The following is a 57,671-nucleotide window of genomic DNA, read 5'->3' as shown; positions in this document are numbered from 1 at the left end:
GTCGTAGCTGGCGATCATGTACGGTCCGGTACCCGGGATCGGATCGGTGCCGGCGTCCTTCAGCGGCGCGCTCGCCGGCAGGATCGACGCGTGTGGAACGGCCAGCTTCTGCAGGAACTCGGCATCCGGCTGGACCAGGTTGAAGGTAATGCTTCCGGCCGCATCGTCGACCGACAGGCCACCTTCGAGGGTGCATGCAGCGGGGGCCTTCAAGCACGCATCCGCGCCGACGATGCCTTTGTAGAAGGTCCCGGCCGTCGGCCCGCTGATCTTGAAGATGCGTTGGAACGAAGCCACCACGTCCTTCGTGGTGACATCCGAGCCATCCGCGAATTTGATGCCCTTGCGCAGCTTGAAGACGTAGGTCTTGCCGCCGTTCTCGACCTGCGGGAGGCTTTCCGCCAGGTCCGCGACGACTTCGAAGCCAGTCTTGTCCCCGGCCTTCTTGTAGGTCACCAGGCCATCGTAGAGGACATAATTGATCTGGAAATACTGCAGCGTGTAGTTGATGTGCGGATCGGCGGTGCCTGCCGCGGCATTGGCCAGCAGTCGGAGTGTGCCGCCTGGCTTGCCCTCGGTGGCCAAGGCACTGCTTGCCGGCGACATCATGATCACGCCGAGCAGAGCCAGGCAGGGTATCAACGCTGCAAATGCTTTTTGGGGTCGCATATTTATTCCCTCATGGAGGCGTGTCGGCTTTTGCCGCGCTGAACCCGATCGATCGACCATTGCGCGGCTGAAACAGTCTGGGTTTGCGAACGGTGTCCGCTACTTGGCCCAATCACAAAAGACTACGGCGAGCGAAGCCGGACGGGATAGCTATTAAGATAGATAGGGTCGGACAGGCTTATCCCCGCCTATTTGTTGAGCAGCCGGCCGACATGGCTATTTGACAAGCAATCATCAGCGGGTAAGCTTGCCCGATGCAAAGCCTTCCAGGCGATCTAGAGAGCCGGTTCCAAACCGGAATGAGCATCGACGCTGCCATGGCGGTGGCAACGGAGGTGCTGGAGCCCATCGGTTTCACCGCATTCATCTACGACTATACGCCCGTGCCGGTCAGTCACAAGGGCGAGCTTATCACGCCCTCGTTGATGGCTCTGCGCAACGTGCCGCGCGACATGCAGGATCTCTGGTGCAAGGGCGGATATTATCAGCTTGACCCGGTGCAGGAGGCCGCGCTCACCGTATCGAGACCGTTTCTCTGGTCGCACAGCGGCGTTCAGAGCACCGTCATGCAGCGCGTGCTCCAGTCCAAGCACGATCCTGTGGTCAGCTATTTGCTTGACACCAGGATGACCTGCGGCGTCACCGTACCCATTCGCCTTGCCGGCGGCGATCTCGCCACCTTCACCGCGATCCGTGCCGACCCGGAGGCCGGGTTCGAGCTCGAAGCCAGACCCTTGATCGCCGAGATCGGAGATCTGGGTCATCTGCTGCATGACTCCGCCTACGCCGGTTTCGACGCCGGAATCCGCACCTGCCAACATGTCCATCTGACGTCACGCGAACGTCAGTGCCTGCGCCTGGCCGCTGCCGGACTGACGGCCAAGCAGGTCGCGCGTGAGATTGGCCGCGCGGTGCCTACCGCAACGCTGCACCTCAACGCGGCGACGCGAAAGCTTGGCGCGCGCAACCGCTTCCATGCCATCGCGCTCGCCGCCCATTACCGGCTGCTCGAACCGGAGCATTGAGGCTCGCGACCTGCGGGGGATCGGCCTTGCCTCGGGCAAACCCATAACCGGCGAACCTATAAAAAGTGCTAGCTGTAAATGCGCTGGGCCGCTTAGTACCGTCGGTCGCAAACAAGGCTTGGGAGGGGTGCACCAAAGTGGCTCCTGCCGCGCCATGATGCGGAGCTTGGACTGTGACGGCACATGCGATCACCGAAGGATTTAGCGACTACAAGGGCTATCGCACCTGGTACCGTGTGACCGGGGACCTCGGGTCGGGCAAGCTGCCCCTGGTCGTCGCTCATGGTGGACCGGGCTGCACCCACGACTATGTGGACTCATTCAAGGAGCTTGCCGGAACCGGGCGAGCCGTCATCCACTACGATCAGATCGGCAACGGCAAATCGACCCATCTGCCGGACAAGGGCGGCGACTTCTGGACCGTCGATTTCTTCCTGGGCGAACTCGATGCGTTGCTCGCCCATCTCAGCATTGCCGGCCATTATGCCCTGCTCGGCCAGTCCTGGGGCGGCATACTCTCGGCCGAGCACGCCGTGCGCCGCCCTGAGGGGCTCAAGGCATTGATCCTGGCCAATTCGCTGGCCTCGATGGCGCTGTGGGTGGAAGGAGCCCGGCAATTGCGCACCGAGTTGCCAGCCGATGTGCAAAGTGCGCTCGACCGGCACGAAGCGGCGGGAACCACCGATCACCCCGAATATGTTGCGGCGACGAAGGCTTTCTACGACCGTCATGTCTGTCGCGTCGTTCCGATGCCGCCAGAGGTCGCCCGGACATTTGCGGCAATCGAGGAAGATCCGACCGTCTATCACACCATGAACGGTCCCAATGAGTTCCACGTCATCGGCACGATGCGGAATTGGACCATCGTCGACCGCCTGCATCGGATCGAGGCGCCGACCCTGGTTTTCCGCGGCTTCTACGACGAAGCGACCGAGGCCTGCGTCCAGCCCTTTCTGGATCTTATCCCGTACGTTGAAGGCCTGGTCTTCCCGAATTCCAGCCACATGCCGCATGTGGAGGAAAAGTACGACTGCCTCAGCGCCGTCGGGCGCTTCCTGGCCAAATACGATTGACGTTCCAGCGCCAGGTCTTCTGTTCCAACGGATCGTCGACACGACGCAGTCGTCGTGAGGCAGGTTCAGAAAACCTCGAACCGTCCCATTTCTCTGCCGACGCACATTGCTATGCCTCGGTGATGGCGACGCCACGCTATGTGGATGTCCCGCAAAGGCCTGCAGGGTCGTCCGATGAGGCCAAATCACGGGCAGAATGCCAGATCACGGACAGCATAAAGGAGCCCATTCGAGCGCCTTTTCCATTGCCCGCGGAGGCAGGGGCCTAACGTTGCGGCGCAGATTGGCATGTCGCCGGCATGGCCGCAATCAGCCTGCCCTCCCCTGAACTGGCATCCCGTCGCTGAAAAACCTGACGGATACGGAGGACCAAGTTGCCGGTGGGTACGGAAAGTATCGGACCCAAAGTTTCGCCAAGCAGTTGCAACCGAATTCATTAGCCGGCGTTAAAGTGCGGGTGATCTAGCGGGGCATGGGGAGGCTTTCATGCAGACGTATCTCGTCGAGCGTATGGACGGCGACGATGTTATCTCGGTGCGCGTTGTCAACGCGCCGAGTCCGTTCAGAGCCGCAGCTATGATGACGGGCGGGCGTATTACCTTCCGAACGTGGGAAAAGGATTGGATCCGCGTGACCGACGAAAATCGGGGACAGATCTATGCCTATTGTTTCGTCCCCGGCAGCTATTCCGACACCGAAGCATCGCCGGTGTCGTCCGGAAGAACCACCGAATAGGCAATATGCCTGAATAGCGGCAATTCCATCTTCGACCCCACCTTGGTCTTCGAGCCCGCCTTGGCATGTGTCCGTGTCATGCGCACCACAACAGCCAGCGAGCCCGGCATGATTGGCTCGGCCGGCGGCTTGCGAAACAGGCGAAGTGACTAACCAAGCGCCCTTGAGGGAAGATCAGGGCATCATCAGAATGATCGATGAAAAGATTGGGGCGGGGGGCGATAAGTGACCCTAATCTTAGCGTAGGCAACTCATGTCTTCGGCATATTTGGGATCAGAAGTCGCGGATCAGGATCTAGCGGTGGATTGTCAGACAACGACCTCCGATAATTGGTCCAGTGTCCCACAATACGCACTGGATCAGGGTGGTCCCGTACTGCGCCCATTTCAAAGATTGGGCGTCGATTTTACCAACATTGCGGCCTTCGATCACCTGAGAAATGTCGTCCGCCAGTACCCCGACAAGCTTGCAATCAGCGACGGCGCCAATCGTCTGACCTATTCCCAGCTCCTCCGGTCAGTCGAGACGCTGTCCCACCAGATCGCGGCGACCGTCCCAGACGGACAGGCGATAGGGATTCTTCAGGCCAACTCAGCCTGGTATCCCATTGCCATGCTGGCAAGCATGACGGCTGGGCGGCCTTCGGTGCCACTCAACGCGCGAGATCCTAGCTCGCGTATCCTTGAAATCGTGGCCGGGGCGCGGCTCTCAGCTGTCCTGGGCGAGGGCAATGTCCGACCCGATGGATTGCCCCACCTGGTCAGTTGGATCGATGTGTCGACCAGTGCGGCCTCGCAGGCTGGGCAAGTGCCTCGTTCTTATTCCGTCTCGGTCGATGCGCCCGCCATCGTGCTTTATACGTCAGGGAGTACGGGCCGGCCCAAAGGCATCGTTAACAGCCAGCGCAGCTTGCTGTGCCGGGTCCAGCAATATGTCGATGCGTGCCACATCAACTCGGATGATGTTTTCCTGCCATTGACCGGACCCGCCACAATCGCCGGGTGCCGGGAGATTCTTGCTGCTCTTCTCACCGGCGCCACCTTGCATCTGGTCGAAGTCGAAGCGGTCGGCCTGCGCGCCGTTCAACGCCTGGTGCGATCCGAAGACGTGACAATCACCTATCTGGTGCCGGCACTGCTTCGCGCGCTTATGGCAGACGGACCTGCAGAAGCGTTCCATTCACTCAGAGTCGCCCGGATCGGTGGCGAGAAGGTGCCCTGGACCGACATCGCCCTGCTGCGCAAGGCCGTCTCCGATACGTGCCTTATCCAGATCGGTTACTCGTCAACCGAGACCACCGGCTCGCAATGGTTCCTGCCGCGAGACTGGCCAGAGCATGGAGATTCGGTTCCAGTTGGCTGGCTGCTGCCTGGAATCACCTTCGCAATTGTCGACGAAGCGGGCCGCCGCGTTCAACCGGGCCGCAGCGGAGAGCTTCTGATCAGGAGCCCGTATGTCTTGCTTGGCCATTGGGAGGACGGGGCGGTTGTGCCGGCAACATCAGACCCGCACGATCCAGGCCTTCGGATTTTCGCGACAGGTGACCTCGTTCGACTTGATGATCAAGGCCTACTGCACATCGTCGGTCGCAAGGGGCGCCAGGTAAAAATCAACGGTCGACGCGTCGAGCCAGCCGAACTCGAACGGGTGCTGCGTTGTGCACCCTCTGTCGCGGATGCCGTGGCAATCGTGACGGCCGCGAATGAGCTTGTCGCCTTTGCTGTTCCTCGGCGCTCGGCCGAAGCGACCTTTTCGGACGAGCTTCGCCAGCTTGTCAGGACCAATCTGCCGCCGCCGCTGCGTCCCTTGCGGTTGCACACGATCGCCGAGATTCCGCGTCTGCCGAGCGGCAAAGTCGACATCACGACACTTGCAGAGATGGATCTTTCAGCCAGAGAGACAGCGGCGACCGCGCGTCCGCTCGAGCCGCGAGGCAAGCTGACCGCGCAGCAGGTTGTCCAGCGGGCATGGACCAGCATTCTCAATACGCGCGTGGCGGCAGGACGCTGGGATGACGCCGGAGGAGATTCGCTGAAGCTGCTGCACTGCGTCATGGAAATCGAAAGCGCCATCGGGCAGGAACTCGGCCTTGAGGCCTTCACCGTCGGGATGAGCCTGGAGCAAATGGTCAAGGCGGTCGTGTCCGCCCAGGCAGGCGATCAAAGCGCGCGCGCCCAGAAGCACGACCCTCCCATTCTTTTTCTGTTCCCGGGGTCCGTCGGCTATGGCCCGAGCCTTGCAGCCTTTGCAGCAGCGATGGGCAAGGTGACCCGCGTTGCCCCGATCAGGTATCCGGCCCTGGCTATGATACTGCGCGGACAAGACAGCCTCGCCGATATGGCCGACGCCGCCGTCGACCAGATCCGCCGCGCCCAACCCTCGGGCCATGTACGACTTCTCGGCCATTCGCTCGGCGGCGCTGTTGCCTTCGAAGTTGCGGCGCGGCTGCTGGCAGCGGGGCGAACCGTAAAGTTCCTCGGCATCCTCGACACCAGCCTCGTCGGGGAGCGAAGCGCCCGCTGGGAGACGTTTACGCGCACATTCAATCGAATCCGAACCAACCGCGTGTCCGCTTACCGGATGGCATGCCGCGCCCTCGCGAAAGTCGCCGTGGCAATGAAGCGCGAGGCACAACTGGTCCAGTTTCTCGACCGCTTCGCTCAAGGACAGTTCAACGCGACGAGCTTTAGAACCAAACTGGAACTGCAAGAGGTTTTGCGCGCGCAAGCCTTCTTCCAGTGGGTGGCCGAGCCAAAGCCGGCTCTGCCGATCACAGGCACCCTGTTCCGCTGTGCTCGACCCGGAATGCCTCTGGCAATCGGCTGGGATAGCGTCTTCGCCCATCTGGACGTGATTCCGATCGTCGGCAGCCACATCGATCTGGTTGTAGAGCCTCACCTTACCACCAATCGTCCCCTTATCGAGAAAGCGGTGGCGAAAACCTATTCGCCAATCGAGTCTCGCAAACTGGAGTACAAGCCATCGACCTGATCTCAACATTCGGCAAAGACGCCCTGGTGCTCGACGCTGGCGCGGAAGTCGATCGCATCGTCCAGATCTTGCGCCAGCAGGTCCTCGGCACGCTGCGACGTCGAGGGGTGGTTGTCGGCCTCTCAGGCGGCATCGACAGCTCCGTCGTTGCGGCGTTGTGTGTTCGCGCCTTTGGGAAAGGCAAGGTCCTCGGGATATTCATGCCGGAGCGCCATTCCTCCGGCGACTCACTGAGGCTCGGCCGCATTGTCGCCGCACACCTTGGTATCGAAACGATCCTGGAGGATATAACGCCGGCCCTGGAAGCGATCGGCGCCTATAGACGGCAGACCGAAGCAATCCAGACCGTCGTTCCCGAATATGGGGACGGCTGGAAATGCAAGCTGGTGCTCGCCTCGGTTCTCGAGAGCAACGGTCTCAACATCACGCGCCTCACGGTTCAGGACCCCGAGGGCAGGACCGACACGGTGCGCCTGCCGTCGGCAGCCTATCTGCAGATCGTCGCTGCAACCAACTACAAGCAGCGCCTGCGCAAGATGACCGAATACTACCATGCCGACCGCCTCAACTACGCGGTAGCGGGCACGCCGAACCGCCTGGAGTACGACCAGGGCTTCTTCGTCAAGCAGGGCGACGGAATTGCCGACCTGATGCCAATCGTCCACCTCTACAAGACCCAGGTCTACCAGTTGGCCGAATATCTTGGGGTGGAGGAAGAGGTCCGGCGCAGACCGCCCACCACAGACACCTTCTCGATGGCGCAGAGTCAGGAGGAGTTCTACTTCGCGCTTCCTTATTATCTGATGGATCTGTGCCTCTACGGCTTGAACCATGGGATCGCCGACGAAGACGTCGCCGAGGCAACCGGCCTCACCGTGATGCAGGTCCAGAAGGTTTTCAAGGATATCGACAGCAAGCGGCGCGCCGCACGTTATCTTCACGCGCGGCCGTTGGTGTCCTCTTCAATGGGCGAGGGCTAGGCGATGTGCGGCATCGCCGGAATTGTGTCGCTGAGCGCCGCAGCGGCGCCCCCTTCCCGCGATGCGCTGATACGCATGGCGGGCGCGCTGGCGCATCGCGGCCCGGACGAACGCGGCCTTTACCGGGACAGACGTGCGGGATTGGCGCATGCCCGCCTGTCCGTCATCGATCTCGCAAGCGGCCAGCAGCCACTCGCCGGCGCGGGCGACACAATGTGGATCGTCTTCAACGGCGAAATCTTCAATTACGTCGAGCTGCGACAAGACCTGGTCGCGCTCGGTTATCGCTTTCGCACACGCAGCGACACCGAGGTCATCGTCCATGCCTATCATGCCTGGGGCGAGGCCGCCTTCGAGCGAATGAATGGGCAGTGGGCAGTCGCCATCTGGGACTCCGTGGCAGGTCGTCTCGTCTTGTCGCGGGATCGGTTCGGCATCTGCCCGCTGCACTTTTGCGAGCATGGCGGACGGCTTTACTTCGCCAGCGAGGTGAAGGCCATTTTCGCGGCCGATGCGGATATACCCCGCGCCTTCGATCCAGCCGGCATCGATCAGACTTTCACACTCTGGACTGTCGCGCCGCCACAAGGCGTGTTTGGAGGAGTAAGCGAACTCACGCCGGGGCATGTCCGCATTTATGACAGCGGCGTCGTCCGGGAGCGGGCTTTTTGGAAGCCTGACTATCCAGAGGTTGACGGACCCGGCGATGATGAATTCACCGGCTCGCTTGATGACGCGGTGGAGGAAGTGCGCAGCGCCCTGGAAGCCGCGACGGCGCTCAGGATAGTACGCGCCGACGTGCCGGTCGGCTGCTATTTGTCCGGCGGGCTCGACAGCTCGCTGGTCGCCACGCTGGGGAGACGCTTCGCGGGCGAGCGCTTCCAGACTTTCTCGCTGCGTTTTGCCGACGCCGAGTATGATGAGACGCATTTCCAGCGCCTGGTTGCCGGCGTGGCCGGCAGTGACCATCATGAGGTGGTTGTTTCGCGCAGCGATATCGCTGGCATCTTCCCTGAGGTGATCTACCACACCGAGCGGCCAATCCTCAGGACCGCGCCGGCGCCGCTGTTCCTGCTCTCGAGACTGGTGCGCCAGCACGGCATCAAGGTCGTGCTGACCGGCGAAGGGGCCGACGAAATGTTCGCCGGCTACGATTTGTTCCGCGAGGGCAAGGTCCGCCGCTTCTGGGGACGCCAGCCCGCCTCGACGCGACGCTCGCGGCTGCTGGAGCGCCTCTATCCCTATCTCAGCCGCTCGCCGGTGCAGCAGCAGGCGATGGCACGCCAGTTCTTCGGGCGCGACATCCACGCCTGTGACGCGCCTGGTTTTGCGCATGGCACGCGCTGGCGTACCACAAGCGCCATCAAGCGGCTGTTTTCGGCAGACATGCGCGCCCAAACGGAGCGCCGCAACGCCGTGTCCGAGCTGCTTGCCCGCCTGCCGCCGGAGTTTTCGCGATGGGGCTCTCTTGCGCAGGACCAGTATATAGAGATTCAGACGCTGATGTCGGGATACCTGCTTTCCTCACAAGGGGACAGAATGCTGATGGCTCATTCCGTCGAGGGGCGCTTCCCGTTCCTCGATCATGAACTCGTGAGACTCGCGAATTCGCTTCCTGCCGCCTACAAGCTGCGCGTGCTCGATGAAAAGCATGTGCTGAAGCGCGTAGCGCAACCGATCGTGCCGTCGGAAATCGTCACCCGCAAGAAGCAGCCTTACCGGGCCCCCAACGCGCTCTGCTTTGTCGCAGATGGCGCTCCGGCCTACATTCGCGAAGCACTTTCGGAGGCGGCGCTGCGCGAAGCGAACGTCTTCGATCCCAAGTCGGTTACCCGGCTCCTGAACAAGTGCCAGGCCAGCGCCGGCGACGGCGACCTGTCCAACTCCGACAATATGGCGCTTGTCGGGGTGCTGTCGACGCAGCTTCTTCATCGGCAATTTATCGCGAGCCTTCCAAGTGGGGCTCGCACGCTCAAGCTCAGCATCGATATCGACCGCGAACACCGCGAAGAGGTGCTCGCATGATGCATGGCGCCGTACCGCTCCTGCATGACTATCTCACCCACTCTGCCAGCCGGCTCGGCGAGAAGGTGGCCCTGGTGTGCGGCAATCAACGTGTCACTTATGGCGATCTCGATATGCGTTCGAACGCCATAGCGCACCATTTGACCGATGCCGGAATTGCGCGTGGCGATCGCGTGGTGGTCTTCGCCGACAACACTGTCGAGGCCGTCATTGCGTTCTGGGCGGTGCTCAAGGCCAACGCCGTGGTGTGCATCGTCAATCCGCTCACCAAAAGCGACAAGCTTGATTATCTGCTCAACGATTGCCGCCCGACGGCACTGATCACCGACAAACACCTGCACTCGATTTTCAGGGAGCCGGCGCGGAATTGCCCATCGTTGCGCCGCATGATCGTCTCCGGGCCGATCGAACACAGCGACCTGCAAGAATTGCCGCATGCTGTGCGCTGGGACGCCGCGGTCGCGGCAGCCCGCAGCACGCCGCCCTCGCGCCGCTGCATCGACATCGATCTCGCTGCGATCATTTATACATCCGGCTCGACGGGCGAGCCCAAGGGGGTGATGCTGACACATCGAAACATGATCGCCGCGTGCGCCTCGATTTCCTCATACCTGGCGCTTGCCGAAGACGAGGTGATCCTCAATGTCCTGCCGCTCGCCTTCGACTACGGTCTTTACCAGATGATCATGGCATTCGGCGCGGGCGCCCGGCTGGTGCTTGAGCGCTCGTTCGCCTTCCCGGCGCAGATCCTTGGGCTGATCAAGCAAGAAAGGGTGACGGGTTTTCCCGGCGTACCGACCATCTTCGCCGCACTCGGGGAGCTCAGGTCTCTCAGGGATCAGGATTTTTCGAGTATTCGCTACGTCACGAACACTGCGGCCGCCCTGCCGCTCAAGCACATTCTCCTGCTGCAGGAGCTGTTTTCTGGCGCCCGCATCTATTCGATGTACGGCCTTACCGAATGCAAGCGCTGCACCTACCTGCCGCCGGAGGATCTGGAGCGAAAGCCGTCGAGCGTCGGGATCGCCATCCCCAATACGGAAATGTGGATTGTCGACGAGCATGACAGGCGGGTCGGCCCCGGCATCGTTGGTCAGCTCGTCATCCGCGGAGCGACGGTGATGAAGGGCTATTGGGGCAAGCCGGAGGCGACAGCCAGGAAGCTCAAGCCTGGCCCGCTGCCGGGTGAGCAGGTCCTATACACCGGCGACTACTGCCGGATGGACGCCGAGGGCTATCTCTACTTCGTCGGTCGCGGCGACGAGATCATAAAATCGCGCGGAGAGAAGATAGCGCCGAAGGAGGTGGAAAACGTGTTGATGAACATTGCGGGCGTACGGGAAGCCGCGGTCATCGGCGTTCCGGACGAGCTGCTCGGGCAAGCAGTGAAGGCATTTGTCGTGATGGAGCACGGAAGCATGATCGGTGAAAAGCAGTTGCAGAAAGAGTGCCAGAGACGGCTGGAAAACTTCATGGTTCCGAAGTCCATCGTCATCGTACCCAGTCTGCCGATGACCGACACGGGTAAGCTCAAAAAAACGGCCCTGTCATGAGTCGGTACCAGGGCGAAGTTGATCAGCATTCATCTTTTGTACCGGAGGCGAAATCAATGTTATCTACCAAGGATAGAACCGATACCTGCAGCGAACAAATTCGCGCTTTCCTGGCTTCGAATTTCTATATAGCCGATCCCGAGAGCCTGGAGAGCGACACCTCGCTACTCGACCAGGGCATCGTGGACTCGACGGGTGTGCTCGAGGTTATCGGCTTCATCGAGGAGACCTTCGGCATCACGGTCGAAGACAGCGAGCTGCTGCCGGAGAATCTCGATTCCATCGAGGGAATTGCGCAATACGTCATGCGCAAGAGAAACTGACGCAAGAGAAACTGATCGCCGAAATCTCGCGCAACTCTGTTTCAACTTCCCGGCCGTTTCTAGCCGCGACAGCGCGTCTACCTGCCGCGGCTGCGATGCTTACGCCTGCGCCCTCGTATGTCCCACAACCACCCTGCCCTCACCGGCCTGGTTGGTGACTGCCCGGATACTCGAATAGGCCTTGGAACGCTCGAGCAAACTCATGACCTGCCGGTCCTGGCCAAGCCCCACCTCGAAAAGCAGGATGCCTCCGCGCCGCAAATAGCGCGGCGCCTCCTTGAGCACCCGCATGTGGATGCTCAGGCCGTAGGGGCCGGCTGCGAATGCTTCACGCGGCTCGAGCTCGACCAGATGCGAACGGTCGCCCTCGAGCCGTTTTTCCGAAATGTAGGGCGGGTTGCAAACGATCACGTCGATCGTGCCATCGAGCTCCAAGCCTGAGAAGGCGCTGAACAAGTCGCCCTGAAGCACCGTTACCCGGTCCTCGATTTCAAGATGGGTGACGTTGCGGCGCGCGACCTCCACGCATCCGTCGGTAAGATCGCTTGCCCACACGCGCGCGGTGGGAGCGTGGTGCGCGATGGCGCACGCCAGATTGCCCGCCCCACAGCACATGTCGACAACGCGAGGCACCGGCAGGTTCAGTTGGCTCAGGACATCGAGAGCGGCCTTGCCGAGCAGTTCCGTTTCCGGCCGAGGAACAAGCGCACCGGGCGAGACCAGCAACTGCAATCCCATGAAGGTGCTGCGCCCCCTGCCGTAGGCATCGGCAACATTGATCTCTTCGCTCACGACACTCGCCTCCCCGATTTAGCCGGCGTTGGTGGCCGACAATTGCGTACCGATGAAGTGTATCTCAAAACCGTTTAACTCTCGATCGACAAAATCAAAACCGATCCCTCCCCAGACGCTTTGAAGCCTTGATGCTACAAAGATGACCATAAGCTTCTGCGCCGTGTCATGATTAGGAATATCTCCTTACTCGACCCGGTTATCCCCAGCCTAGCGAGCCGGTTGCCGAATTCTCAGCCTGGCGTCACGATTTTGCTACATTTTAATCAAAGAAGGCACGTATGTAAGCAATTCGTAATGTTTCCAGCAGCGGGGCGGGGCTGCTGCTTCCCGGAAGGTTAAAGTTTGTCCCTCATCGAAAGAATCGACGAGATTGCGCGGCAATTTCGCGTCAACGAGCGCACATCATGAAGTCGACCAAAGGGCGCTCGCTCGATCTCCGCTCCGCAATGTTCGGCTGTGTGCACGGCCTCGTCGGCGTAGGCATTTTCTCGGCATTGATAAATATCCTCGCCTTGACCGGCTCCGTCTACATGCTCCAGGTCTATGACCGCGTGCTGCCTTCGCAGAGCGTGCCGACTCTTGTCGGATTTACAGTCGGGATGCTGGGACTTTACGCGGCCTATGGGCTCCTCGATTTCGTGAGGCTTCGCCTGTTGGTCCGCATCGGCAGCCGCCTGCATAGAAATCTGCAGCAAAAAGCGTTCGCAGCCTCGCTTTCCCTGCCCCTCGTCGCCGGGCCGGATGCGAACCGGGTACACCCGCTTCGTGATCTGGACCAGCTACGTGGCTTTCTTTCCGGGCTCGGGCCGACAGTCTTATTCGACGCTCCCTGGATACCATTTTATATGGTGGTCATCTATCTGCTGCACCCCGCGCTTGGCGTGCTGGCAACGCTCGGCGCATGTGCCGTTGTGTTTTTGACGGTGGTTGCCGAGATCATCGGCCGCAAACCTGCGGCTCGTGCATCTGAGACACTCGTAGCGCAGCGGCTTCTGGCCGACTCCGGCCGCCGCAACGCAGAGGTTGTTCAGGCGATGGGCCTTTCCGCCCCGCTTAGCCGGCGCTGGAACGAGGTCAGTCATCTTTATCTGAAGAACCAGGAACGGCTCTCCGACGTCGTCGGCGCAGCAAGCTCACTGTCGAAGACGCTCCGAATGGCCCTGCAATCATGTGTGCTAGGGCTTGGTGCCTACCTTGTGATCGGCGGCGAGGCCTCGCCTGGCGTGATCATTGCATCGTCCATATTGCTGGGCCGCTCGCTGGCGCCGGTCGATGTGGCGATCGCAAACTGGAGAGGGTTTCTGGCAACCCGCAAAAGCTATACCGAGCTGGCGGCAGCCCTGGATGCTTTTGATAGCCAGCAAGAGCCAATGGAACTGCCCGGCCCGAAGGCTGAGCTTGCGGTCGAGGAATTGACCGTCGCGCCACCAAGCCTGCAGAAGCCCACCATCTTCAATGTAAGCTTCCGCTTGGCGAGAGGCGCAGGGTTGGCGGTCGTCGGCCCGAGCGGCTCCGGCAAGACCACGCTCGTGCGCGCTTTGGTCGGGGCATGGAAGCCGCTTCGTGGCACGGTAAGATTGGACGGCGCCTCGCTCGATCAGTGGAATTCAGAACTGCTCGGCATTCATATTGGCTACCTTCCGCAGGACGTTGAGCTGTTCGACGGGACGATCGCTGACAACATTTCGAGGTTCGGCGGCAAAAGCGACGCAAAAGGCGTGCTGGCAGCTGCCAAGGCTGCGGGCGTGGACAAGATGATCATGCGTCTTCCGCAGGGTTTTCAAACACGCATCGGAGAAGGCGGCGCGGCCCTTTCGGCTGGGCAGAGGCAGCTCGTCGGGCTTGCCAGGGCACTTTACGGCGATCCATTCCTCGTCGTTCTTGACGAACCAAATTCCAATCTGGATGCAGACGGTGATGCTGCTTTGGCCGGCGCAATCCTGGCAGTGCGTCAGCGCGGCGGTATCGTGATCGTCGTTGCGCATCGCCCCTCCGCTCTCGTCAACATCGATCAGGTACTCGTCCTGTCGAACGGGATGCTCCATTCGTTCGGCTCGCGCGAAGACGTTCTGGCAAATGTGGTCCGGCCCTTCCCGCGCCCGGACAAGCCAAACATTGTCGTTCCGCTGCAGCACGGTGCAAGCGGGCATGCGTGAGGTATTGCTTAGTGTCTAACGTGACCATGTCGTCATATGCTGCGGTTGGCGGCGAAGGCCCGCCGACCGGGCAGAAGCCGCAGCCGGATGGGATTCAAGCCAATCTACCCCGGGGTACTCTGGTCCGGAGCCTAGCAGCACATTGTCGTTCCGCCGCACAAGCGTGCAGCCGGGCATATGCGAGGTATCGCTCTGCTGTTGCCGTGTCATACGTCGCAGCCGGTGGCGAAGGCCGTTCGTTGGAGACGAAGCCAGAGCCGGATGGCATCCGGGCCAATCTGCTCTTGGGCCTGGCAACCAGCTTGCTGTTGATCTTTGGCGGAGGGCTCTGGTTGGGATTGACCAAGATTGCCGGCGCGGTGATTGCGCCCGCAACCGTGGTGGTCGAAAGCAACATTAAAAAAGTCCAGCATCAAACCGGCGGCACCATCGGCGGAATCTTCGCGCAGGACGGCGATCATGTGAAGGCCGGCGATGTGTTGGTCAGGCTGGACAACACATTGACCCGAGCAAACCTGCAGATAATCACCGAGGACCTCAATCGCGCCACCATTCGTCTGGCCCGACTGGAGGCCGAGCGCCAGGGTCTGCCGGAAATGCAGATCCCGCCCGACCTTCGCGCTCAAATGGGCGACCCGCAAGTGGTGGCACTTGTCAGTGGCGAGCGTGCCTTGTTTGAAAGCCGTGCTGCGGCGCTGGCTGGCCAGAAGGCACAATTACAAAGCCGCGCGAAGCAGCTGGAACGTCAGATCGATGGCCTCAAATCGCAGCAGTCTGCAACGGACGAGTCTCTGGATCTGCTGACCAAGAACCTTGCGGATGTCGAATCTCTCTACGCAAAGAAGTTGGTGTCCAAGGAGAGGTTGAGCAATGTCAGCCTGGATAAGACCCGGGCTCGCGGCGAATCGGGACGCCTTGTCGCAGCGATAGCAGAGGTACAAGCTCACATCAGTGAAACGGACCTGCAGGTGCTTCAGCTCGACGAACAAATGCGGAGCGACGTGACCAACGAACTTCGCGAAACGGAAGCCAAGCAGACCGAGCTCAGCGAGCGCCAGGTGGTGGCCGAAGACGAACTCAGCAGGACAGACATTCGTGCCCCGCAATCGGGCACAGTACAAGAATCCTCGGTCCATACCGTAGGAGGCGTGATTGGCGCAGGAGAGGTGCTCATGATGATTGTGCCCGATTCCGACAACCTTGTCGTCGACGCTTCCATTCCTCCGTCGCGTATCGATGAGATTCATCCCGGACAGCAGGTGTCGATCCGCTTTCCAGCGTTCGACGCCGGCACCACACCTGCTTGCGAAGGCTCGGTCAAGCGCGTCTCAGCGGATCTGATCAAGGATCAGCAACGCCAGCTTTCCTTTTTTTCGGCGCGCATCGACGTCGAGAATGAAGCGACGTGCCTGACAGGAGAGAAAATACTCAAACCGGGCATGCCCGCCGAAGTCCACATAAGAACCGACGAGCGCAGTGTCTGGTCCTACTTGATGAAGCCCCTTACCGACCAGTTTTCCAGGGCCTTCAGGCAGTAAAGCGGTTGCGAAACGCGGCCCGATCTATCGGGTCGCCGCATTTTCGAGAGCGCTGCTGAATCTGACCTCGATCGTGTCTCCCGGCATGACCTCGGTGTCTTCTTGGGCAAGCTGTTTTCGCCATTCTTCGCCGACCTTGCGAATGATCGTGACCTCGGCCTGGACCTTCTCGCCGGCAACCGGCAACGGCAGTGCGGCAGCTCCCGTGGGCTGCAACTTTTGGCTGGCGGCGCGAAGCCTTGCGCTGACGTCGGCAAGGCGCACGTTGGTATCCTTCAACTCGATCAGCAGACCCATCCTTCTTTGGTTGTCATTGCGTTCGTGCTGTCTGGCAAAATCGTCCTGCTGACGTCGTGCTCTCATAAGCTCAACCGACGTTTCGAGTGCCCGGCTGGAAGAGAGAACCAAAGCGCGCCGAACGTCGGCGAGCCGGTTGTTGGTGAGATTTCCGGACTCAAACGCTTTCCTTACGCGCGCCAGATCGTCTTCGTCCGCCTTCACCCCATCCGCTTCGGCCTGCTCGCGTTTGAGCAAGGTCTCGGTTTGTGCGGCGGCATCCTTGCCGCTTTTATCCAGAAAGCCCTGCTCTTGCTGGAAGTTGTCCAACGAGAGCTTCAGCCCTTCCGCTTCAGCCTGCGCGATCGCCGACGCAAAACTTGCCGGCAAGGGAGATCCTTGTGGTGGCTGCATGTCGAAAGTCGGTTTGTCCTGAAGTTCGGCGCGGATGCGGGCGCTATGAAAATAATCTCTCGTATATTCCCCCCAAAGCGACTCGTAATCGCGCCGCAGATCCACCGGATCTGGGCCAACCTGGTTTGCCCGGGACCGCAAAAGGCTGAAACCGCCTGACACGGCAATCGCCTGCCGCACGGTCATCAGCGGGCGGTAGGCCTGCTGTCCGGGAGTGAGCACGTCGCCGGTCACATAGATCGGCCTGTACTCCGCAACCACGGCGGTCACGTCTGTCGGCTTGATGACGATCATTTGCTCCCGCCCATCAGGCAGACGCTGGTGGAATATCTTGGTCGGCAAGATCGTCTGCATGCGCGTTTGCAGTTCAGCCGGAGTTAAGCCGCCCACCGAAACCATACCGACTTCGGGAAGCGCGATCGTGCCGTCCATCTGGACCACCGCACGTTGCGTTCGCTCCGGGATGGAGGCAATTCCAATCTCGACGGTGTCGCCGGCAGAAAGTCGATAGGCGACCCGCGGTTCCGCTGCAGCAGCCGTATCCATGGCAGCCAGCATGCCGAGCACGACAATAAGGATTCGATCAGCGAGGACCATGGGCGACAATCTCCTTCTGGCTCGAATCCGGCGATACCGCGGCCGCAATCAACAGCGGAGCCAATCCTCCCGGGCGAAAGCTCATGTCATGTAACCCATTTCGTGTCGCACCCGGCCTTCGCTGAGGCGCCCTTGCCACCATCCGATGGTCCGCTCCAAGCCTTCGCGCAGGCTGGTCTGGGCACGCCATCCAGTCTTGCTTTCGAGGAGCGAAGAATCGGCCAGCAAGGCACGCACCTCGGAATTCTGCGGCCGCAGGCGGCGCTCGTCCCGGTGGATTGGTTTCTTGCAGCCACTCAACTCGATCACCAGATCCAATATGTCCGAGATCGTCACAGCGCGCTGGCTTCCGGCATTGTAGGCATGGCCAAATTCGAGCTCGGCGGAACCTGCGGTCAAAAACGCCGCCGCGGTGTCTTCCACGAAAGTAAGATCGCGGATCGGGCTTGTGTCTCCCACCATGATCGCCGGGCATTTTTTGTCGAGAGCCTGGCGTATAATGGTCGGTACGATGGCCCGCTCACTCTGGCGCGGGCCGTACGTATTGAAGGGCCGCATGATGACCACGGGGATGTCGAACGATCTGGCGTAGGACTCCGCCATCATGTCCGCGCCGATCTTGGATGCCGAATATGGTGACTGTCCCTGCAACGGGTGGGATTCGCTGATAGGCATTGTCAGCGCGGTGCCGTAGACCTCGCTTGTCGAAGTGTGCACTACACGCTCCGTCTCCCATTGGCGCGCCGCTTCGAGAACGTTGACCGTGCCCAGGATGTTGGTCTCCACATAGGACTGGGCAGCGGCATACGAATACGGGATAGCTATCAGTGCGGCGAGATGAAACACGACCGCCTGGCCACGCACGATCCGGTTAAGGAACGCGCTGTCGCGAACATCGCCGCGGACAAGATTCAACTGGCGTCGTATGGTGTCGGGCAAATCGTCCAGCCAGCCGTGGCTGTCGAAGGAATTGTAGAGTGCCAGCGCGGTGACGTCGGCGCCGCTGCGGACGAGTGCTTCGGTGAGATGAGAACCGATGAACCCGTCGGCACCCGTAACCAGAACTTTCCTGCCCTTGTATGCCATGACCCAAGCGTTCCCCCTATGACGTGAGGCACTGACGTTGCAAATCCACGAGAGCGCGGATGTCCCACCTGCTCTCAAGGTCCAATCGGCGGCGGCGAAACCACGCCAAGCACCGCCAGCAAGCCGCGCACCATCCACACAACATCGGAGCCGATCGTGCGCTGCGGATAATAGGAAAGGTCGAGCCTGGCTTTGGCAGGAAACAGAACCTGGCGATAGAACAGTAGCGGGTCCACCGATCGCGGATAGAAACGGGCTTCATGCCGGAAGAGAACCTGGGCTGGACCCAGCAAGCCTGGCTTGTATTGTAAAACGTCTTCGAAGCCCCCGCGAAAACAATCGGCGAAGGCAAGGCTCTCCGGGCGTGGCCCGATGATTGCCATCTCGCCTCTGAAGACGTTCCAAAGCTGTGGCAGTTCGTCGAACTTGGTGACGGCGAGGAACCGTCCTATCGGCGTCATGCGGCTGTCATCGGCCATGGTCAGAGCCAAGCCACCGGGGTCGCATTGCACGCTGAACTTGCGGAACTTGTACATGCGGAATGGGCGAGCACCGGCCCCGACGCGGGTCTGTGTGAAGAAGATGGGCCGACCGCCTTCCAGCAGCAGCGCCACGGCAATCAGCAGCATCAGCGGGGCGAAGACGATCGCCGCGGCTGCCGCAATGACGAGATCGATTGCTCGTCTCGCAGACCCATGGGCGGCGCTCGAGACGTTAGACCGGTGAATGGCTAGGTCCAGGGCATTCATGCGGCTGTTCCTGTCTGAGCGCAATTATTGACCGCCGCGGCAAGAGCGACGACTACCGATTCGACCAATGGCGCGGTGATCTGCGGATGCAGCGGTACAGTCAGTTCGCGCTGCGCGAAATCTTCAGTGCGCGGTAAGTGAGTACCGGGAATGAGCTCACGATAGAGCGTCATCTGGTGCACCGGCGGGTAGTGGATAGTGGTTTGTATCCCTTGCCCGCGCAGTGCGTCGATGACGTCTTGCCTGTCGGCGTAACGTGGCAAAAGGATAGGCATGATGTGGTAGGCCGACGTCCGCGGCTCGTGGAACGGGATGGTCACGGCCGGGCAATGCTTCGCTATGAGACGGCGATACAGCATGACCAGGATACGCCTGATCTCATTCCACTCCTGCAGATTTTGCAGCTGGACCAGTCCGATCGCAGCCCGCAATTCATCCATGCGATAGTTGAATCCGAGCATGGTGACATCATACTGAGGGGTGCGGCTGTTCAGCCTTTGACGCGTCCCGGTGGTCATCCCATGTCCACGCGCCTGGCGGATTGTCTCGAGCAGACCGGCATCCCTGGCGATCACAGCCCCGCCTTCCGCCGTGGTCATGTTCTTGTTGCCGTAGAAGCTGAAGGCGGCTGCGGCACCAAATGTCCCCACCTCCTTCAAGCCCGGCGCATGCGCCGCGTCCTCGACGATGTGCAGCCCCCGGGCACGGGCGAGCCTCTGCCATTGTTCCCGATCGGCGAGGTAGCCGGCGAAATGAACGAGAATGATTGCCTTGGTGCGGGCCGTGCATTTCGCTTCGGCTTCTACGATCGACATCAGCGGCACGTCGGCTGACTCGATGTCGACGAAAACCGGCGTCGCACCGACATAGAGGACCGCATTTGCGGTCGCCACGAACGTCAAGGATGGCACCAGCACCTCGTCGCCCGGTCCGATGCCAAGTGCGTGCAAAATGAGATGAAGCGCTGCGGTGCAAGAACTGACCGCGACGCAATCCTCCGCATCATGAACGTCGGCAAAAGCTTGTTCGAAGGCTCGTACCTGCTCCCCCATGGTCAGCCAGCCGCTGTCGATGACCTTGGTCAAAGCAGTCTTCTCCGGCACACCCAAGATCGGGGCACTGACCAAGAGCATCACAACCTCCTAGACTGATAACTGTGGGAACCGGGCTCGTGACTTCATCATGCAGCCGTCGCAGTGACCTCGATCGAGGCCGACTGGTCTTCCCAGGAAATGGTCTGTGCGTTCTGAAAATCGTCGACGCGCCCGATATCGAGCCAGAGACCCTCATGTTTGTACACGTGCACGGTTGTGCCGTTCTGCATCATCTGCAGCATCAGGTCGTCGAACCCAAAGGGTATGCCGGATGGGATAAACTGCAGAACATCCGGGTTCATGCAGTAAATTCCCATGCTGACCAGATGCGAAAGCGTCGGCTTCTCGCGAAAGACCTGCACGGTATTGTCGACTTCGTCGATGACGCCGAAATCCATCTTGATCAGGCGACAGGCTGTTGCGATCGTCACTGGATCGGTGTGCTTACGGTGCGCTGCTACAAATCGACTGAGGCTTAGATCCGTGAGGACATCGCCATTGAGAACGATGAATGGCTCCGTCAGTTCATCCCTGATCAAAGACAGTGGCCCGATGGTGCCAAGCGGCTCCATCTCCTGCGTATATCGAATTTTCAGGTTCCACTGCGAGCCATCTCCACACACGGTGCGGATCAAGTGGCCGAGATACCCGGTTGTAATATAAACTTCCTGAATGCCGTTGCGTCGCAACCATTTCAGAAGCATCTCGAGAACCGGCCGTGCCCCGATCGGCATGAGCGGCTTCGGCAAGACCGAAGTGAAGGGGCGGAGGCGTGTTCCCATTCCTCCACATTGAATAACCGCTTTCATCCTGGTCCTCCCTTGTTCATTCGGCCTGAACGCTATCGTCACGGGCCGGCTATCCTGCCCTGGTCAGCACCCGGGAAACGCGTTCTTGTCCCCTCAGAAGAACCGGTGAGATTTCCCGTAGAAGACCGGTGAGATTTCTCCACTGTCCCCTGATCCGGACATTGCATCTGGATGGTATGTGGCCGTCAGGGTGGATGTCGTCGTGCATTCGAATGGTAACAATTCAGCCGTTTTGCTGTTCTATATCTTTAGACCTATAGCACTGCTGAACGACCGGCCGGTCTGTCAGCTGTCCAAAAGGTCAGAACGTATGTTCGACGACGTTCGGCGGGTTTCGCTCACAAGGGGCAAAAAAAGAGGAGCGTTTCCCGTCATTTAAGATTATATTAGAAATCTGGCGTTTGCGGTGTTGGGGGTGCCGCAGCGTCGGCTGGATGAATCGACGAGATGATGGCCACGACTTTCAGGCCATTACCGTTCAATCCATTCAGATAGGCGTTGGGGTAGTTCAATGTATCGAATCGTCATCGCCGACGATCACGGCTTGTATCGTCGCGGCTTGCGATTGGCACTGACCGCAGGCATTCCAGGTGTGGAGATCTTTGAAGCGTCCTGTTTCGACGCGGTGCTCAGTTTGCTGGCAGAGCAGTCGTTCGTGGATCTTGCGATCCTGGATCTGAATATGCCGGGCCTGTTCAATCAAGAAGTGCTCGGCGGGATCCTGTCTGCCTATCCGGACACGCGATTTGCGATCGTTTCCGGAAACGATTCACGCTCGGAAATACTCACGGCTCTGTCGATCGGGCTTCACGGCTACATCGTAAAATCGCAGACGGACGAAGAGGTTGTTTTGGCCGTCAATGAAATCCTCTCCGGCCGCATCTATGTTCCTGCACTTCTGTCACGCCCGGGAGCGACGCAAACAACCCACGCGCATACCCATTCCGACGACAAAGGCCCACAGAGGCGTACCGCTGGCGTCAACCTTGGCAGGCTGACTTCGAGGCAAAAGGAAGTCCTCAAGCTGATGGCGGAAGGCTATTCAAACAAGGAAATTGCGCGCGATCTGGAAATCGCAGAGGCGACCACGAAAATCCACGCTGCTGCCGTTCTGCGTGAATTGGGGGTACGCAATCGGACCGAGGCTGCCGTTATGCTGAAGACTTGGCTTTCGAGACATGCCAGCTAGAGCGCCGCGCGTCCTTTTGGACGTGCAAACGGCGTCCCAAGACTCCTCATGCATTTTACTGCATATCCCAAAGCCGCGGCGCAGCTTTGGGCCGACGACATTCTTGGAAGGAACCCTGCGCATCTCAAAGGCCGCTCAGCGCGACCCGCCTTTAGATATCTGCTTTCCGATTGGAGCACTGCACTACAATCCGATTTCCTTGCGTGACAGCCGCAGCGAATACCGCAACCCTTGGTCCGATATTTCCAGCCTGGGAGAGTGACCGACAAGCGGCGCTCCATCCACTCCGATTATCATGGAACCGAAGCCATGACGGACTACGCTTGAGGTCCTACGCCGCCCCGATTCCACCCACTCGAACACGATATCGCTGCCTGTTTCTTCAGGTGCGAACGTCCAGCTTACGTCGATCCGGCCTTTTGGATCGGCAAGCGCTCCATATTTCATGGAATTGGTGGCAAGCTCGTGAACGATCATTGCAAAACTCTCGGCGGCGCCTCCCGACATCGCCACGGAAGGACCGCTGACCGATATCGCACGTGTTCCAATATATGGGTGCAATTCTTGCGCAACGAGATCGTTTATCGCCCCCGATACGCTGCCGTTGCGTGAAAGAAGCAGATGGGTTGCCTCGAGCGCGCGTATCCGGTCGATCAGCATTTCCTTGTATTTGGCGACGTTGTTTCCGGGAACATCGACCATTTTCACGAGCGCCGTGATCACCGCGAAAACGTTGCCGAATCTGTGACGCTGTTCGAGCATGATGCGCTCCCGCTTCTTTGCCGCGGCGCGCAGCAGCGTGGTTTGTCGTCTCTCGCTCAGGTCGGCAGCCACTCCAAGCCGCTGTCCACCATCATCATGTCTTTCCTCCCTTCCGCGCAGCGCAACCCAGCGGATATGTCCGTCCGGTCGGCGGACGCGTATCTCAACATCGTAATTCGTGACCGATGGTGCGGCCTTTCTCGATGCCGCCAGCTTTGGCCAGTCCGCCGGATGAACGACAGCTGACAGCTCCTCCAAACTGCGGCTATTGGCCTGGGCCAGGCCGAGAATGTCCCAGAACGTGTCCGAGCCCGTGACTATCCCGCCTTTAAGGTCTATGCGCCACGTGGCCAAGCGTCCAGCAGACAGAGCGAGGTCCAGCCATTCCTTCTGGGCCCGAAGCGCTTCGTGAACAGCGCGTCGTTCCGAAATATCGTCGACCACCACGAAGATGCTCTCCGAGAGGCCACCCTCGGGCACGGACGAAGAAAGCGTTAGCCTGGCCCAGAATGCCGTACCGTCCTTTCGTGACAGACGCACCTCCGAAACGAACGAAGAAATGTCATTGCCCAGCCTCGCCAGCAATTGCGCCAAGGTATCCCGGTCGTTCGGATGGGCGAGCGTATCGAGCTGCAGTTGGGCAAGCTCCTCCTCCTTGTACCCGGTCATCTCACAAAGGCGTCTGTTGGACTGCAGCAACTCACCTTTCTTGTTGGTGTTCGCGAATCCCATGGCAGCACGTTCGAAGGCCCAACGATAGCGGCTTTCGGTCGCCTCGACGGCAGCGAGCCTGGCCTCCGCGACTTCCAGCAACTCACGCAAGTCCTGCCGCAGACGATGGAAGGTCATGGCAATCACGCCACCCGAAACCAGAAGCAGGATTGCGCGTGCCCAATCTCCACTTGAAATCTGATCGTGTCCTCGTGCCCACAGCCCGACAGCCACCATCAGAATGGTCGCAGCGAGCGCCGGTACGCGGTCTTCGAGATAGGCGATAATAATAATAGCCGGAATAAATTCCAGAAAACTGGCGCCTTGCCCAATATAGGCTGACGATTTTATTTCAAATATCAGTGTGGCAGCTAACACCGATGCAGAGGCAATATGAGTTAGCAATCTGCCCGACGGGTTCGAATTCGACCTGCGCGACTGCGAGCTCATGGACACAGACTACAACCTTCTGACTAGCCCGTCGAGACTAGAGCAAAAAACGTACAGCTTAGTACCACTGCCGGATTGCCATACCGCTATCATAGCGCGCATTTTATCGGACGCAGCGGGGCCTAAGAGCTGCCTTAGAACTGTCGGATCATATTAAGTTTTCAAGGTGGTGATGAACGTATTATCCGTCAGCGCATAGAAGACTAGAATCCAGCTACACATAGAAGACTACATGAATCCCGAATACTTATTTCGGGCGTGTGAAACTTTGGGTTAGGGGTAGAAAATGAATCTGATCGATAGACAGGTCGATGCTTCTTCGAGCAATCGGTACATTGTTACGAGGACCAAGTATGATTTTGAAGCGCGGAATACGCGGCCCTCTTCTGGTCACCTTCCCGATCGCGCATCGGATCCATTGGACGCAAGGTTCGCCGAACCAAAAGGCCGCAGTCTGGAATCCATAACCGGCGTGCTTGATCGCATTGGCTGTGGCTATCTCGTGCTGAATCGCGAAAGAAAAGTAGTCGAGTGGAACGCAGCCGCCCAAACCACGCTTGAGCGCCAGGGCGAAGCGGCCGACACGGCGAGCGGACTTACGGCCGCCCTAAGGCGGCTGATCGCGAATGTTCCGGGCCAATTCCTGCCGGGCTCGTTGTCTTGGGTGGTGATCCGCAGCAGGGGCGACCGACCGGTGATACTGAACGAGAACGGCGTTATCGCTCCCGACGGAACGAGCATTGTGGCGCTGCTGGATCGCGACAACAGGTCGGGGCCAAATCCTCGGACGCTGCAAAGAATGTTTGGCTTGACGAGCGCAGAAACGCACCTCGCCTTGCGCTTGGCCCAGGGCGACGCACCTTTGGAGATCGCTCGCAGCTGGCGTCTCAGCCGCACCACGATCCGTTCCCAGCTTGCCTCGCTGTTCGCCAAGACCGAAACAAAACGCCAGGCGGAACTGGTGGCCCTTCTTGGGCGTATTTCGGTCCTGCCGTAAGGCCGGCCACTTAGATCCAATCGCCGGACGTCGGCATCCGCCCGGGATTCAAACTACGCAAGTTGGCGTGTCATGACTTGGCAGGTCGTGCACCGCATTGCGCACTCCACTAGGTTCGATGCGCCAGCGTAAATATCGGAAGCCGCAATCCCGGACCGGCTATTCGGTACTGTCGAACGGATTTCGAAAGGCGACAAGTGGACAACGATCTATGCAGCGATTCTGTCCTTGCCGCAGCGGAGAAGATGGAAATCGCTCGATCCCGTTCGGACCGCGCGGTGAAGAAACTTGCACGGACAGGACCGATCGTCGTCACCGGCGCCGCAGGCTTCATTGGTTTTCACGTGGCCTCACGGCTTTTGCGTCTTGGTGTCAAAGTCGTGGGCGTCGACAATTTCACGCCCTATTACGATCTGCGGCTCAAGGAAGCGCGGTTTGCACGCCTCTGTAGCGAGGCGAAGTTCACGCCGGTACGAATGGATCTGGCGGATGCCGCGCGCGTTCAGTTGCTGTTTTCAAACGTTCGCCCCTCACACCTCGTCCATCTCGCGGCTCAGGCCGGCGTGCGTCATTCACTTGTTGACCCGCACGCCTATGTGCAATCGAATATAGTGGCGTTTCTCAACGTCCTTGAGGGCTGCCGGCATCATGGCGTCGGTCATCTCGTCTACGCCTCTTCGAGCTCCGTCTACGGCTTGAATCGAACCATACCGTTTTCCGAAAATCACGGCGCCGATCATCCCGTCAGCTTCTACGCCGCCACCAAGCGTTCGAATGAATTCATGGCGCATTCATACAGCCATTTGTTCGGCCTGCCCGTGACCGGACTGCGCTTCTTCACCGTTTATGGCCCTTGGGGCAGGCCCGACATGGCCGTCTACTTGTTCACGCGCGCGATCGTCGAGAGCAAACCAATTGAAGTAGCCAATGCCGGCCGCGTGTGGCGAGATTTCACCTATATCGACGATATCGCTGAGGGCGTGGTTCGAGCACTTGCTACACCGCCGCAGCCGGATCCGAATTGGGACCCTTGCACCGCCGACCCTGCCACAAGTTCCGCGCCGTATCGCGTCTACAATATCGGCAACGACCGGCCCGAGGAGATCAACCGGCTGATTTCGATCATCGAGACCGCTCTTGGCAGGCGGGCAGTTCGCGTGGATGTGCCGTTGCCGCCTGGCGACGTTCTGGAGACGCGCGCCGACGTCAGCGATCTTCGCCAGGCCGTCGGCTTCGCCCCGGCAACACCGCTAGAGGACGGAGTGCGACGCTTTGTCGAATGGTACCGGGACTTTCATGGAACGGATGCCGCGGCCAGCATACGGCAACAGACGTTGGTGAATGAGGCCACCGTGTAGGCCGCGGGCCCTGTCGGGCGATGATCTGCCACTCGGCGCGTAACGCGTCGGCCACAAAGCCGCACTCGCCAGCCTCTATCCGACACAACCCTGGACTCGAAATTCCTGAACGCTGATGCCGTCGCGTATCGGGGCGCGACGGTCTCAAATCAGCGCAGGAACCAATGTCGCCGCTGGCCTTCGACTGCGTGCGTTCTGAACGATGTTAGCGCAAAGATCAGCCCAGGGATAATTTTCAGCCGTTTGCTGATGTAGATCGACATCGCCACATTCCAAATCGCCAACGCAAGCGCGAGGCCCACTGCGGCGCCCGGCGCGCCGTAGAGCGCAATTCCTGTGGCACAGCCTATGATACTGGCCGCAGCGCCGACGATCATGGTTGCGGCTGCCGCCCATTCGTTTCCGGTCATCATCAAGAGGAGCATCTGGGGTCCGCACAGCGCGACAAAGACATATCCGAGAATGAGTATCCGCGCGACGGGTGCCGCGGTACTGAAATCCCCGCCGAACCAGCTCAACAGAGGTTCAATAATCGCAAGCATCGGGATGGCCATCGTTAAAGCCCCACCAGAGGAAAGTAGGGCGGCCCGTGAAAACAGCTGCTGCAGAGCCAGCCGATCGCCTCGGGCATGAAGGGCGGCCGCTGTCGGCGCAAACATCGTAGAGACGGCAACCAGGGAAAGGCTCACAAGCAAGGCGACGTTCAATCCCAATGCGAAAATGCCTGCTTCGCGAATGTGATGCGTCCAGCCCAGCACCATGACTCCGGCCCGGCTGATGAAAACATCGAGCCCAGCCATGAGCATCATTGGCGGAACCGCGGACCACCATTCCCGCGACTCGTCGCCTGGCTGAACCTGCCGCAAGCCAGGCGGCTGAAATTTTGTCGCCATGACGAACACCAGGCCGACCGTGATGGCTGAACTTGCCAGCACCGCCTGCATCACCAAGGGTGCGTTGGGGGTCCATGATCCGGATAAGCCCGCCATTCCCAGTAACGTCAACAAGAGGCCGTCGCGCACTATGCGTTCCGGCAGGAGGGCCGAGACACCGCCGCCGAAAGCACGAACAAGTGTTGCGCCCAAAGCGTAGGCCGTGACCAAAGGCACTGCTGCCATGCCTAGCAGCTGGCTGATTTGAAGCTCCTTGTGAGAAGGATCTGAAAAGAAAAAGATCAAGGCGGCGCCAACGATGCCGAATAGTGTCGCCGCCGCCAGCGACCTCTGCAGAGCAAACCTGATTACGCCGTGTACCAGGTCAAGCCGCCCTTTGGCACTGTAGGCGGAGACGAAACGCAACAAGGATACGTGGAAACCAAGCGTTGCAAGATAGGCAAGCACCGAGGTCCAGGCCAGAACATAGGAGTAGATGCCATAGCTGGTGGAGCCAACGATGCGCGCAATCAATAACTGCGCCAAGCTGGTCAAGCCCGCACCCCCGATATAGACCAAAAGAGCGAAGATGCTGGCATAGCCGAGACCCCGGCCCGTGTCCTCCTTGTGCGGCAAAACCATATTCGTTGGAGCAACGGAGGCCGCAGGGAAGCGGGCGAGCTTCGGATCGCTGAAATCGTCGATGTCTTTTGCGCCGGCGTCGCGCATTTCATCGCCTTGATCGCCTTTGGCCGCGGACCCTGCTCCGGACTGCGAGATCGTCGATATTATCTTCCGCTCGACAGGTCGAATGCCGTGGCGGTCGTTACGCGGAATCCCGCATGTGACATTCATGATGTTCTCTCGAGCAAGAGATCCGCGCTGTCCCCAAACCGGTAGCCGGCGTGTTTCCTAAGATTGACCTGCGTGAGAACGCTGCCTACGGGGACCTGAGCCGTCTCGTCCTCCGTCAGCAACTGCAGAACACCACGCGCGATGCTGCGACGCGTCCTGGCCCAGCGAACAGCAAAAAGAACTGCGTCAGCCCAGCCCGTCAGTAGCCTGGCCTCAGGTCCTCCAAGTCCCAGCGGTCCATTTATGATGACGATGCTGTACATCGAGCGCAGCTCATCTGTGACCAGGGACCCGTCGATCATGGACAGTTGCGGCAGCAGATCCTCTGATGGTGCGAGTGCCATGAAGTCAATTCCAATTTCAGGCATTCCCGTGACCGCGTCGTGCAGCGGACAACGGTCGCTCATATAGTCTCCAAAGGATTTATGCGGCTTGAACGCACCGAATTCGTTCAGAAACTCGTTCGTGAGGCGGGCGCCCGTGCCGTCAAGATCGAGAAAAAGCACTCGTCCCCCAAGTCGGGTAGCTGCCAAGGCGAGGCTCCATGCGAGCTCGGTCTTGCCATCATGCCGGACGCTGGACGTGACGAGGATGACGTGCGACGCACGGCCTCTCGCTTTGTTGAGAGCCACGGTGACAAGGAGAGAAGTGACGGCTCGGCTGTAGCTGCAGTTTTGCTGGCCGAGAACCAGCTGCTGTAGTCGTTTCGCGTGTAATGTGGGCGCTTCCGGTATCAGCCCCAGGCACGGGACCCCGAGCGCGGCTTCAGCTTCGGCCCCGCCGCGCAAGGTCTGATTGAGACGGCTGCGGACCAAGACGAAGACCCCGCCAATGAGGCCAAACACGATCATGCCGGGCGGAATAAGAAAGATGGGCGGCAGGGTTTTTGGATTCGTTGGCGGCCATGCCGCTGAAAGGATCGAGACCCCGGGCAAGGGAGTTGCGATGCGCTGCACCAGATCCTGTTGTTGGGTGAGAAGCTGGTTGTATCGCTGCGTCAGGATGCTGACCTGCGGCTCGAGCGCACGCAAGCCGGAAAGCCGGCCGGCTGTGTCGGCCACCACCGCATCGAGCACATTCTTACGGCCCTCCAGAGCAGCGATCTGGGCACGGTAGATGTTCCCCTCCGCCGCAATGCGAGCAGTGCCTTGTTCGATCTCGCCGTTGATCGCAGTGCTAAGGCCCACATCCGCATTGTCGTTGGCTTGGCGGGCCGCCATGTCGGCCAATACCGGAGACCCGATCGCTTCGGCGAGCGCCGCCACCGATGCTCCTTCCTCTCGCAAAGCCTCGATGTGCTGAAGGCGAGATTCCGTCGCTGAGAGATCCGCTTTCGACAAGGATATCTGCTGACTAAGTTCGGCTGTCTCCTTGGCAGCGTTATCCGCCGCACCCTGATCGACCGCGCCATGGCTCAGTCGATACTTTTCCAGGCGGTCGGTCGCTTTCGCCAAGTCGCTTTGTACGACCGGCAGGCTGGCGACGATCGAGGCGAGTTCCAGCCTGTCTGACGCCCTGCGCTTCTGTGCGAGATCGTCGATGTATACTTGGACGAACGTATTGGCCACCAGGGCGGCTCGCGCCGGATCGTCGTCGGTGAAGCCGACGGTGATCACCCTTGATCTCAGTTCCTGTCCAACCCTCATGCCCTTCCGCAATGCCTTGAGTTCGGCTGCATCGGCCGCCTCCGGCCTGCCCTGCGGCCAAATCCTTTCTAGCAGACCAGCTGCGAAGGTGCGTATGTTCTGCAGGTTGCCGCCTACCGGGGCGGCGCGGGAATTTCCGACATCACCTTGCTCAGCAATGTTGCCGATCTTTGTCTCGCGTAGGGCTGCCACCAGGCGACGCAGATGCCCCTGCGAAGAGAGCATGGTTAAGTGGTCATCAATGCTCGCATCCAGCATCTCCTGAGCAGAATCCGCACCTCCGGGAGCCGCGTTCCTGCCAGGAGCATCGACAATCACCTGTGCGGTCGCCTCGAACAGGACAGGACGCACAAAACCCGCAAGCCCAGCCAACACTCCGCCCAAAATCACCATTGCAAGCAGGAACCATTTTCTCCTCGCGATGGTAATGAGGAGTTGATGGAAGGGGGTCTGCGCGTCGACCTGTTCGCGCAGGAATGGCCTCATGCGCGGATTGATCTCGCGCGTCGGCACGTGCATTTCAGTGGCGCGCGGAAGGTGAATTCGGCTGACTATGGAACCTTCCATCTCATACTCCTGTCAGTTCGAGCGCTGTGGACATGCCCGTTGCCGGCCCGGCGGACCGCCCGGCCTCGTTGCGCCAGGCCTGGAACATCAACGCGGGCCACAAATCGCGAGAATGATCCTGTCTTCCGTCAAGATGGTCGCGCCAGCAGGTTTCGACCTTCGCAAAGTCGAAGATCCCATCTCCGGAGAGGCGTATATCGGCGACTAGATCGCTGGCCCAGATGCGCAACGGGCCGCTCAGCCAGACTGCTATGGGAACATCGAAACCCTGCTTCGGCCGGTCGATCAGCCGTTGCGGAACATAGCGGCTAAGCAGCTGACGAAGAAGCCACTTGCCTTTGCCATTGCGGACCTTCGCATGTGCCGGCAGCCGCCAGGCGAATTCGACAACCCGATGGTCGAGAAGCGGGCACCGGCCTTCGAGGCTATTGGCCATGCTGGCGCGGTCCAACTTCACCAATATATCGTCGGGCAGGTAACCGGCCATGTCGTCGTACAAGAGACGGGACAGCAGGCCATCAAGCCGGGGGGACCCTTGAATTGATGTGGGCGGCGTGTGGAGTGCGAGGCTCCCGGTCGATGCTCCGGTCAGCCGTCGATGCAATTCGTCCTCATCTGGCGCAGCGAGCAGCCGAGCGAGGCGATGCAGCCGGTCGCTCCGCAGCGCGTGCCGTCCACTCGCCGAAAGCGGCAGCTTGCCGACGAAATCGTGACGCGCTGCACGGGCCAGCAATCCGACCCCTGCAGCAAGCGCGTGACGCAGCGGCGACGGCAGCGCATGCTGTCGTTTCAACCGCGCAGCCATGAAATGACGAGCGTAACCGGCGAAGCATTCATCGCCACCGTCGCCTGATAGCGCCACCGTAACGTGCTGGCGAGCGAGCCGCGCCACGAGCAAAGTCGGTATCTGCGATTCATCGGCGAACGGCTCATCCCAGATCCGCGGCAGTTCCGGAATGACTTCACGCGCAGCGGCTGCTGAAAGGTGGAGTTCAGTATGATCGGTGCCCAGGTGCCGCGCGACCTCCGCCGCGTGGGGAGCCTCATCAAACCCGCCTTCTCCGAAAGCGATCGTGAATGTGCGCACCGGTTTTGGCGATTGGGCCTGCATCAGCGCCACAACCGTGGAGCTGTCGAGGCCACCAGACAGAAAGGCACCCAGCGGCACATCGGCTATCATGCGTTCCCGGACGGCAAGTCGAAGCAGATCGTCGAGTCCATCGGTCAGTTCTTCGTCGGTACCGGCGATTGGATTCTGTCGACCGTTCGCGGCGATTTCAGACAGCGACCACCAGTGTCGGGCGCGTTGCGAAAGGGATGCGGCGCTGCGCGCCTCGGCAAAATCCGCCGCCGTCACAGACAGGACCGAGCCCGGAGGTAGCTTGAACACGCCTCGCCAGATGCAACAGTTTCCCGGTACCCATCCTTTCGAAAGCATTGTCGCGGCCGCGTCGAGATCGAGCTCCTGACAGAAACCTGGAAAACGATGGATTGCCTTCAACTCGGAGGCAAAAACGAGCGCATCGCGCGTTGCAGCAACATAGAGCGGCTTCTTGCCCATTCGGTCGCGGGCGAGATGGAGGGTCCTGGTCTTTAGATCCCACAATCCAAATGCGAACATGCCAGCGAAGCGCGTGAGTGCGGTGTCGAGACCCCAGCTCTCGATTGCGCACAGCATCACTTCGGTATCGCTGGCGCCACGGAACCGATGGCCAGCGTCTTCAAGCTCGCGGCGCAGATCGCGGAAATTGTAGATCTCGCCGTTGAAGGTAATGGCATATCGGCCACTTGCCGAATGCATCGGCTGGCGTCCTGCTTCCGATAGGTCGACTATAGCCAAACGTCGGTGGCCGAAGGCAATGCCGGCTTCGCGATTGATCCAGAAGCCTTCGCCATCAGGCCCACGATGACGAAGGGCCGTCGTCATCTGGCCAATTGCCCTGAGCGGTTTGATGTTGGCGGCATCGGGTGCAAGGAGAATTCCGGTAATCCCACACATGCCATCACCTCAGGTCGCTAGAGGTTGCCGAAATCGTTCGCGGCGTTCCGGCAACAAGGCAAATGGTAAGCGCAAACCACACGATTGGATGGCGGATGATCAGATGTGGCATTCCGAAGATGACGATCGACACCACCAGCACGAACAGGGCATCGAGCTTCGCACGCCATGCGCATAAAGCCGCCGCGCCGACAATCCAGGCCAGGGCCAGGACCGCAACCAAACCACCTTGAGTGTACAGATCGAGAATCGTGTTGTGAGCCTCGAAAGGCCGGGGCAGAAATTGGCTGTAGGAAATGGGCGGGCGCTCCAGATGCGGGCCAGGACCAAGGCCCAGGGATCCTGACGTTAGGCCCTTGCCCAATGCATCTCCCCAGAGATGGATTCGAAGTGCAGCGGTTTCGGCGGTCGCTTCGCCGCCCTTGTCCTTGGTAAGACTCAAGGCGAACTGTTCGACGCTGCCCACCTCCGTGACGATGTAAGGCGTCATCGACATGGCCAACGGAAGGAAGCCAATCATCAGCAGGAGGGTAACTTGCCGGGACAGGCTGACCTTGCCGTCACCGGCTGCGAGCCATGTCCGAACCCGCAGCCCAAGAAATATCAGGCCGACCAGGACCGTCGTGTAAAGATAGGTATCACTCTTCGTCAGCCTTCCGACATAGATGATCAGGATAAGGCTGCTGAGCCCGGCCAACCTCGCCCACGGCTTGCTTGTAGTCGTCGCAAGATGCAAGGCGAGCGGACCAAGGAGTGCGCAATAGAGCGCGAGCTGGTTGGGGTTCTCGGACCAGCCTCGGAAGCGATCCCAGTACCAGGGATCGACGCCGGATTGGTGGATCCAACCCCATCCAAGTGCCAGCTGAACAATAAAGCATGCATTCGCAATCGCGACCACCCACCAGGCAGCACTGCGCAGACGGCGATCCGCGTCGGGCTCCGCGGCGGCCAGGCAGGTGACGCAGATCAGCAGCAGGTAGGCTACCCCATCGTGCATCACCACCGACAGATACAGTACCGTGGTCAGGTAGCCAACGATGGTGCCAATACCCAGAGCGAGCGTGATGATCAGCCAGAAGCCCGCAACACGGATCAGGGCGGGCCTGACTACCAAGTGACCGCCGGCGAGCACCCGCCCGATCGACAGCATGATCCAAAGCGCGAGAAACAATTCGCCATAGCCGAAGGGCAAGCCCGGAACTGAGAGCTGCGCCGCATACGACATGGCCACGCCGCAGGCCAGGATCGCGTCCCGGATCATCGGCGCGCTCCACCCGATCCGCGGTTTGCAGCAGGCTCTTCAAGCAACACCGGCGATGCCGGTCGAGCGAAGCCGCCCTGGGATTTGGCACTAAGGACATTGTCGTAGAGATCGCAATATTGCTCGACCACCCAGGGCAGCGAGAACTGCGTCCGGACGAGCTCGACAGAGCGAGCGCCCATGGTCCGTCCTTTCCGGCGGTCGGACAGGACCTCTATAATTCGAGAGGCAAGGCCGTTCGCATCGTGCGGGGGGACGAGATGGCCGTTCCATCCGTCCTCGACCACCTCATTGCAACCAGGCATCATCGAGGCGACGATAGGCAATCCCGCGAGCCCTGCCTCCAGCAGGACGCGCGGAATCCCTTCTCGGTATTGTGTTGGAAAGGCGAACAGATCGGCCATGCCAAGAAGGGCAGGAACGTCGCGTCGTGGACCCAAGGCGATGACATGCGGCACATGTCGATCGATCTCAGCCTTGTCCACTGCAAATGGGCCCTCGGATTCCAATGGGCCGACAAGCACGAAACGGGCATTGGGCCTTTCCGACAGGATGCGAGGGACTGCCTTGAGGAGTGTCGGGATGCCTTTCTGGCGCGTTAGCCGGCCGACAAAAATTACGATCTCGGCGGATTGGAGCCCAAGCTCTTCGCGCATTTTCATCGCCGACGGGGCAAGATGCCTTGCCATGGCGAACGCATCGACGTCGATTCCAGAACTGCGGATCACTCGTCCGCTGCCGCGTCCGATCAGTCGGTAGCGTTCAAAGAATGCCTGATCGTCCCGATTCTGGAACACCGTAGCCGCCGTCCATAACGACGAAAGCCATTGCAGTCCGCAAAAGATTGGGCGCAGGGCAAGGGCGCGCGGTTCCAGGGACGAGAACGTCCAGCCCAGACCGTTGATAGTGCGCACGACTGGAACGCTTCCGCGCACCGCAAGTGGCGTCACCAGGTTGGGCTTGGTGTCGAAGCTTTGGATAATGTCCGGCCGGAGTTCCGCCATCAGCTTTCGAATGGTTCTGATGGCGGCCCATTCTCCGCTGCTGCTGGAAAATCGGTCGAAACCGTAGCTGCGATGCGGAATGCCATGCCGCAGGAATGCGGCTTCACCGCCGCTCGACACCGCAGTAACACGGAATCCCTTCTCTCGCAGCGACATCAAGAACGGAATTCGCAGGGCATGATCCTCGCCTCCGACACACACCAGATGCGGATTCATCCTGCGTCTCCTGACCGTTCGCTGTAGCCCGATCGCGCGAAGTGGCCGGCCCTTGAATTTGCTTTCATGGTGTTGGTTTCGCTACCCATCTCGCCCAGGTCACGGTAGGGGCAGGTCTTGCCACTGTCCTCGTCTGTTTAAATGACGCAAACCCTGTCCCGGCAGCGGGCCGCCGTACCCAGCCGGTTCAGGTCGCCGCGCGTTGCATCAAAGAGGTCGGCACTGCCCGGGTGCCGAGCGCAGAGTGGTCCGCAGACAAACGGCTCGCGCTCCGCGGCACACTTTCCTGTCATTGCTGGCTGTCGTCGGAAAGCCGCCTACTTTAGCGCGGCTCCCATCATCGTCTGGATGCGCGAAGTTTGACCACGCGGGAGGTGATCGTCCGTGCCTCCGAGGCTAGCAGGATTGGAATGCCGTCGCGAACCGGATAGGCAAGTCCTGCGCTCTTCGAAACGAGTTCATCGCGATCCGAATCCCAGGCAAGTGAGCCCTTGGTCATTGGGCATACCAACCATTCTAACAACTCAGGGTTGAAAGAGGCATTCTCTTCGGCTCGCTTATCCGTATCCATCTGCTATTCCTTTCTCGGCCGTGACATCAACAGTGAGCTCCGGCGCGAGCGCCCTTGGCGATACAAGCCGTCACCCGACGTCATCGCTGTAATTCGTAGGATTCCGGCAAGTGTCATAAGCCTTGCAAACTGCACAATCACGCTAGGTGCAGGCTTGGCCACTGTCGTCGTCCGTTTGAATGAATCGACATCGAACGGAGCCGTATGGCGGCGAAGTTGAACGTGAGGCGTTAAAAGCGTGAATGGAGCAAGCACGATCGGCCATATCGCCATAGGCGACCGGAAGGTTTTGTTATTGAAGACCGCTCGCGGCTAATGCTCTCGAGCCAGTGTCTGATCCTTCCGGCCAGTCAATACGGGCGACGAAATCGTAAACCGGGCCGCCGGGTACTCCCCAATTGCTTGACCAGATCACCTGTGAACCGTCCGGGGACGGCGAGGCGTGGGTCTCACTCCAGTAGTCGAATGGAACGTTCTTCGTCTGCACAATGCGCCGGACCTCTCCGCTGCCGTCGATGCGCAACGCGATGACTTCCCGCGCATACGGCGCCCAAGCCGGATATTTCGATACTTCGTCCGGATTGCCCGAATAGGTAAGGAACACCCAACCGGGCCTGTCCAGCGACCTGAGCGATGCATGCTGTGCTTCACCATATCTCATGAGCGAGGTGACTTTCCCATCTGACAGCCTTCGCTTGATCACCTGGAATATGTCTGGATCGGACTTACTGATCCCCACATAGATTTCGCTGCCGTCGGCATCGACGGTCATGTCGCCATGGCCAGGCCGATGATGCTCAGTCCATTTCTGGCGCAGAACGCCGTCAACAGAAAAGATGAACGTCTGTTCAGTGTCGTCTTTCAGGTTCTGAATGCATAAGATGTTGACGCCCAGCGGCGAGATTGAGCAGGCGCCGTTGGCCCCGACAAGCTGTGCGAGATTGATTTCCGGAAATTTCCGCCGCTGTTTGAGATCGTAGGCAAAGACGACCGCTTTGCCGTCCCGGCGAACCGCGCGTACGGCAATACGGCTGCCATCTCGGCTTGGATTACCTTTGTATGGCCCGAACTGGAGATTGCTACTGTCAGTCGAAACAAACAGGACCTCCTCATGATTGGTGCGTGGCGCCCAGGTCGAGATTTTCCGACCACCGACGCAGATCATCAGGTCGGGATCGTGAGGATGCCATTCGCATTCGGTCGATCGATCACGGCGAAAAAGCGGGGCGTAGGTGCGCCCATCCAGGAAGCATAAGCCGCCGCAGCCGTTGCTGATGACAAGAAGGCTCTGATCCGCATTCCAGGCCTGGGCGCTCGAATAGCGGTGGCTGCAATATTTGCTCCCGCATGCGATGCCGGCGCCGAGGATTCCGGGTTTGGTTATTCGGGTGAAAGTTGTGCCAAATGCCGCATCCTTCGCGGCGTGCAGGTAATCCGGCAGGTCCATGGCTACCGGCGCGACGAACTTTGTTGATGCGACGTCTTCTCCACTCACCGCCCCGTGGATAACTATGGATATCGCGCTGACAGCAGCTAACGTCAACGCCAAGGCAGTCTGGTAGCGAGAAAAGCGCATGTCATGTCAACTCGCGCGGTTCCTTTTCAATAATTCGATTTTCCATATTATTGGATATCTTCTTATCGACGCTTCAAAACCGCATCTCTCTAAGCTTCAACTCTTTTAAATTTCGCCCGCGCCGCGCCGAACTTGTCGATTACTCCACGCGCTATCATTTCTGTGGCGGCTGTGAGCCCGTTCGAATCTAAACTTTCGACGCAAGTTGTTGGCACGGGAAACGATCCAAGTTGTTCCCCAATGAGATTAACGTGGTCAATATGATCAAGACTGCTCTGCAGATCGACTTCGAGGAACTTCTGAATGATACCGAGGTTACGCCGGCGTTCCTTCAGACGGACCTCTAGAATTTCCCTTGGCGCCTGCAATCGGACAAGCAGATCCGGTTTGGGTAGAAGCTCGAGCGCGCGCGACACCCTTTCACGATCCGTTACGCCGCTGAACAAAACCAGTGAACATACGAATTGCACCATACCCTGGTCAAAAATTGAGATCGTGTCATTGGACGCTATTGCCGCGCGCCAAGCTTGAAGAAGAGCTTCAAGATGCCAGTTCAGGCGAGCCGCCCACAGCTCATTCTTGGGTGGAAGAATCTTAAGCACTTCTGCACCGAGAGAACGCTGTCCGATCCACTTTGAATGCAAGCCGGAGACCAGTTTGAAGGCGGCCCTCCTAACCGGATGTCGGCGGTCACCGGTCTGCAAAACAACACAGTAGCCCTGAGCTCGCAAAACGTGCACCAGCTCGGACGCTAACGTCGTCTTACCAGCACCGGACGGCCCAAATAGCTCCAAGATCATCTTTCAATCCAGACTGAGGGAAGCCTACTGGCAGTGACGTCATGTCCATTTGCTGAAGCGAACGCCCATCTCTTCCTGGGATGTCTAGCCGACGAGCCAGGAATCCGCGCCATCCGTATGAATGACGGTGTGGTCACGTTAGGATATCGACGGACGCCAAAATCGTGAACGGAAGGAGTGCGTTTCGGTGACTATCCTTCCGGATTGCCTACCGTCCGTTTACCGTTCCGTCTCCGAAAGGGGTGTGCAGTAGCCCTATTCCCCAGCACACTTCCGCGCGGGCGCGGCAGTCATGAGTTCGGCATGTCTCATCCGTTCGAGGGATGCGAGACACCCAGCCTTCTGGAAACCTTCTCTGTGATGGACGCAGCCAACTGGCCGTTTATCCCCTCTATCGCCAATAGGGCAGCTTGGTCGGCTATCCAATGAACGTGTCGGACAAAAATCTTCGATCTCATCTGCAGGAGAAATCGTATGAAAGCAGGCATATGAGCGAGAACCTCGAGCCACATCAGACGGCAGCGGCAAATACGGCTATACCTGCCAATTACAACGCCAAGGTCGCGGCAGTCGCGGCCTATGAGCTCCCGACAAAACAGAGATATCAAGATCCGAGTTTTGCGAGCTGGTACCTGAACGGCTATGCAGGCCGGTTGAAGCTGTCCACCGTTGCGTCATACGTCATTGCGCGACGGGAGCAACGCTGCATCGCCAAGGCGCTGGAGAGGTGCAGCCCGCCTCCATCTCAGGTGCTCGATATCCCATGCGGAACCGGGAAGCTGGCCGGCGTGCTGGGCCAGCATAATTGTCGGGTGCTGGCTGCAGACATTTCAATGGAAATGATGGCCTTGGCTAAATCAGCATATGAAGGTCAATCCGGATTTCGGGGATTCATCCGATGTGACGTGACGCAGCTGCCGTTCGCCGACGAAAGCTTTGATACGGTGGTCTGCCTTCGCCTCATTCACCTTATCCCGCCACATCTCAGGCGCGACATTATCATTGAGCTCGCGCGCGTTGCCAGCCGTCGCCTGATCGTATCCTACGGCCTTGGCACCCGCCTCCAGAGAATACGGCTAAGGCTGCGGAAGTTGATCACCGGAAGGATGTCGGCGCCTCATCCCGTCAATCTCACCGTTGCACGACAGGATTTCGCGGCGGCGGGGCTCAAGCTGGTACGCTCTTTTAGCGTCCTGCGGTTCCTGTCCTGCGAGCAGCTGTTCGTACTTGAGAAGGTAAAGGCTTGACCTGCCGCCGGTTTGCAGTCTTCGCGTTAGCACTGGTATTGCGGATCAGGCCGCTGATGGTTGTCAAAAGCTGAAACGGCTGCGGGAGGTAGCTGTGGAACCGGCAGGCAAGGCCATTCCGGCGCGCATGCCATCACTCGACCTGCTGCGCCTAGCTGCAGCCCTCGCGGTCGTGCTCTTTCACTATCTTTTTGGCGGCGCGATCGCGGGCAATCTCGACGTGGAATATCCTGCCGCAGCACCTTACGCCATCTACGGCTATCTCGGCGTCAATCTGTTTTTCCTGATCAGCGGTTTCGTCATCGCGTGGTCGGCCGAAGGTCGAACCTGGCAGGAATTCGCGGTCGCCCGCTTCGCCCGGCTTTATCCCGGATTCCTCGTCTGCATGACCGCGACGTTTGTTGTTCTCGTCGTCGCCAAAGATCAGCGTTTTCCGACCGATGTTCCAACCTATGTAGCCAATCTTTCCATGTTCGCCCGCCTCTTCGGCAGGCCGTCCATGGATGGCGTCTACTGGTCGATCATGCTCGAGATCCTGTTTTACGGCTGGGTTGCAGTGCTGATCTTTGCCGGCGCCTTTCAGCGCTGGAAAATACCCATCGCGGCCATCTGGCTCGCAATTTCGGCAACCAACGAGTTCTTCTTTGGGAACCCGGTGATACGCATTCTCTTCATTACAAACTATGCGCCTTTGTTTGCCGCCGGCATCCTCGCGGAAGACATCGTTGCAAGGGGCCGTTCACCGGCTGCGTTCCTGTTTCTTGCCGTCGCGTTCCTGGTGTCTTGCCAGACCGCAATGTTCTCTCATAACTGGATGCAGGAGCACTTTGGCGCAGCCATTTCGTATCCGGCCCTCCTCGCTGCCAATATAGTGGTCTACGGAGTCTTCGCTGGCGCGATATTGCTCCGCTCCGTGATTGCTCCATCCAAGGCTATCATGATGCTCGGAGGGTTGACTTATCCGCTGTATCTTTTGCACCAGTATATCGGCTACATTTCGCTTAACGCGCTGGCGCCTCATGTCGGCAAGAACGCCGCATTCTTCGTCGTGTTGGCCGGGGTCCTCCTTGCCTCTTTTATCGTCTGGCGCTTCATCGAGACGCCGGTACGCAAGCCGCTCGTCCGCGCCCTGGTGTCTGGGATATATCGCCTTGCACCAGCCTCGCGGCCAATCCGGCCAACCTCTTCCGCGCGAACGTCATGATCAGGAGCTTTCGGTGGATGCCGCAGAAGATGTTTGAGTCCAACCGTCGCCTCGCGGAAAAGGCAACTGGGTAGCCCCACGACGCCTGCGCAAGCGAATACATGATCTGTGGGTCAATCCGCAGGCGAGCAGCAGGCCGGCGATCAGGCGAGACAGCACCGGGGTTCCTTCCAAGCCGCCGATGTTGCACGGCACCGCTGTTGCGGCAATGCCGGCTGCGAGGCGCATTGGCATTTCGGAGAAGCGCCGTCTAGATCGGCAGCTTCGTCGATTGTGTCACATTTTGTTCTTGCTTTGTGCCGGCAGCTATGCTAGTAATTTGGGTACGGTGCAGATTCGCACTGACGACCCGCCGCTAGGCGGGTTTTGTTTTTGGTCTGGTTTTCAGATTTCCCGGCCGTCCTGCGTCGGACGGCTTCTCGACCGCGCCATTCGAGCCAAGCTCCACACGGTCGGATCAAGTTAGCCGAGTCTTATCCCGAATAGAACCATCCTTGGCTGGTCGTCGATACCGTTGCGGAAACGAGTTCGAAGGGAGCGCCCCTCCAACGCTCAATCCTACTTCAAACCTCAATATTTCTGTCAGAGGGTGTCGGTATGTGATTTGGCGCTAATATACGCCGTCTGTAAGTAGGCACGGTCGAAACAGAAAAAGGAATATTGGATGACAACTCTGCATTACACGTCAGGTGGATCGGGCACGGAAATTTCGCAAGCCGGATTCAATCTGGCCGACGTTTCATCTGTTGACCAACTCAATGCGCTGCCGGACGGTATGAAGGGCTTGGTCTACCTCAACGAAACCGACGGAGCGACGTCGTCCTTTATCGACAAGATCACGCCTTTCATCGGCAATCCGAAGCTGTTCGGATTCTTCCTTGTCGACGAGCCGGATCCCACCGGCCAATGGGGCACCTACGCCTCCGCCGCGAATCTGAAGGCAGAATCCGACTGGATTCACGCCAATGTGCCGGACGCCAAGACCTACATCACGATGATGAGCTTGGGGACGTCCGCGAATCCGGATTTTTCGAACACGTACAATCCCGCCAATACCGGTATCGATTACTACGGCGTGGATGTCTATCCTGTCCGCACGGATGGCGCGGTCGACTATAACATGATCGATAAATTCGTTGCCGCCGCTCAGGCATCGGGCATCCCGACGAGCAAGATCATTCCAGGCTACCAGACGTTTGGCGGTGGCGACTATAACACCGACATGGGTGGCAAATATGTCGTGCCCACCGCCGCCCAGATGGAAACCATGATGGACCACTGGGCCAAGCTGGTTCCGTCACCCGCCTTCGAGTACGCGTACGCCTGGGGTTCACAGCGAGGCGACACCGCGCTTGAGAGCTCCCCGGAACTGCAGGCCGTTTTCCGGCAACACAATCTCAGCACCGCCGGGACTGCTCCTTCCGAAGCTGCGGCCACCGATCCCATTTCTACGGCGACGGTCCCTTCCGAGGCCACCACCGGCGATAGCACCGCGACTGTCACCGCTCCTTCCGAAGCCACCACCGGCGGCAGCACCTCGACCGCCACCGCCCCTTCCGAAGCCACCTCCAGCGGCGGCACCTCGACCGCCACAGCCCCGGCCGAGACCATCACCGGCGGCAGCACCTCGACTGCCACCGCCCCTTCCGAAGCCACCACCGGCGATAGCAATCATGGCAAGACCACGCTTTCGCATCTCCTCGCCGGCAACGGCGGTTCGATTACTACCGCCGCCTCCGGCGCTACCGCCAGCGATGGCAGTCATGGCAAGACCGCGCTGTCGCCCCTCCTCGCCAGCGACGGCAGTTCGACTACTACNGCTACCACCAGCGATGGCAGTCATGGCAAGACCGCGCTGTCGCCCCTCCTCGCCAGCGACGGCAGTTCGACTACTACCGCCGCCTCCGGCGCTACCACCAGCGATGGCAGTCATGGCAAGACCGCGCTGTCGCCCCTCCTCGCCAGCGACGGCAGTTCGACTACTNCGCTACCACCAGCGATGGCAGTCATGGCAAGACCGCGCTGTCGCCCCTCCTCGCCAGCGACGGCAGTTCGACTGATACCGCCGCCTCCGGTGCCACCACCAGCGATGGCAGTCATGGCAAGACCGCGCTTTCTCACCTCCTCGCCAGCGATGGCAGTTCGACTGACACCACCCACGATAATGCCGGCGACAAGGTAAGCGAGGGCAGCAACGTTGACCGCATATTGGCCTCGTTGAGCCATTCTCTTTCGGCCGGCTCGGAACTTCTCCCGACCAACGATCCATCCGACAAGACGGCAACCAGCCTGATCCGCCACGGGTTCGCGCAAACCGTCCAGCCCGATGAAAGTGTCGGCGCCCAGGCAAAAAACGGCGCCGCCGCCGAGATCATGTCTGGCCACGGAGGCAACGATGCCTTCGACTTCAGCAAGCTTCAGGACAAGCTCCACCTCGATCAAGCCGCTCTTACCGAGCTTAAGTCGGGCGGGCTTTCATTGCATACTTCCCCTGCTGGTACGGCTACGGATGATGGTTCCCACCACATCATCTTTGACAGCTCAACCGGGTCGCTCTCTCTCGACAGCGACGCGGTCGGCGGCGCAGCTCAAGCGCAGCTCGCTACCCATCTCCCGTTGCAGCATCACTCTTTGATCTGAAAACCGGAGCGGCGGACCTTCAACTCGAGCGTGTCCGCCGCTCCGTCCGTGTTCAATTGCGCCACGGAAGCTTGACTAAGAAAAATGCGATATCGGCAGACATCAGAGAGATCGAAGTTGGTCGCATTATCGCCAATGCGAATTCCGGATTCACCACACCCTACGCAGTCTCAGGCAATTTTCAGCACGGCGTCGATCTCGGCCATCACCGTTGCCGGCAGCGGCCCTTTTTCCAGCGCACCGAGATTGTCCTCGACCTGCTCGGGCCGCGTGAAGCCGGGAACCGGCAAGGCGATTGCCGACTTGGCGAGTATCCAGCCGAGCGCGCCTTGCGCAAGCGTGCGTCCGCCCGAGGTGAGCAGGTCGCGGATTGCCGAGAGCCTTGACAGATAGTGCGGGTTGGCGGCGCCATCCCTGAAAAACACCATCCATTCGGCATTCCCGCCGCGCACATCGTTGGTGGGCAGCCGCATGGCCGGCGTGTATTTGCCGGTGAGCAGCCCCATTGCCAGCGGCAGCCGGCTGAACGAGACGAGGTTCTCGCGCGCCGCAACGGCCATCAGCTCGTTCGCCGGGGTAAACACATTGAAGTCGTTCTCTACGGCGACGAACCCCTCGCGCGGCGCGTAGGCGGCAAGCCGTTCGCGGTGATCGGTGCTCCAGCCGAAGCCGCCGATCTTGCCCTCTTGGCGCAACAGGCCGAGCGTATCGAACACCTCGCCGGCGCGCTCGATCGGATACTCGTTGATATGTAGCAGCACGACGTCGATACAATCCCGCTGCAGGCGCTGCCGCGAATTGTCGATCGATGTCCGGATTGCCGCGGCAGAGGCATCCTCGGGTGCGATCTTACGCGTTTCGGGATCGCCGAAATAGCCGACCTTGGTGACGATGACGGCTTCGTCCTTACCCCTCAACGCCCGCCCGAGGATCAGTTCGGCATTGCCGGCGCCGTAGGCGGCAGCCGTGTCGAACACCCGCGCGCCGATCTCATAAGCCATCGCCAGCGCGGCTTGCGACCTGATATCGTCGACCTCGCCATAGATTGTCGCCGTGTCACGCCAACGCGCGGGGCCACCCGCCGCCCAGGTGCCGATGCCGATGCGCGGTACCGAGCGGCCATCCCAAAGCATCATCATCTGCATGCCCGGCTCCTCAACGACGCAAGCTGGCGTGGCGGGCACGCTCGCGGATCTCTTCGCGAGAAATGCCGGCATCCGCCAGTGTGCTGTCCCGGGCCTGCCTCAAGCTCGCAAGCGTCTGGCGATAGGCAATCCAGCGGGCGAAACGGTATCGAAGTTCATCCAACATGATCGTCTCCTTTGGTACGCAGAATGCCTGCGCGCCTGGGTTGGTCGGAAGCGCAAAACCTCTGCGCGAATCGCATGCGCGATCGAAAGGGTTCAGTTCGCTTCTTGGCCAGCCGAGGCGCTTGTCCCTGTCCCGCCGGGCAGGATTGTCCAACGCCTCCAATGCCTGCATACTTGCGCACGATGCCCGCTTTGCGCTACAGCCACGGTCGCAAGGAGTTTTTCATTTCTGCAAAATGGATATCGGCTGGGACGATCTGAGGTTGTTTNATCTTGCTGGTTGACGAGCCGTCAGTCGGCATCGACATCAAGACCAAGGCTTACCTGCACGATTTGCTGCGCGAACTCGCCGACAACGGCACTGCCATTTTGCTGATCACGAGCGACATGCCCGAAATGATCCTGCTCGCTGACAGGATTCTGGTCATGAACGACTACCGGCTTCAGGGCCAGTTAATCAATGACGGATCCTATGCCGGCATGAGCGAGGGCATCATGAATCTGATCCACAGGTCTGAGGCCGCCTGAGCTCCTCACGCGCTACAGCCACGGTCGCAAGGAGTTTTTCATTTCTGCAAAATGGATATCGGCTGGGACGATCTGAGGTTGTTTCTCGACGTTGCGCGGCTGGGTGGCTTGAGCGCAGCGACGGGAACCACGCGCCTCAGCGCAGCCACCCTTGGACGACGCGTCACCGCGCTCGAAAAGCAGATCGGCGAACCTCTATTCGTNACGCGCCTCAGCGCAGCCACCCTTGGACGACGCGTCACCGCGCTCGAAAAGCAGATCGGCGAACCTCTATTCGTGCGCCAGCAGACCGGCTACCGGCTGACCCCGGTCGGCGAGGAACTGCTGCGGCGCGCCGAAGACGTCGAGGCGGCAATGCAGTCGCTGACCCGCTGGCGCGAGGGAAACCTGCCCGACCGCATTGTCCGCGTCTCGGCCGGGCCATGGACCTCGGCCTTCGTTTCCGCCCATATCGGCGAGATCTGGACGGTCGATGACGNCCGCGTCTCGGCCGGGCCATGGACCTCGGCCTTCGTTTCCGCCCATATCGGCGAGATCTGGACGGTCGATGACGGCATAAGGGTAGAGCTTGTCACCACCACCGACCGGGTCGACATCGGCCGCCGTGCCGCCGACATCGGCATCCGCAGCGAGCGCCCGACCGAGCAGTGGCTGGCCGGCCGTCAGAGCGGCAAGGTCGCCCACGCCATTTATTCCGGACGTCACCTGATCAACGGCATCGCCGCCGGATTGTTCGTCGGCGTCACCGGCGAAGGCGCAAACATTGCCTCGGCGCGCTGGCTGCAAGCCCATCACGGCGACCGCATCGCCGTACGCGGCAACAACACCCATTCGGTGCGCGAACTGGTGGCCGCCGGCGCCGGCCTTTCGGTCTTTCCGTGCTTCGTCGGTGACGGCGATCCGCGGCTGGTTCGCGTTGCTCAGCCTATCCCCGAACTTGAAACCGACCAATGGATCGTCACCCATCACGAGGAACGTCATTCCCCGCCGGTACGGAAAGTCGCCGACCGGATCGCCGCCTTGATGCGGGCGCACCAGCCGCTGTTTCGCGGCGAGACGCCGATCCGGTAAGCCTCAGGCATCGATCGGCCGCCAGTGGAGCCGCACGCTGGCACTCATGCCCTGGCCGACAGCCAAGTCAGATTGCACTGCCACATGCGGCGCGCAACGCCCTATTGGTAGCGGCCGTGGCGCTGCAGCACTTCGATCTGGTAACCGTCGGGGTCGCTCACGAAAAAGAACCGCGCAAGCAGCTCGCCTTCGTGGTTGAACTCGACAATTTTTCGCGGATTGAAACCTGCCGCCGCCAAGCGCTTGTGTTCTGTCTCGATATCGTCGACGCAAAGAGCCATGTGGCCATAGCCGTCACCAAGCGCGTAGGGCTCTTCCCTGCCCTTGTTGATCGTCAGTTCAAGCTCGAAATCGGCTTCCGCATTGTGAAGATAAACCAGTGTGAACGTGACGAAATCCAATCGGTCCGCAACATCGAATCCGAATGCCCTTCTGTAGAAACTGACCGACAGGCTCTCGTCCACCACCCGGATCATGGAATGAATTGCTTTCGCCAAAGGAGCCTCCAGTCTGCCGCGTGGTCTCGGTAACGCGCCTACCGTGGCCCATTGGTTGCAAAAAGGGGTGGCAGCCGGTTACCACGTCGAGAAATTGGCTTAAAGCTGGTCTACGCACTAAGGTCCGATTGTAGTCACTGCAAATTGAGCAGAAAATGCGCGTCGGGTTGGTATCATCCCGGCGGATGAGCGCAGACACCGCGCTTTCGCACAAAGCCATCAAACGGGAGGTCTTCGCATGTGTAAGGTCTTTGCCGGGCAGGATCCGGAAGGGTATCGGCTGGTCAATCGCTCCATTCGAATAGGTGGCCATTCAACGAGCATCCAGCTTGAGGCCACTTTTTGGACGCTGTTGGACGAGATCGCCCATGGACAGGGGATGACGGCGCCGAAATTCCTCTCGACGCTTTACGATGAAGCACTGGAGATCAACGGGCATATCCCGAACTTTGCCTCCATGCTGCGCACCACGTGCGCGCTCTATCTGCGCGACAGGCAACCACTCGACAGCGAACCCTCGGAATTCACGAACAAGGCAGCCTGACCCGCGGGCATTTATTCAAAACGTCGGGGTACCGGAAATCCCGTGTAGCAGCCGCCTGCTACCAGCGACCCGAATTTTGGCGCTATGTGATATGAATGGCGAACTTCACCGAGGCGGTGTAGAGTTCACCACAAAAGAAGAAATGAGCCGTATCAACGGCAATGCTGAGCGAATCTGGGAGGATTCATGGTCGAGATTATCTCCAAGCGGGATGGCCCGCGGCGCGAGGACGTACAAGTCAAAAGACTGATCGAGCAGAACCGTTCGACCATCGTTCGCCTTGCCGACCAGATCAGCGGCGGCGGCTATTCGGCTTCCAGGAAACCACGCCAGCAACCGAAGGCGGAAGGCCTGATCATCCATGTTGGTGGCGGCGCGGTGCCTGTGCCCGAAGCCAGGCCGTCCATCCAGGTCACCATGAACGGCCGCGTGGTCTCGAAAGATCAGAACACAGGCCGCCAACTTCATCATATCGGTGATATCCGCAATCGGAGTGGGGAACAGATCTTCGTCCTGGCAACGAAGCAGAATGGCTTTTTCTCGCCGGTCGACGAAACCGTCGCCGAGGCGCTTGCCGACCTGGACGGGTCCCGCCTTGCCGCCACCTACACCGAAGAACAGCTTGCCGCCGACATCGGCGCGAAACTCGGCATCGACTGACCGTGCAGACGCCTGTGCTTGTGCACGTCCAATCCGCGTCAGCATACGAACGCGACAGCATACAGAAATGGCATACCTCAAAAGGTTCTGTGATGGCTGAATGAAACGCGAGATAGGCCCCAATCAGATGAAGATCGATGCTGTTCCGGCGCGTGCGTCGCTGGCCGCCGGGCAAATGGTTCTGAGCAACATCGACTATGACGAGCGCGCTACCATGCGCGCCTGGGAAACTTTTCTGGCCGACGAGCCCAAATGTGCCCGCGGTCCAATCCACCCCAACCACGTCCGCTCTCTCATTCACGATTCCTGGTATCGCAGCGCCACCGGCGGCATCAACGCTCAAGGTATTGAAGCGCCGCTGAGCAGTGATCGCGACGAGATCGAATATCTGACCCGCGCCAATGCCGAACTGCTTTCGGCGGCGCGGCGGTCGTTCGCCTCCCTTGGCCAGCTGCTGGATGGGACGGGCGCGATGCTGGTTCTGGCCGACAGCGACGGCGTGCTGATCGACGCCATCGGCGACAAGAAGACGCTGCATGACGGCATGGATATCCACCTCGCCATCGGCGGCAAATGGAACGAGGATGCCGTCGGAACCAACGGCATCGGCACGGCGCTGTGGACCGGAGAGCCGACTTTCGTCCATGCGGCCGAGCATTTCTGCGCCGGCATCAAATCCTGGACTTGCGCTGGCGCGCCGATCCGCGATCCGCTCGACGGCAAGATCATCGGCGTCGTCGACCTGTCAGGCTATTCGCCGATCTTCCGGCCGCACAACACCGCGCTCGTTGCCGCCACAGCCCGGCAAATCGAAAAGGCCTTGGCCGAACAGCAGCAGGAACAGCGCACGCGCCTGCTCGAAGCCTTCATTTCCTCGGCTCCCAGCTACCGCCGAAAAGACGGGCTGGTGATCGTCGACCATCGCGGCCGCGCCATCTTCTGCAACAATGTGCCCGACGGCGAGACCACAGAAATGATGGACGGTCCGATGGAACCTGGTCGTGGCCGTTGGCTGATGAACCTTCCGTCGTCCGGGTCGGACGCCGACCTCACCAAGGCGCTGCCGGCACATCTGCGATCCTGCCACATCACGCCACTCAAGCTCGACGGCGATCTCCGCGGCGCGGCACTGGTGTTCCCGTCCGTGCCGACAGTCTCCAGCGTGACGGTGGTCCGTAGGGAAGCGAGCAAGCACCTTCAGGATGCTGTCGCCATGATCGTTGGCAAGAGTGAGGCGCTGCTGGCCGCCGTTGAAATCGCCTGTCGTGTCGCTCAATCGAACAGCGCGGCTTCGTTATTGGTCGAAGGTGAGACGGGAGTTGGAAAGGAGCTGTTTGCCCGGCTCGTCCATGCAGGCAGCCGGCGCGCGGCGAACGATCCGTTCATCGCGATGAATTGCGGGGCGATCACCAAGGATCTTTTTGGCAGCGAATTGTTCGGCCATGTCGCCGGCGCCTTTACCGGCGCCTCGCGGGACGGCAAGCCAGGTGTTTTCGAGCTCGCCAACGGCGGCGTCCTCAGTCTCGACGAGATCGGCGAATTGCCACTCGAGATCCAGCCGTTTCTGCNCGTTTCTGCTGCGCGTCCTGGAAGAGCGCGTGGTCAACCGCATTGGCGACAGCCGGGGTCGCCCAGTGGATGTGCGCATGGTCGCCTCGACCAATCGCGATCTCAAGCAGGAAGTTGCCGCCGGCCGCTTCCGGCGCGATCTCTATTATCGAATTGGTGCGGTCTCGATCACGGTCCCGCCGCTGCGCGAGCGCGGTGAGGATGTGCTGCTGCTGATCGAACATTTCAACCGGCAGATCGCCGCCACAGCAGGCGAGGACCCGCTTGAATTCTCGCACGAAGCGCTCGAGGCCCTGCTCGCCTACCATTGGCCGGGCAATGTGCGGGAACTGAAGAACCTCATTGGGCGGCTGCACATCTTGGCGCGCGGCGGCACCGTTGAGCTTCAGGATCTTCCCGGGGAAATCAGTACGGGCAATCGCAACAATATGACCATGCACGGCGATCATCCCGCAGCCATGCTCGAAGCACCGGTGTGCACATTCGAGGATGCAGAATGCCAGGTCATCAAGAACGCGCTCGCCGCAGAGGGTGGCAATCTCAGCAAGGTCGCGCTGAGGCTCGGTATTTCGCGGCCGACGCTCTATCGCAAGCTCGGACAATACGGCATCCGGCGCGGTTTCATCTAGACCCAGGTCCGTTCACCGGCACAAAACCCGCGGCATTCGCGCCGCGGGGCTGGGGGAAGTTCGTCGACTAGCTTGCCTTCAGGCAGCGGACGCGGAAATGATCAGGCCTTTACGACAGCACCGGTCACTTTCTCTGAGACATAGCCGAGGATGTTGCCGATGATCAGCGAGATCACCGCAGCGGCCGCGACCTTGGTGATGCCGCTGGCGCCTTCGCCGTAAGCGGCGGCGGCAAGCAGAAAAAGCGCGGCGGTTGTTGCGTAGCCATAGACCGCTGACGGAATGGCGCTCAGCAAAGGCAGCTTGGCGGCGAGAATCAGGACTATGATTGAAATGCCGACGCAAATGCCGGCCATGATCGCCGTAACACCAATGGACGTCAGTGCTATCAATGCGCCGGCGGCGCAGATCGCTCCCCAGAGGTTTGCAACCGCCGAATTCTTGAACCCGGCTGCCTTGCCGCCACAGTGATAGAAACTCCCCCAGCCCACAAATACCGCCCAGATCAGCAGATAGGGGTTGCCGATCGTGATCACTGCCCACGTTGCAATGCCACCCATAATGCCGATGACGACGGCCAGCCCTGTAACAAGATCCATGTTGTCCTCCCGTTTTCCACACCACGAAGCAAGGAAACTCGTTTCAGGATCGCGCTTCGCTGACGTCCCGATACGGAAATGCCATGGCATCAGCCACGGAGCTCAGAAGGAAGGCTTGCCGGGTCAGGCAAGCAGTCAGATCGAACCGGACGCGGTAGCCGTTCCGCGCCACGTTCGGTCCAAATGTTTCAGGGGACGACGACGCCGCGTCCGGTGAACCGCCGGTTCTTGAAATCGTCGAGCGCGGTGTTGATGCTTGCGAGGTTATACTCGGTGTAGTGCATCTTCACCTTGCCGTCGGCGTTGAGCTCCATCAGTTCGACAAGCTCGGTGAAATTGCCGACCAGGCTGCCGCCGATATTGATCTCCTCGATAACGAGATGCGCGGTCGGCACGTTGATGTTGCCGCCATAGCCGACGACGAACAATTGCCCACCCTTGCGCACCATCTTCCAGCAGATGTTCTCGACACCGAGTTCACCGACGAAGTCGATCACCACATGGGCGCCGCCACCGGTGATCTGGGCGACTTCCTCGACGACATTCGGCCCACCATCGAGGATGAAATCGGCGCCAAGGCCCTTTGCCAGTACCCGCGCCGCCGGCTCGCGATCGACGGCGATGATGCGACAGCCCGAAATCGCGTGCAGCGATTGCAGCGCGATGTGGCCAAGCCCGCCTATGCCGAGCAGCACGCAATAGCTGCCTGGGCGGAGCAGTTTGGCGGCCCGCTTGGCGGCGCGGTAGGCGGTGATGCCGGCGTCCGCCAGCGGCGCCACTTCGATCGGCGTGATGTTGGCATTGAGCTTGATCAGCGATCGCTCGCTGGTGATGAAGTATTCGGCGAAGCCGCCATTCATGCCGAGGCCGGGGAACTGGCCGTTGTCGCAATACATGTCCTCGCCATGGCGGCAGTTGAGGCAGATGCCGCATGAGCGGAAGGGATGGCAGATCACGGCGTCGCCGCGCTTGACCGAGCGGACGCCGCTGCCGACCTCCTCAACCCAGCCGGCATTTTCATGGCCCATGATGTAAGGCAGCAGCGTGCCTTCGGGATCCATGGTCGGCTTCCACACACCCTCGATGATGTGCAGGTCGGTGCGGCAGAGGCCGGCGGCACCCACCCGCACGATCACCTCGTCGGGAGCAGTGATCGTCGGTGCCTTGACCTCCTCGATCTTGAGCAGGACGTTCATCTTGGGATCGTATTCGTACAGTCTGGCAGCTTTCATCGTCGTATCCTTTCAACGTCGAAATCGTTCCGTTGGAATTTGTCGCTTCAGGCGCGGCCGAGCTTTTCCGAGCCGCCGCCACGCGCCGGTCCGGCCGTCGGATCCTCATCCTCGGCGAGATCGCCAATCAGCGTTTCGGTGGTCAGGATCAGCGTTGCCACGGAAGCTGCGTTGGCGAGGGCGGTGTAGGTGACGCGGACCGGATCGATGATGCCTGCCTCGAACATGTTCTGGTACGCGCCGGTCGATGCGTTGTAGCCATAGCCGCCATTGATGCGGGTGACCTCGACTACCACGGCGTCAGGATCGGCACCGGCATTGGCGGCGATGCGCCACAGCGGCCGCGACAAAACCGACCGCACCAGGCGCACGCCCTCGGCGACATCGCCGTCGACGCCGGCCGCCATCTTGTCGAGCAGCGGCGCGATCTGGGCGAGCGCCGAGCCGCCGCCGGCGACCACGCCCTCTTCGGATGCGGCCCGAACCGCATTCAAGGAATCCTCGATCAGCTGGATGGTCCGCTTCTGCTCGACCGGCGTGACGCCGCCGGCATAAAGGATCGCCGTTCCGCCGGAGAGCTTGGCCAGGCGTTCGCGCAGCTTGTCCTGGTCGATGTTCGGCGGCGCGGCTTCATACTGCCGCTGCACCTGGGCACGGCGCGAGGCGATTGCCGCATGGTCGCCGCCGCCACGAATGATCGAGGTGTAGGACGAACTGGTCTTCACCCGGTCGGCCGTGCCGAGATCCTCGGCGGTGATATCCTCCAGCCGGCCACCGAGATCGCGCGCGATCACCTTGCCGCCGGTGATGATGGCCAGATCCTCCATCATCGCCTTGCGCCAGTGGCCATATTCCGGCGGATGGACGACGAGATATCGTCCTGGCCCCTGCTTGCCGAGCAGCGTCACCACCACTTCCGGCGACATTTCCTCGGACACAATCAGCAGCGGGCGGCCGGCCTCGTCGGCAATGCGGCGAACCGCATCGAGTTGCCCGGGCTCCTTGATCTTGAGGTCGGTCATCAAGATGTAGGGCCGCTCGAGCACGGCCTCCATCTTCTCCTGATCGGTCACCATGTGATGGGAGAGATAGCCACGTTCGAAGGACATGCCCTCGACGACGTCGAGCGTGGTCTCGGTGGTGACGCTGAAGTCGGTGGTGATGACGCCTTCGGCGCCTACCCGCTGATGGGCTTCCGCCACCAGCGCGCCAAGCTTGCTGTTGGTCGCCGCGATGTTGGCGACCGAAGCCAAGATGCCGTTGCCCTTGGCCGGCTTGGCCGACGCCTTGAGCGCGGCCACCACCGCCGCCACCGCAAGGTCGATGCCCTTGCAGAGATCGACGGATTTGGCGCCGCGCTCATTCGCCTCGACGCCACCCTGGATGAGCGCGTTGGCGAGCACGATCGCCGTCGTGGTGCCATCGCCGGCGACCTCGTTGGTCTGCATCGACACTTCGCGCACGACTTGCGCGCCCATATTTTCGAAACGGTCGTGCAACTCGATCTCGGAGGCGATGCTGACACCGTCGCGGGTCACCATCGGCGTGCCGATCGGTCGGTCGATCATGGCGTTCATGCCTTTGGGGCCGAGCGTCGGCTCGACGGCCGCAGCCAGCCGGAAGACACCGCGGGCAAGAGCACGGCGGGCTTCGGAGTTGTGAAGCATTATCTTGGGCATGATTCCTCCTTCCGCCTTACGGGCGGGTTGTTGGTTAGGGGCCTCGTGCAAGGGAGGCCGTTGTGTCAGTTCTGCTTCAGGCAGTCGGCGCCGTTCCGGCCGGCACGCGATCCAGAATGAAATCGACCAGCGTCGGTTCGCCGTCGATCACATCCAGTTCCTTGTATCTGGTCTGCTTGAGCCCCCGGCACAGCGCGCCGTTGAACTCCATGTTGATGCGCACACCGCGCAGTTCGGCGAGGTGGGCACTGAGTGCGGCCGGTGGGATTTTCTGCCCTTCCCAGGTCACGAACACAGGATCGTCGGCCCGGCGGTCGGGAAAACGCTCAAGCAGAGCCGCCCGGTACCTCGGCTGCTGTTGGGCCGCCTCACCCGGTTCGAACCGCGCGACGTCGTAGGCCGGCAGGTCCATGCCGAGGATTTCGCGATCGGTCAGGCCGTGCTGCCGCAGGCCGCGCAGGACCGCCTCCTGGCGCCGCTTGAATGCCTTCATCCTGAAGGTCTCACGCAAGGCGCCAAGATCCTGATCCTCGGCAAGCACAGCGAAGATGTCGCCGAAGGCCTTGCCCTCTGCCATGCCGCGATTGACCTCTTCCGCGAACATGTGGTCGTGCAGCTTGACGCGATAGGCCGGCTTCCAGGAGAGCTGGTCGAGCGCCTTGCGGACGCCGTCCAGCATCAGGAACGCGAAGTTGGGCGAACACCAGTAGGTCGGCAGGCGGAAGTCGATCTCTACGCTGCCATCGCCCGTCACCGCGGCCCGCTCGACGAAGCCCATCTCGGTGACAGGTTCGTCGAGTTCCGGGTCGTTGACCTCACCAAGGCGCCGCCAGAGTTCCTTCTCGCGGCCGCCGGAAACGCTGGCGGTTGCCATGGCTCCTACTCCGCCGCGATGCTGAAGGGCGAGCTGGCAAGCGCCTTCTTCTTGGCTTCCACGTCGATGTTGTAGAGACGCGCCGCATTGAGGCCGAGGATATTCTCCTTGATCTCGTCGGTCAGCTGCACACCACGTTCTGCGGCGATGTCCTCTGGGATCTGGTAGGCCCAGAATTTCTCGACTAGCCAGCGCGGCGTCCAGATCGCGTAGTCGGAACCAAACAGGATTTTCTCCGGCCCGATCCAGAACAGCAGTTCGGCGATGACCTCGCCGAAATAGCGCGGACGGGAATGGATGAAGGGCAGCGCCACCGCTAGCCCGCCATAGACGTTGGTTTCCTGCGTCGCGATCCAGCAGAAATCGTCGAGGCGCGGCAGGCCGCAATGCTCGACAATCCAGTTGAGGTTCTGGAAATCCGTCGCCGCGTGGTCGACGTCATGCACGTCGAAGGCGTCCTTGCTGAGTGGGATGATCGTCGGACCCTTGTGCACGTGGATGTTCTTGATGCCGAGCTTGTCGCAGAGTTCGAAGCACTTGTAGGCATCGGGATCGGTGAGCTTCCAGCCCTTGGAAGCGCCGTTCCATTCGGCCGTGTACATCTTCACGCCCTTGACGTTGTAGGTCTCCTTGAGGAAGTGGATGTACTCAAGTGCCTTCTCGCCGTCGCGCGGATCGAAGGCGCCGTTGACTATGAAACGCTCGGGATAGCGCTTGGCCACCTCGGCGTTGCGCTCGATCGTGTTGAAGCCGTTCTTGTAGAAGTCCTTGAGATAGGTCGATTGCACGATCGCCACATCGTCGGGACCGTCAATGAACAGGTCGCGATAGAGATCGTCGGCGCTGTATTTCTCGAACTTGCTCTTCTCCCACAGCTGGTCCTTCGGGCTCAAGCCAGTGTGATAGGCATAGAAGCACTCGATGAACTGCTTGCCGTGGATGTTCTTCTGGTTTTCCGGGCTGCCGTCCCAGAAATGGGTGTGGCCGTCGACCACGAAAATGTCCTTGCCTTCCGGTGTTCTGTACATTTTTTCCTCCACGCGAATGCGTTGCTTTGAATGGCTGCGGATCAGATTGTGATTGCGACCTTGAGGACGCCGTCGCGCTGGTTTGCGAACAGCTCATAAGCGTCCTCGATCTGGTCGAGTTTGAAGCGGTGCGTGACCAGGCCGCCGAGATCGACCCGGCCTGCCGAGATCACTCCCAGCATTCTGCGCATCCGCTCCTTGCCTCCGGGGCAAAGGGACGTTCGGATGGATTTGTCGCCCAGGCCCGCGGCAAATGCATCGAGCGGAATCTTGAGATCGGAGGAGTAGACGCCGAGACTGGACAGCACGCCGCCCGGACGCAAAACACGCAGAGCGGCCTCGAACGTTGCCTGAGTGCCCAATGCCTCGATCGCGACGTCGACACCGCGCCCGTCCGTCAACCTCATGATGGCGTCGACGGGATTCTCCTTCTTGAAGTCGACGACGATGTCAGCGCCCATCCGGCGGGCCATCTCCAGGCGAGCCGGCACAGTGTCGACGGCTATGATCGTCGTTGCGCCCATGAGCTTTGCGCCGGCGGTGGCGCAGAGACCGATCGGTCCTTGGGCAAATACCGCAACGGTGTCGCCAATCCGGATGCCCCCGGTTTCGGCGCCGGCGAAGCCGGTCGACATGATATCCGGGCACATCAGCACCTGCTCGTCGGTGACGCCGTCGTCAACCGGCGCAAGATTGGCCATTGCGTCCGGCACGCGGACATATTCGGCCTGGCAGCCGTCAATGGTATTGCCGAACTTCCAGCCGCCGATCGCCTGCCAGCCGTGCTTGGTGCCGGCGCCATCCTGAGAACCACATCCGCACAGGCAGGCATGGCTCCAGCCGGAAGGGGTGATCGCGCCAGCGATGACACGCTGGCCCTCCTTGAAGCCGCTGACGCTTGATCCGAGCTTCTCGATGATGCCAACCGGCTCGTGACCAATTGTGAGGCCTTTGACGACCGGATATTCGCCCTTGAGGATATGGACGTCGGTCCCGCAAATGGTCGTGGTGGTTACGCGAATAAGCGCATCTTGAGGCCCGATATCGGGAATTGGCTTGTCCTCAAGGACAATGCGGCCTTTCTCGACAAACACAGCAGCTTTCATTTTCGAAGACATTCGTATTTCCTCTACAGTCCGGCAGTTTTCAGTCGACTTGCGTGGAGTGCCGGAAAAATACCTGCCTTTCCGGCACTCATTTCGCTGGCTATTCGATGTATTCGAACATCTCGTCCATGTTGCCGAACAGGATCACGGTGTTGTCGTCGACGCGAACCATGCGGCCGTAGTGGGTGGAGCTGTTGACCTCGAAGGTTTCCGCCGTCATCTCGCGGCCGAGATATTCGCTGATCTCGTCCATCTTGAAGATCAGCTTGCCGGTGCCGTCGATGCGGATCATCGCCGGTTGGTAGGTGACGGATACGTTCGGTTTCAAGCCCATGAATTCAGCGATGGCCCTGGCTTCGACCGAGTCGTTCATGGTGACGCCGCACTGGTGCGAAATCGTCTGCTCGAAGGTGATGTCCTTCATCGCCTTGAAGATGTTGGAATGCGTTGCGTCGCGTGCTGCTAGTGACATGACGATTTCTCCTGTTTCAGCGCTTGAGGCCAAGTTCGCCGAGTATCTGCCCAATCCGTTCCTCGGATTTGGCACGGACATCCGCGAATGCGACCGGCTTGGAATGCGGCATCGACCAGATCGGCTGCAGGCCGATGGCTGCCTTGTCGGCGAGCGCGCCATGTTTCTTGACCCAGCCCTGGAAGAGCTTCTTGTTGGCCGCGCCATGCTTCTCGTCATTGGCGAGCAGGTGCATGAGGTCGATCGTGTTGGCGAGGTTGCGCTCGTAGTCGGCCTCGGCTGCCGAAATCACCGCCGGCGTGATGAAATCATGGTTGGCGGCGGCGATCTGCATCAGGAAGCCGGAGCGAAACACTTCGCCGACCAGCGGCTCGAAGATGATGTTGATGGCGAAATACTGCTCGAGATAGTCGGTCGCGCCCATGATGGTCTCGACCGCCTCGCGCGTGCCTTGCCAGTTCTTGTCCTCGAGCCACGCCTTCTTGCCAAGCTCGTCGTCCCAGCCGGGGAGGTCCATCCCGATCTCGGCGAGGTAAAGCGTGATGTCCTGGGCAAGCCGCAGCTTGTAGGACGAGTTGGTCAGCGTCGCGTTGTTGATCATCTGTGTGTAGCCGTAACGCTGCGCCTGCATCAGCGACGTGCCGAGCCCGAATTCGGCGTGTTTCCAGGCGCCGAGCTGTGTCTGCAGGATCTTGATCCAGGCCTTGTCGAAGGTCTTCGGGGTGCCCGACTTGCGCGCATTGTTGATGACGCTCTGCACCATGGTCTCGATCTTCGACTGGCGCTGGTAGTGCGTGCGCTCCCACTCCTGGTCGGGAGCGCGGAAGGCGTGCCAGTTGGAACTCTGCGCGGCGGTGTTCTGCTTGACATAGGCGCCCTTGCCGTCGGCAAACGAGATGATCCAGTCCTGGATCAGGTAGCGTTCCGGGTCGGGCTGAACGTCGACCGTCATGTCCTCGTAGTGGGTGGCTCGCTGGCCTTTCGGGTCGAAATACCGGTATTTCCGGCTGTCGGAGTCGGCGAAGATCGCCGCGCCGGCGGCTCCGGATCCGACTGAAC

Annotated in this window: 49 protein-coding genes and 1 pseudogene (2 of these 50 running past the window's edge); 23 read left to right on the top strand and 27 right to left on the bottom strand. The window is 60.2% G+C overall.

Annotated features, from left to right (window positions below; genetic code table 11):
* Positions 1-669: the 5' end (the start) of an ABC transporter substrate-binding protein gene (locus X773_RS48725; RefSeq protein ID WP_023675636.1), read on the bottom strand. Its footprint begins 1,005 nt before the window's first position; the window shows 669 of its 1,674 coding nt (coding positions 1-669); the start codon lies at positions 667-669; its stop codon lies off the left edge, out of view.
* Positions 670-968: 299 nt separating this feature from the next.
* Here X773_RS48725 and X773_RS48720 point away from each other — a divergent pair, with 299 nt between their 5' ends.
* The 8 genes from X773_RS48720 (at position 969) to X773_RS48690 (ending at position 11,375) form a co-directional block, all read left to right on the top strand.
* A complete protein-coding gene (locus tag X773_RS48720; protein WP_245274646.1) occupies positions 969-1,694 on the top strand; it encodes a LuxR family transcriptional regulator in 726 nt (241 codons plus the stop codon).
* A gap of 173 nt (positions 1,695-1,867) precedes the next feature.
* Complete coding sequence (locus tag X773_RS48715; protein ID WP_023675634.1) at positions 1,868-2,767, top strand: proline iminopeptidase-family hydrolase; 900 nt, start codon at positions 1,868-1,870, stop codon at positions 2,765-2,767.
* A gap of 486 nt (positions 2,768-3,253) precedes the next feature.
* Positions 3,254-3,502, top strand: coding sequence for a hypothetical protein (locus tag X773_RS76280; protein WP_156937305.1), 249 nt, complete (start codon positions 3,254-3,256; stop codon positions 3,500-3,502).
* 394 nt (positions 3,503-3,896) lie between these two features.
* On the top strand, positions 3,897-6,494 hold the full coding sequence (locus tag X773_RS48710; protein ID WP_348625920.1) for an AMP-binding protein: 2,598 nt from the start codon (positions 3,897-3,899) through the stop codon (positions 6,492-6,494).
* Complete coding sequence (nadE, locus tag X773_RS48705) at positions 6,491-7,474, top strand: NAD(+) synthase (protein WP_023675631.1); 984 nt, start codon at positions 6,491-6,493, stop codon at positions 7,472-7,474. Before X773_RS48710 ends, nadE begins: the two co-directional genes overlap by 4 nt.
* A 3-nt stretch (positions 7,475-7,477) precedes the next feature.
* Positions 7,478-9,499 carry an asparagine synthase (glutamine-hydrolyzing) gene (gene asnB, locus X773_RS48700; protein ID WP_023675630.1) on the top strand — a complete coding sequence of 674 codons (2,022 nt, stop codon included), beginning with the start codon at positions 7,478-7,480 and terminating at the stop codon, positions 9,497-9,499.
* A complete protein-coding gene (locus X773_RS48695; RefSeq protein WP_023675629.1) occupies positions 9,496-11,052 on the top strand; it encodes a class I adenylate-forming enzyme family protein in 1,557 nt (518 codons plus the stop codon). The genes asnB (X773_RS48700) and X773_RS48695 overlap by 4 nt, the downstream gene beginning before the upstream one ends.
* 56 nt (positions 11,053-11,108) lie before the next feature.
* Positions 11,109-11,375: an acyl carrier protein gene (locus X773_RS48690; protein WP_023675628.1), complete on the top strand. Its 267-nt coding sequence runs from the start codon at positions 11,109-11,111 to the stop codon at positions 11,373-11,375.
* 99 nt (positions 11,376-11,474) lie between these two features.
* Here X773_RS48690 and X773_RS48685 read toward each other — a convergent pair whose 3' ends face one another.
* Positions 11,475-12,167: a class I SAM-dependent methyltransferase gene (locus X773_RS48685; protein ID WP_023675627.1), complete on the bottom strand. Its 693-nt coding sequence runs from the start codon at positions 12,165-12,167 to the stop codon at positions 11,475-11,477.
* A gap of 407 nt (positions 12,168-12,574) precedes the next feature.
* On the opposite strand from X773_RS48685, the gene X773_RS48680 reads away from it, so the two are divergent.
* Positions 12,575-14,326 (top strand): type I secretion system permease/ATPase, encoded by a 1,752-nt coding sequence (locus tag X773_RS48680; protein WP_031211441.1) that lies wholly within the window; start codon positions 12,575-12,577, stop codon positions 14,324-14,326.
* A gap of 239 nt (positions 14,327-14,565) precedes the next feature.
* The gene (locus X773_RS48675) at positions 14,566-15,864 is read left to right on the top strand and encodes an HlyD family type I secretion periplasmic adaptor subunit (protein ID WP_245274645.1); all 1,299 of its coding nucleotides are present in this window, start codon (positions 14,566-14,568) and stop codon (positions 15,862-15,864) included.
* Between the two features lie 24 nt (positions 15,865-15,888).
* Here the strand turns inward: X773_RS48675 and X773_RS48670 are convergent, their stop codons facing one another.
* The 5 genes from X773_RS48670 to X773_RS48650 all read right to left on the bottom strand — a co-directional run bounded on the left by X773_RS48670 (position 15,889) and on the right by X773_RS48650 (position 20,889).
* Positions 15,889-17,151, bottom strand: coding sequence for a polysaccharide biosynthesis/export family protein (locus X773_RS48670; protein ID WP_023675623.1), 1,263 nt, complete (start codon positions 17,149-17,151; stop codon positions 15,889-15,891).
* An 81-nt stretch (positions 17,152-17,232) separates the two neighbouring features.
* Positions 17,233-18,237, bottom strand: coding sequence for an SDR family NAD(P)-dependent oxidoreductase (locus X773_RS48665; protein ID WP_023675622.1), 1,005 nt, complete (start codon positions 18,235-18,237; stop codon positions 17,233-17,235).
* 74 nt (positions 18,238-18,311) lie between these two features.
* On the bottom strand, positions 18,312-18,986 hold the full coding sequence (locus X773_RS48660; RefSeq protein WP_023675621.1) for a sugar transferase: 675 nt from the start codon (positions 18,984-18,986) through the stop codon (positions 18,312-18,314).
* Positions 18,983-20,119, bottom strand: coding sequence for a DegT/DnrJ/EryC1/StrS family aminotransferase (locus tag X773_RS48655; protein WP_023675620.1), 1,137 nt, complete (start codon positions 20,117-20,119; stop codon positions 18,983-18,985). Before X773_RS48655 ends, X773_RS48660 begins: the two co-directional genes overlap by 4 nt.
* Positions 20,120-20,166: 47 nt before the next feature.
* Complete coding sequence (locus X773_RS48650; protein ID WP_023675619.1) at positions 20,167-20,889, bottom strand: sugar phosphate nucleotidyltransferase; 723 nt, start codon at positions 20,887-20,889, stop codon at positions 20,167-20,169.
* Between the two features lie 511 nt (positions 20,890-21,400).
* Here X773_RS48650 and X773_RS48645 point away from each other — a divergent pair.
* On the top strand, positions 21,401-22,078 hold the full coding sequence (locus X773_RS48645; protein ID WP_023675618.1) for a response regulator transcription factor: 678 nt from the start codon (positions 21,401-21,403) through the stop codon (positions 22,076-22,078).
* Positions 22,079-22,261: 183 nt separating this feature from the next.
* Here X773_RS48645 and X773_RS48640 read toward each other — a convergent pair whose 3' ends face one another.
* Positions 22,262-24,001, bottom strand: coding sequence for a PAS domain S-box protein (locus tag X773_RS48640; RefSeq protein ID WP_023675617.1), 1,740 nt, complete (start codon positions 23,999-24,001; stop codon positions 22,262-22,264).
* A 286-nt stretch (positions 24,002-24,287) separates the two neighbouring features.
* Here X773_RS48640 and X773_RS48635 point away from each other — a divergent pair, with 286 nt between their 5' ends.
* Complete coding sequence (locus X773_RS48635; protein WP_023675616.1) at positions 24,288-24,998, top strand: helix-turn-helix transcriptional regulator; 711 nt, start codon at positions 24,288-24,290, stop codon at positions 24,996-24,998.
* 245 nt (positions 24,999-25,243) lie between these two features.
* Complete coding sequence (locus X773_RS48630) at positions 25,244-26,356, top strand: NAD-dependent epimerase (protein WP_051406099.1); 1,113 nt, start codon at positions 25,244-25,246, stop codon at positions 26,354-26,356.
* A gap of 149 nt (positions 26,357-26,505) precedes the next feature.
* Here the strand turns inward: X773_RS48630 and X773_RS48625 are convergent, their stop codons facing one another.
* The 8 genes from X773_RS48625 to X773_RS76275 all read right to left on the bottom strand — a co-directional run bounded on the left by X773_RS48625 (position 26,506) and on the right by X773_RS76275 (position 37,723).
* Entirely contained in the window at positions 26,506-28,083 is a 1,578-nt protein-coding gene (locus X773_RS48625) for a lipopolysaccharide biosynthesis protein (protein ID WP_023675614.1), read from the bottom strand.
* Complete coding sequence (locus X773_RS48620; protein WP_023675613.1) at positions 28,080-30,296, bottom strand: exopolysaccharide transport family protein; 2,217 nt, start codon at positions 30,294-30,296, stop codon at positions 28,080-28,082. The genes X773_RS48625 and X773_RS48620 overlap by 4 nt, the downstream gene beginning before the upstream one ends.
* Before the next feature lies 1 nt (position 30,297).
* Positions 30,298-32,295: an asparagine synthase (glutamine-hydrolyzing) gene (gene asnB, locus X773_RS48615; RefSeq protein WP_023675612.1), complete on the bottom strand. Its 1,998-nt coding sequence runs from the start codon at positions 32,293-32,295 to the stop codon at positions 30,298-30,300.
* 4 nt (positions 32,296-32,299) lie between these two features.
* The gene (locus tag X773_RS48610) at positions 32,300-33,556 is read right to left on the bottom strand and encodes a hypothetical protein (RefSeq protein ID WP_023675611.1); all 1,257 of its coding nucleotides are present in this window, start codon (positions 33,554-33,556) and stop codon (positions 32,300-32,302) included.
* Positions 33,553-34,776, bottom strand: a complete 1,224-nt coding sequence (locus X773_RS48605; protein WP_023675610.1) for a glycosyltransferase family 4 protein — start codon at positions 34,774-34,776, stop codon at positions 33,553-33,555. The genes X773_RS48610 and X773_RS48605 overlap by 4 nt, the downstream gene beginning before the upstream one ends.
* A gap of 337 nt (positions 34,777-35,113) precedes the next feature.
* Positions 35,114-35,347, bottom strand: a complete 234-nt coding sequence (locus tag X773_RS48600; protein ID WP_023675609.1) for a Trm112 family protein — start codon at positions 35,345-35,347, stop codon at positions 35,114-35,116.
* Positions 35,348-35,639: 292 nt separating this feature from the next.
* Positions 35,640-36,923: a hypothetical protein gene (locus tag X773_RS48595; RefSeq protein ID WP_023675608.1), complete on the bottom strand. Its 1,284-nt coding sequence runs from the start codon at positions 36,921-36,923 to the stop codon at positions 35,640-35,642.
* 89 nt (positions 36,924-37,012) lie between these two features.
* Complete coding sequence (locus X773_RS76275; protein ID WP_023675607.1) at positions 37,013-37,723, bottom strand: AAA family ATPase; 711 nt, start codon at positions 37,721-37,723, stop codon at positions 37,013-37,015.
* A gap of 425 nt (positions 37,724-38,148) precedes the next feature.
* Between X773_RS76275 and X773_RS48585 the strand changes: the two genes are divergently transcribed.
* The 4 genes from X773_RS48585 (at position 38,149) to X773_RS48575 (ending at position 42,814) form a co-directional block, all read left to right on the top strand.
* Positions 38,149-38,970: a class I SAM-dependent methyltransferase gene (locus X773_RS48585; protein WP_084640985.1), complete on the top strand. Its 822-nt coding sequence runs from the start codon at positions 38,149-38,151 to the stop codon at positions 38,968-38,970.
* Positions 38,971-39,064: 94 nt separating this feature from the next.
* On the top strand, positions 39,065-40,174 hold the full coding sequence (locus X773_RS48580) for an acyltransferase (protein ID WP_023675605.1): 1,110 nt from the start codon (positions 39,065-39,067) through the stop codon (positions 40,172-40,174).
* A 664-nt stretch (positions 40,175-40,838) separates the two neighbouring features.
* Entirely contained in the window at positions 40,839-42,356 is a 1,518-nt protein-coding gene (locus X773_RS77985) for a hypothetical protein (protein WP_023675604.1), read from the top strand.
* 35 nt (positions 42,357-42,391) lie between these two features.
* On the top strand, positions 42,392-42,814 hold the full coding sequence (locus X773_RS48575; protein WP_031211432.1) for a hypothetical protein: 423 nt from the start codon (positions 42,392-42,394) through the stop codon (positions 42,812-42,814).
* 170 nt (positions 42,815-42,984) lie between these two features.
* On the opposite strand, the gene X773_RS48570 is transcribed toward X773_RS48575, so the two are convergent.
* Entirely contained in the window at positions 42,985-43,959 is a 975-nt protein-coding gene (locus tag X773_RS48570) for an aldo/keto reductase (protein WP_023675602.1), read from the bottom strand.
* A gap of 10 nt (positions 43,960-43,969) precedes the next feature.
* The gene (locus X773_RS76270; protein WP_156937304.1) at positions 43,970-44,125 is read right to left on the bottom strand and encodes a DUF1127 domain-containing protein; all 156 of its coding nucleotides are present in this window, start codon (positions 44,123-44,125) and stop codon (positions 43,970-43,972) included.
* Positions 44,126-44,397: 272 nt separating this feature from the next.
* Between X773_RS76270 and X773_RS48560 the strand changes: the two genes are divergently transcribed.
* On the top strand, positions 44,398-44,652 hold the full coding sequence (locus X773_RS48560; protein WP_023675600.1) for a hypothetical protein: 255 nt from the start codon (positions 44,398-44,400) through the stop codon (positions 44,650-44,652).
* 51 nt (positions 44,653-44,703) lie between these two features.
* Complete coding sequence (locus tag X773_RS48555) at positions 44,704-45,723, top strand: LysR family transcriptional regulator (protein WP_023675599.1); 1,020 nt, start codon at positions 44,704-44,706, stop codon at positions 45,721-45,723.
* 101 nt (positions 45,724-45,824) lie between these two features.
* Here X773_RS48555 and X773_RS48550 read toward each other — a convergent pair whose 3' ends face one another.
* Complete coding sequence (locus tag X773_RS48550) at positions 45,825-46,220, bottom strand: VOC family protein (protein WP_023675598.1); 396 nt, start codon at positions 46,218-46,220, stop codon at positions 45,825-45,827.
* A 238-nt stretch (positions 46,221-46,458) separates the two neighbouring features.
* On the opposite strand from X773_RS48550, the gene X773_RS48545 reads away from it, so the two are divergent.
* From X773_RS48545 to X773_RS77975, 4 genes and pseudogenes are all read left to right on the top strand, one after another.
* Positions 46,459-46,764, top strand: a complete 306-nt coding sequence (locus X773_RS48545; RefSeq protein ID WP_023675597.1) for a ribbon-helix-helix domain-containing protein — start codon at positions 46,459-46,461, stop codon at positions 46,762-46,764.
* Positions 46,765-46,950: 186 nt separating this feature from the next.
* Positions 46,951-47,424 carry a hypothetical protein gene (locus tag X773_RS48540; RefSeq protein ID WP_023675596.1) on the top strand — a complete coding sequence of 158 codons (474 nt, stop codon included), beginning with the start codon at positions 46,951-46,953 and terminating at the stop codon, positions 47,422-47,424.
* Positions 47,425-47,524: 100 nt separating this feature from the next.
* Positions 47,525-48,931 (top strand): annotated as a pseudogene (locus tag X773_RS77980) (sigma 54-interacting transcriptional regulator); the annotation flags it as partial.
* Complete coding sequence (locus X773_RS77975) at positions 48,867-49,622, top strand: sigma 54-interacting transcriptional regulator (RefSeq protein WP_245274644.1); 756 nt, start codon at positions 48,867-48,869, stop codon at positions 49,620-49,622. The pseudogene X773_RS77980 and the gene X773_RS77975, both read left to right, overlap by 65 nt.
* A gap of 101 nt (positions 49,623-49,723) precedes the next feature.
* Here X773_RS77975 and X773_RS48530 read toward each other — a convergent pair whose 3' ends face one another.
* The 8 genes from X773_RS48530 to X773_RS48495 all read right to left on the bottom strand — a co-directional run.
* A complete protein-coding gene (locus tag X773_RS48530; RefSeq protein WP_084640982.1) occupies positions 49,724-50,311 on the bottom strand; it encodes a DUF1097 domain-containing protein in 588 nt (195 codons plus the stop codon).
* A 98-nt stretch (positions 50,312-50,409) separates the two neighbouring features.
* The gene (locus tag X773_RS48525; protein ID WP_023675594.1) at positions 50,410-51,453 is read right to left on the bottom strand and encodes an NAD(P)-dependent alcohol dehydrogenase; all 1,044 of its coding nucleotides are present in this window, start codon (positions 51,451-51,453) and stop codon (positions 50,410-50,412) included.
* A 47-nt stretch (positions 51,454-51,500) separates the two neighbouring features.
* Positions 51,501-53,132 carry a molecular chaperone GroEL gene (locus X773_RS48520; protein ID WP_023675593.1) on the bottom strand — a complete coding sequence of 544 codons (1,632 nt, stop codon included), beginning with the start codon at positions 53,130-53,132 and terminating at the stop codon, positions 51,501-51,503.
* Between the two features lie 76 nt (positions 53,133-53,208).
* Positions 53,209-54,006, bottom strand: a complete 798-nt coding sequence (locus X773_RS48515) for an iron-sulfur cluster assembly protein (RefSeq protein WP_023675592.1) — start codon at positions 54,004-54,006, stop codon at positions 53,209-53,211.
* Between the two features lie 5 nt (positions 54,007-54,011).
* Positions 54,012-55,034: an amidohydrolase family protein gene (locus X773_RS48510; protein WP_023675591.1), complete on the bottom strand. Its 1,023-nt coding sequence runs from the start codon at positions 55,032-55,034 to the stop codon at positions 54,012-54,014.
* A 41-nt stretch (positions 55,035-55,075) separates the two neighbouring features.
* Positions 55,076-56,152 (bottom strand): NAD(P)-dependent alcohol dehydrogenase, encoded by a 1,077-nt coding sequence (locus X773_RS48505; protein ID WP_023675590.1) that lies wholly within the window; start codon positions 56,150-56,152, stop codon positions 55,076-55,078.
* Between the two features lie 88 nt (positions 56,153-56,240).
* A complete protein-coding gene (locus X773_RS48500) occupies positions 56,241-56,612 on the bottom strand; it encodes an MmoB/DmpM family protein (protein ID WP_023675589.1) in 372 nt (123 codons plus the stop codon).
* Between the two features lie 16 nt (positions 56,613-56,628).
* A protein-coding gene (locus tag X773_RS48495) for an aromatic/alkene monooxygenase hydroxylase subunit beta (RefSeq protein ID WP_023675588.1) crosses the window boundary here: on the bottom strand, positions 56,629-57,671 show its 3' portion. 16 nt of this gene lie beyond the right edge of the window; 1,043 of the gene's 1,059 nt are visible here — the last part of the coding sequence; the start codon falls outside the window, past its right edge; the stop codon is at positions 56,629-56,631.

The sequence above is a fragment of the Mesorhizobium sp. LSJC280B00 genome (genome assembly GCF_000502835.1).
Lineage (GTDB): Bacteria > Pseudomonadota > Alphaproteobacteria > Rhizobiales > Rhizobiaceae > Mesorhizobium.
This window is presented reverse-complemented; position numbering and strand designations above follow the sequence as displayed.

Bases quoted from the DNA above. Each gene is read 5' to 3' on its own strand.
- X773_RS48585 (WP_084640985.1), top strand. From the start codon at position 38,149: ATGAACGTGTCGGACAAAAATCTTCGATCTCATCTGCAGGAGAAATCG.
- X773_RS48695 (WP_023675629.1), top strand. From the start codon at position 9,496: ATGATGCATGGCGCCGTACCGCTCCTGCATGACTATCTCACCCACTCT.
- asnB (WP_023675630.1), top strand. From the start codon at position 7,478: ATGTGCGGCATCGCCGGAATTGTGTCGCTGAGCGCCGCAGCGGCGCCC.
- X773_RS48625 (WP_023675614.1), bottom strand. From the start codon at position 28,083: ATGAATGTCACATGCGGGATTCCGCGTAACGACCGCCACGGCATTCGA.
- X773_RS48640 (WP_023675617.1), bottom strand. From the start codon at position 24,001: ATGAGCTCGCAGTCGCGCAGGTCGAATTCGAACCCGTCGGGCAGATTG.
- X773_RS48660 (WP_023675621.1), bottom strand. From the start codon at position 18,986: ATGAATGCCCTGGACCTAGCCATTCACCGGTCTAACGTCTCGAGCGCC.
- X773_RS48605 (WP_023675610.1), bottom strand. From the start codon at position 34,776: ATGAATCCGCATCTGGTGTGTGTCGGAGGCGAGGATCATGCCCTGCGA.
- X773_RS48505 (WP_023675590.1), bottom strand. From the start codon at position 56,152: ATGTCTTCGAAAATGAAAGCTGCTGTGTTTGTCGAGAAAGGCCGCATT.
- X773_RS48600 (WP_023675609.1), bottom strand. From the start codon at position 35,347: ATGGATACGGATAAGCGAGCCGAAGAGAATGCCTCTTTCAACCCTGAG.
- X773_RS48520 (WP_023675593.1), bottom strand. From the start codon at position 53,132: ATGCCCAAGATAATGCTTCACAACTCCGAAGCCCGCCGTGCTCTTGCC.
- X773_RS48540 (WP_023675596.1), top strand. From the start codon at position 46,951: ATGGTCGAGATTATCTCCAAGCGGGATGGCCCGCGGCGCGAGGACGTA.
- X773_RS48680 (WP_031211441.1), top strand. From the start codon at position 12,575: ATGAAGTCGACCAAAGGGCGCTCGCTCGATCTCCGCTCCGCAATGTTC.
- X773_RS48670 (WP_023675623.1), bottom strand. From the start codon at position 17,151: ATGGTCCTCGCTGATCGAATCCTTATTGTCGTGCTCGGCATGCTGGCT.
- X773_RS48655 (WP_023675620.1), bottom strand. From the start codon at position 20,119: ATGCTCTTGGTCAGTGCCCCGATCTTGGGTGTGCCGGAGAAGACTGCT.
- X773_RS48630 (WP_051406099.1), top strand. From the start codon at position 25,244: ATGGAAATCGCTCGATCCCGTTCGGACCGCGCGGTGAAGAAACTTGCA.
- X773_RS48620 (WP_023675613.1), bottom strand. From the start codon at position 30,296: ATGGAAGGTTCCATAGTCAGCCGAATTCACCTTCCGCGCGCCACTGAA.
- X773_RS48530 (WP_084640982.1), bottom strand. From the start codon at position 50,311: ATGCCATGGCATTTCCGTATCGGGACGTCAGCGAAGCGCGATCCTGAA.
- X773_RS48545 (WP_023675597.1), top strand. From the start codon at position 46,459: ATGTGTAAGGTCTTTGCCGGGCAGGATCCGGAAGGGTATCGGCTGGTC.
- X773_RS48570 (WP_023675602.1), bottom strand. From the start codon at position 43,959: ATGCAGATGATGATGCTTTGGGATGGCCGCTCGGTACCGCGCATCGGC.
- X773_RS48500 (WP_023675589.1), bottom strand. From the start codon at position 56,612: ATGTCACTAGCAGCACGCGACGCAACGCATTCCAACATCTTCAAGGCG.
- X773_RS48665 (WP_023675622.1), bottom strand. From the start codon at position 18,237: ATGGCATACAAGGGCAGGAAAGTTCTGGTTACGGGTGCCGACGGGTTC.
- X773_RS48645 (WP_023675618.1), top strand. From the start codon at position 21,401: ATGTATCGAATCGTCATCGCCGACGATCACGGCTTGTATCGTCGCGGC.
- X773_RS48650 (WP_023675619.1), bottom strand. From the start codon at position 20,889: ATGAAAGCGGTTATTCAATGTGGAGGAATGGGAACACGCCTCCGCCCC.
- X773_RS48525 (WP_023675594.1), bottom strand. From the start codon at position 51,453: ATGAAAGCTGCCAGACTGTACGAATACGATCCCAAGATGAACGTCCTG.
- X773_RS48510 (WP_023675591.1), bottom strand. From the start codon at position 55,034: ATGTACAGAACACCGGAAGGCAAGGACATTTTCGTGGTCGACGGCCAC.
- X773_RS48635 (WP_023675616.1), top strand. From the start codon at position 24,288: ATGAATCTGATCGATAGACAGGTCGATGCTTCTTCGAGCAATCGGTAC.
- X773_RS48515 (WP_023675592.1), bottom strand. From the start codon at position 54,006: ATGGCAACCGCCAGCGTTTCCGGCGGCCGCGAGAAGGAACTCTGGCGG.
- X773_RS48720 (WP_245274646.1), top strand. From the start codon at position 969: ATGAGCATCGACGCTGCCATGGCGGTGGCAACGGAGGTGCTGGAGCCC.
- X773_RS48690 (WP_023675628.1), top strand. From the start codon at position 11,109: ATGTTATCTACCAAGGATAGAACCGATACCTGCAGCGAACAAATTCGC.
- asnB (WP_023675612.1), bottom strand. From the start codon at position 32,295: ATGTGTGGGATTACCGGAATTCTCCTTGCACCCGATGCCGCCAACATC.
- X773_RS76280 (WP_156937305.1), top strand. From the start codon at position 3,254: ATGCAGACGTATCTCGTCGAGCGTATGGACGGCGACGATGTTATCTCG.
- X773_RS48595 (WP_023675608.1), bottom strand. From the start codon at position 36,923: ATGCGCTTTTCTCGCTACCAGACTGCCTTGGCGTTGACGTTAGCTGCT.
- X773_RS48610 (WP_023675611.1), bottom strand. From the start codon at position 33,556: ATGATCCGGGACGCGATCCTGGCCTGCGGCGTGGCCATGTCGTATGCG.
- X773_RS76270 (WP_156937304.1), bottom strand. From the start codon at position 44,125: ATGTTGGATGAACTTCGATACCGTTTCGCCCGCTGGATTGCCTATCGC.
- X773_RS76275 (WP_023675607.1), bottom strand. From the start codon at position 37,723: ATGATCTTGGAGCTATTTGGGCCGTCCGGTGCTGGTAAGACGACGTTA.